Below are 57,671 nucleotides of genomic sequence, written 5' to 3' on the forward strand. Positions count from 1 at the left end.
TCCCCGGCGGCGCGGACCTGGGCGACCGTCCTTACCGGGTGGTCGCCCAGTTCGGCGACGTTCTCGATCTGGTCCCGCAGGCAAGCGTGCGGCTCAACGACGTTCCGATCGGCAAGGTGGACGAGGTGAACCTCGCGCCGGACGGCTCGGTCGCGCTGGTGACCCTGCTGATCAACGGCGATGTGACGCTGCCCGCCACCTCGCGTGCCGAGCTGCGTTCCGCGAGCCTGCTCGGTGAGAAGTTCGTCGAGCTGGAAGCGCCGAAGGGAGCCGAAGCCTCCGGGCGGCTCCGCGACGGCGCGGTCATTCCGATCAGCGGAACGCGCCGCTACCCGGAGGTGGAAGAGGTCTTCGGGGCCCTATCGCTGCTGCTCAACGGTGGTGGGCTCGGCCAGCTGCAGGACGTCATCCGGGAGGTCAACGCGACGACGACCGGGAACGAGCCGCAACTGCGGGACCTGTTGAGCCAGATCGGACGGTTCACCGGCCAGCTCAACGCCCAGCGGGACACGATCGTGCGTGCCATCGACGGGCTCGACCGGCTGTCGGTCACGCTCGCCGGGCAGACCGGGAACATCAACACCACCCTGGACAAGCTCGGACCCGGGCTGGCGGTGCTCGAGGAGCAGCGCACCGAACTCGTCGACATGCTCAAGTCGCTGGACACGTTGTCCGGGGTCGCCGTCGACACGGTGAACCGCAGCCGCGACGACGTGCTCGCCGACCTGCGGGCGCTGCGGCCGACCCTTCGTCAGCTGGCGAAGTCGGGCAACGACATCCCCAACTCGCTGCAGATCCTCCTCACCTTCCCGTACCCGGACTACGCCATGAAGTCGCTCAAGGGCGACTTCTTCAACGCGGACGTCAAGGTGGATCTCGACCTCAGCTCGACGCTGGGCAACCTGATCCGCGCCGGACAGCCGATCGTCCCCATTCCGGGCACTCCGGCACAGCCGCTGCCCAGCGTGCTCGGGAACCTTCTCCCGGCATCTCCGACGAAGCCCGAGGACCCCGACACACCACCGTCGGACATCACCGGACTGCTGTCGCCGCTCACCGGAGGCCGCTGATGCTGACTCGCCGCATCAAGATCCAGCTGATGCTGTTCGCCCTCATCGCGGTGGTGGGCATCGCCTACACGGGAGTCAGCTACGTCGGCCTCGACCGCTACTTCGGCGGCGGTGGCTACCGGGTCACCGCCGAGCTGGCCGATTCGGGCGGGATCTTCACCAACGCCGAGGTGACGTACCGCGGTGTCGCGGTCGGCCAGGTCACAGCGCTGCGGCTGAGCCCAGACGGTGTGACGGCCGAGTTGAACATCGAACACAGCGCGCCCCCGATCCCGGCCGACACCCGTGCGGTGGTGGCGGACCGCTCCGCCATCGGTGAGCAGACGGTGGACCTGCGCCCCGAACACGACACCGGACCGTTCCTGCGAGCAGGCTCGGTCATCCCGAGGGAACACACCGCGCTGCCACCTCGGCCCTCCGACGTGCTGACGAACGTGGACCAGCTGGTGTCGAGCGTCCCGACCGACTCGCTGCGCACCGTGGTCGCTGAGCTGGGCGCGGGGTTCGCGAACACCGGGCCCGCGATGCGACAGCTGATCGACGGCGCCGGTGCGTTCATCAAGACCGCGAACGAACACCTACCGCAGACGGTGGCTCTGGCGAACAACGCACAGACCGTGCTGCGGACGCAACGGCAGCAGAGCGGCGACATCCGGACGTTCAGCCGAGGCCTGCAGCAGATCGCCGCGCAGCTGAAGAAGTCCGATCCGGACCTGCGCACGGTGATCACCGACTCGTCGGAGACGGCCGACCAGGTGCAGTGGGTGGTGCGTGAGGTCGGCCCGCCACTCGCGGACGTCGTGTCCAACTCGCTGGAACTGACCCGGGTGGCGGAGCCGCGCTCCGCGGCACTGAAACAGCTGTTCGTGTCGCTGCCCATGGTCACCATGATCGGACCGACGCTCGCCCCGGACGGTCGGGGCCACCTCGGGCTGGTGCTGAACATCTACGATCCGCCGCCCTGCGAGAAGGGCTACGAGGGAACCGACAAGCGCCGCGCGGACGACCTGAGCCCGGGCAAGCCGCTCAAGAAGGTGCACTGCGCGGAGCCCAAGGGCAGCCCCACGAACGTTCGTGGCTCACAGAACGCGCCGACTCCGGGACACTAGCCACCGGTCCGCGTCGCACCGGGGTGCCGTGACGAGGCATCCCGGTGTTCGGGTCCGGCGTCAGCCGGAAGTCTCCATGGGGTCGATCGCGTGGGCGCGACGCAGCGTCGTCGCCGCGTCCTTGGTCGCCAGGCGTGCCTCGGCGAGCAGCTCGGGGTCGTAGGTCTGTTTGAAGAGCATGTGCGCCGCGTCGGCCAGGTTCTTGAGGTAGCTGGCGTGATCGGGGTGGTCGGTGGACGAGGTGGCCACGGCGAGGCGCGCCATGTCGACCGCCTCGGTCAGCAGCACCAGGTTTCGGGTTCGCCCGAACAGCCGCTGCAACGCATTGCCGAGGTTGTTGACGCGAACCGCGTAGCTGGCGTGGTCGCTCGGAGTGGCCGTCACCGCTGTGCGTCCCACCTCGACGGCCTCCTCCAGCACCCTGAGGTCGCCGGTCTGCTGGAACAGCCGTTGCAACGCGGCACCCAGGTTGTTGAGCGCGGTGGCGTGCTCCGCGTGCTCCGCGGGAACCGTGATCACCGCGCGACGGTAGGAGCTGACCGCGTCACGCAGAGCCGCGACGTTCTTCGTCTGTTCGAACTGGCCGACGAGGTCGTTCGCGTGAGTGATGGCGATCTGGCCCTCGATGAGGTCGCCCTTGCGTAGCCGTCGGGACATGGCCGGACGCCGCGGCCTGTCGCGGTCCGCCGGGTGCCTCAGTTTCCACACGGGTCGTGCACCTGCCCTCCCTTAACTGCTACTTACATTTCTACGTGAACCGCGGCGCCGGGGTCGGGGCGACCGCCCTTCATGGTCAACGCGAGTGCGACTCCGCCGAAGGCGACCAGGCTGGATATGTAGAGGCCGTTGTTGTATGTGGTGATCAACACACTGTTGTGCAGCGCCTGGTACATGCCCAGTAGGCCGGGGCGCCCTGGTCGGCGGCGCCGGAGACCTGGGGGAGTGCTTGGGCTCCGCTGTCGAGCAGCGCGCCGCGGTCGTTGATCAGCTGCGCGGTCGCCGACGTGCCCAGCGTGCCGATACCGGCGACGGCGGCGGCGGCGGCGCGCGGGTCACGGTCGTGTCCGGGGTCATGGACGCCATGAGATGCAGGCCGTGGCCGAGCACACACAGCCAGAGGATTGGGGTGATGAGCATGACGGAGTTCTGGTCGATCGTCGTGGTCATAGCCGATCCCTCTTAAACGGAGATATGTCTCCGTCTATAGGGCGATGCTACAGTACCGGAGTGGGTTCTCCAATTCTCTGTGAGCAGTGACTGTGGTCACAGATGCCGAGCGACGCCCCGCCCAGCGTCGGGACGCCCAGCGCAACCGGCAGCGCATCCTGGACGCGGCGCGGGAGGTGTTCGGCGAGCAGGGTCTCGGCGCCCCGCTGGTCGAGATCACCCGTCGTGCGGGCGTGGGCGACGGGACGTTCTACCGCCACTTCCCGAGCCGGACGGACCTGCACACCGCGTTGTACGACGAGGCACGGGAGTCCATCGGGCGCGTCGGTGAACAGGCGCTGCTGATCGAGGACGGTTGGCTCGCACTGACCAGGTACTTCGAGAACGCGTGCGAGTTCACCGCGGCGAATCGCGCCATCGGCGAGCTGATGGCGGTCATGATGTCGGATCCGGCCGCCCGTGAAGCGCAGTGGGAACACGGCAACAAGGTCATGGGGGAGCTTCTGGAGCGCGCACAGCGGCAGGGTCTGGTGCACCGGGAGGTCGCGCTGGGCGACGTTCTGTCCGCGCTGAACGCGGTGCTGGTCCTCATCCCCGCGTCCGAGGGCGTGGCGCCGGAGATGTGGCGCAGGCAGCTGGCGTTCACGCTCAACGGCTTTCGCCCGCATGACGGTCTGACGGTGCCCCCGACCCCGCCGGTCACGACCGCTCAGCACCTCGAGATCGTCACGAGGCTGTTCCTGCGTCGCCAGTGAGGCGGACGGTCACCGGCCCGGGTGGAGGGGATTCGAGCAGGACCGACCGACTTCCCGGCCGAGGGCGGGCCCGCTACCTCGCCGGCACGGGAGCGCCGAGATCAGTACGAGGCGAGCGCGTCCTTTCCGACCCTGATGGAGGCGAGCACGTCGGAGACCGGCTCACTCGACGCCCGCGCCAGCCGTTCAAGGAGCTCGCACGTCGAGGCTGCCAGCTCCTCGACGCTCCGCGCGGGGATCTGCTGCTCGTAATGGAAGAACTGCAGGTCCACGGTGTCGCCGAAAGCGAAGACCGCGACGCGCAGCGGGTGCTCGGTCTGTGTCTGACCCTCGACGATCCGCAGTTCGGTCCGCTGCTTCGCCTCCTCGCCGTCACCGCTGAACGGAAAGTTCAGGAAGACGAAACAGGATTCGAACAGCTCGGCGTCCTCCGGCTGCCCCGACCACTGCCGGATCTCGCGCAGTGAAGCGTGATGGTGGGCGTCGAGATCGAGCTGCAGCCGTTGCACCCGCTCGACCCAGTGCAGGAACGTCTCGTCCGGGGTGACATCGAGTTGCAGGGGAAGCACGCTCGTGAAGATTCCGACCATCCGCTCGTACCCGGAGAGATCGGCGGAGCGACCCGTCATCATGTTGCCGAACGACACCCGGGTGCGCTCCGTCCAGCGCGCGAGCACCAGGGCCCACGCGGCAAGGACCACGTTGCTCAGCGTGACATGGCCGTCTCTGGCGAGTGCGCGCAGCGCACGAGTCGATTCCACCGAGATCGTGGCGTCCCTGCGCAGGTAGTCGCCGCCCTTCAACGGTGAGCACGCGGTGCCGCCGAGGGCCGTTACGAGCGGGGTGACCTCGAAGGGCTCCATGCTCCCGCGCCAGAACCGTTCGATGGCGTCACGGTCGCGGGCATGCTGGTGATCGATGTAGCGGCGGTAGGGGATGACCGGGGCGAGCTCGCCCCGCCGGTCGACTCCCGTGTCCAGCTGTGCATCGAGCATGACCAGCAGGTCCGCCAGGATGAAGGACAGGCTCCAGCCGTCGGAGAACATGTAGTTGTACAGGAACGCCATGACCAGCTCGTCCTGGCTCACCCGGAACAGGCCGACCCGCAGGTGCCCGGGACGGTCCAGGGCGAAGCCCTCCTTCCTGACCGCCTCCACCCAGCGGTTCACCTCGTCGAGACCGGCGTCCGGGTCGAGAGCCGACAGGTCGTGGTGGGTGATCACCGGCCGGCAGGTCCGGTGCACGACCTGGACGGTCTCCCCGGTCTCGACCTGCCGGAACGCGCTGCGCAGCACCGGATGACGATCCACCACGGCCTGCCAGGCGTCCGCGAGCGTGTCCGGGTCGAGCGGTGCGCCGGAGAGCGACCGCACCCGTGACACGACGCTCTGGACGTACAGGCTCGCCGGGGTGTCCGACCGTCGCCTGCGCACCATCTCCGCCTGGTACGCGGACAGGGGGTAGACGTCCTCGACGTCGATCCCATCTCCGCGCAGCCGTGCGATCTCGTCCACCAGGCTCGTCGACCGGGCGGTGTCGGTCGTATCCGGTCCGGCCGTCGCGGTCGCCGCCGTGGCCAGCGCTCGGATGGACGGGTGCCGGACGACGTCGGCCGGGGTGAGGTGCAGGCCGGCTTCCGCGGCGCGTGCGACGACCTGGATGCTGTCGATCGAATCGCCGCCGAGCGCGAAGAAGTTGCCGTCGATGCCGACCTGCTCGACGCCGAGCACGGACGTCCAGATGTCGGAGAGGGTGTGTTCCGCTGGGGTGCGTGGAGCGTCACCGACCGGGCCTTCGTGACCGGCTCGGGGAGGCGGCGGCAGCGCGCCTCGGTCGAGCTTGCCGGTGGACGTCATCGGCAGCCGGTCGAGGATGACGAAGGCGTGCGGGATCATGAAGTCCGGGAGCCTGCCGAGCAGGTGACCGCGCAGCCCGGCGACCAGCGCCCGGGACGGCGCGGTGAGCAGCGGCTCGACCCGGTCCGGCCGGTGCGGGGTGGCCCCGGGTTTCAGATAGTCGTCGAACAGTCCCTGCCGGCGTGCCGTCGGCGTCACCGACGACGCGGTGTGTCCCGAGGGGTGCTCGGTGGGCGTGGCATAGGCGACGAGCTGTCGGCGCCCCTCGGCGTCCGTGCGGACGATCACCGCGGCATCGGCGACGCCGGGGTGGACACGCAGGACCGACTCGATCTCCCCGAGCTCGATGCGCATGCCGCGCAGCTTCACCTGGGAGTCGAGCCTGCCGAGGAACTCGATGTCACCGGTGGGCCGCCAGCGGGCCAGATCGCCGGTCTTGTACATCGTCGCGCCGTCGGTCGTGCTGAACGGGTCCGGCAGGAACCGTTCGGCGTCGAGCTCCGGGCGGCGCAGGTACCCGCGCCCCACGTTCGTGCCGCCGATGTGCAGCTCACCCGGCACTCCGATCGGTGTCGGCCGGCCGTGGTCGTCGAGGATGTGGATCTGGGTGTTGGCGATGGGTTTCCCGATCGGGACGACCGGTGACGTGTCGGTCTCCCGGCACTGCCAGGCCGTCACGTCGATCGCGGCCTCGGTCGGTCCGTACAGGTTGTGCAGCTCGGCACCCGGTAGCAGCGCGAAGAACCGGTCCCGGAACTGCCCGGGCAGCGCCTCGCCCGAGCAGATGACGCGAGTGAGCGACGAGCAGCCGGCGAACCCGGGATGGTCGAGCATGACCCGGAGCATCGAGGGGACGAAGTGGATCGTGGTGATCCGTTCCCGCTGGATGGTGGCGATCAGCGCCGCCGGGTCCTTGTGCTCGTCCGGCCGCGCCACGACGAGGCGCGCACCGGTCATGAGCGGCCAGAAGAACTCCCAGACCGAGACGTCGAAGCTGAACGGCGTCTTCTGCAGGACACGGTCGCGCTCGGTGAGCCCGTATCGCTCCTGCATCCACACCAGCCGGTTCCCGATGCCCCGGTGGGTGTTCAGCGCGCCCTTGGGGCGGCCGGTCGAGCCGGACGTGTAGAGGACGTAGGCCAGTCGGTCCGCCGGCATCTCCCCGGGCAGGCGCCTCCGCTCCGCTGGTGCGACCCGTTCGGACAGATCGATGACGTGGGGAGCGAGACCGCGCGCCCTGGGCGACAGCGGCCGGTCGGTCAGTACCGCCTGGACCTGGGCGTCGCCGAGCATGTCCTCGAGGCGCTGTTCGGGATAGCTCGGTTCGAGCGGCACGTACGCGCCGCCGCTCTTGAGCACCGCCAGCAACGCGACCACCAGGTTCGTCGAGCGTTCGGCATGGACTCCGACCAGGCTTTCGGGTGCCACGCCCGCCTCGACGAGCCGGCAGGCGAGCCGTTCGGCGCGGTCGTCGAGGGCGCGGTAGGTGAGCTCGTCGCCGTCGAAGGCCACGGCCACCCGGTCCGGGGTTCGTGTCACCTGCGCCTCCACGTACTCGTGCAGGAGCCTCGGCCGCCCGAAGTCCACGGCGGTGTCGTTGAACTCGACGACAACCCGGCGGCGTTCCTCCTCGTCCAGCAGCGGGATCGCGGAGACCGCGAGCCGGGGGTCGGCCGTCACCGCGACCAGCACATTCGTGAGGTGCCGCGACAGGCGGGAGACGCTTGCCTCGTCCCAGAGGTCGGTGTTGTACTCGAACGTCGCGGTCCAGGTGTCACCCACCGCCATGAGCTGCAGCCAGAGGTCGAACTTCGAGGTCCCGGTGTGGACCTCGTCGAGTGTGGTGTCGAGCCCGGCGAACGACGTGCGTTCCAGAGGAGCGTTCTGCACCACCATCATGACCTGGAACAACGGGTTCCGGCTCAGGTCCCGTTCCGGGGCGAGCGAGTTGACGAGCTCCTCGAACGGGACCTCCTGATGTGCGTACGCCTCGAGCGTCCGCGTCCGGATGCGAGTGAGCAGCTCCTCGAAGGACGGGTCGCCGGACAGGTCGGTGCGCAGGACGATGGTGTTCGAGAAGTACCCGATGAGCTCTTCGGTCTCGACCGGGATGCGGTTGGCGATCGGTGAGCCGACCGCGATGTCCTCCTGACCGCTGTAGCGCGACAGAAGGGTGGTGAACGCGGCGAGGAAGAACATGTACGGCGTGACATCGGCCCGCCGGCACATCTCGTGCACGGCCTCGGTGAGCGACCGGGGCAGTTCCACCTCCAGACGGGCGCCTCGGAAACGCTGCACCGGGGGCCGGGGACGGTCGGTGGGCAGCGTCAGTGAGGCGAGCCCGGCCAGCTCCTCGGTCCAGAAGTCGAGGTCGGTTCGGAACGCACCCCGCTCACGCCTGCTCCGCTGCCACTCCGCGAAGTCGCCGTACTGGATGGGCAGCTCGGCGAGTGGGCTCTCCGCGCCGTGGGTGAACGCGCGGTAGAGGGCGATCAGCTCCCGGTTCAGGACCCCGAGTGACCAGCCGTCGGACACGATGTGGTGCAGCGTGAGCTGAAAGAAGTGCTCGTCCGGGGTGAGACGAACCAGCCGGGCCGCGAACAGGGGTCCCTGGTCGAGTGGGAACAGCCTCGCCGCCTCGGCCCGCAGCAGCTCCCGCGCTCGTTCGCCGCGCGTCGCGGGGTCGGAGTCACACAGGTCGTCGGTCGGCAGCGTCGGCTCGAACGGAGGCGCGATCACCTGGCGGGCCCGGCCGTCGGCGCTCGGGAACGTGGCGCGCAGGCTGTCGTGGCGCCGGACCACCTCGGTCAAAGCGCGGTGCAGTGCCGCGCGGTCCAGCGGCCCCACGAGCTGAAAGGCGACGGAGACGTTGTAGGCGGGCGTACCCGGAATGAGCTGTTCGAGATACCAGATGCGTTCCTGCGTCGAGGACAACGGCGCCTCGTCGCGCCCGGTCCGACGGACGATTGTCGTGGTGCCCGACCGCGTGCGGCCACTCGTCCAGCGCTCGAGGAGGGCGCGTTTCGCGGGGGACATCTCGTCGAGGCTCGGCCGGGAGTCTCGCTGCGCCATCGTCATCTCCTGGAGGTCGTGCTCGGTCATGCGTCACCGGACAGAGAGCTCACGCTCTCGAGAAGCTGTTCCGCCTCGTCGTCGGTCAGTTCTGCGAGGTGCGCGACGAGGCAGTCCTCGACGAGTGGGGCCAAGCCGGCGATCGTCGGGTTGCCGAAGAACAGGTCGAAGCGGATGTCGATCGGGAAGGTCGTCCGCAGGCGGGTCAGGACCTGTCCGGCCTGCAGCGAGCTGCCGCCGAGCTCGAAGAAGTTGTCGTGGACGCCGATCTCGTCGAGTCCGAGTACCTGCTGCCACACGGTGGTGAGCAGACGCTCCAGGTCGGTCGACGGCGCTGCGTAGGCGACGGCGAGCGGGGGGGCGCGCCCGGAGCTCGGCGTCGGCGACCGGTGCGCTGGCGACCCGGTCGTCGGCGGGCCTGCCGGCAGGTACGTCCCGGACGTCCGCGGCGGGTGGAGCTCCGTGCTTCGCACGCCACCGGGCCAGTGTGGGGAGCAGGTCGGCGAGTGCGCCGCGCTCGCTGTCGTCCACGTCCAGCTCGTCGATGAGCGCGCCGAGGTCCTCGCGCTCGACCGCACTCCAGAAGCTCCGTTCGGCGGTGGCGACTCGCGGCGGAGCAGGGTCGAGCCAGTAGCGGTCGCGTTGGAACGCGTAGGTGGGCAGCTCGATGGCCCGTCCGCCGGGAGCGACCGCCGACCAGTCGAGTGGATGACCGTGGGTGTGCAGCTCGCCGAGGGACAGCAGTACGCGTTCGAGCTCACCCTCGCCCCGGTGCACCGTGCCGACGACCGCCCCGTCCACCCCGTGCGTCGTGAGCGCCTCCCGCAGCACCAGCCCGAGCACGGGGTGGGGGCTGACCTCGACGAAGACACCGTGACCGGTGGCGAGCAGCTCGTGCGCCGCCTCGTCGAAACGCACCCGGTGTCGAAGGTTGCGGTACCAGTAACCGCCGTCCAGGTCGGTGCCGTCGATCCGGCCGGCGGTGACGGTCGACTGGATGGGCACGGTTCCGGGGCGCGGCACGATGCCGGCGAGGCCGGCGCGCAGCTCGTCCCGGACCGCCTCGACAGCGGGGCCGTGCGAGGCGTAGTCGACCGGGATCGTGCGTGCGAAGACCGAGTCCGCGCTCAGTGCGGCGACCAGCTCGTCGATCGCGGACGGGTCACCCGACACCAGACACGAGTGCGGCCCGTTGACACCGGCGACCCAGACGCGGTCGCCGAACCGGGCGAGCCGGTCCTCGACGACCCGCGTGGGCAGTTCGACCGCGGCCATCGCTCCCCGTCCGGCAAGGCGGGTGAGTGCGCGGCTGCGCAGGGCCACCACCCTGGCCGCGTCGCCGAGGGTGAGGGCGCCGGCGACGTGGGCGGCGGCGATCTCGCCCTGGCTGTGCCCGATGACCGCGTCCGGTTCGATGCCCAGGGAACGCCACAGCGCGGCCAGCGAGACCGTGACCGTGAACAGCGCGGGCTGCACGACGTCGACGCGATCCCACACCGCGACTCCGTCGGACGCAGGCACCGTGTCGGCATCGCCGCCGAGCAGCGCGAGGGGTGACCAGCCGAGATACGGCGCCAGCGCGCGGGAGCAGGCCTCGGCCCGTTCCCGGAAGACGCGTGAGCTGTCCAGAAGGGACCGGGCCATCCCGGGCCACTGTGAGCCCTGGCCAGGGAACACGAAGACGACCTTGCTCTTCGGCGCGACCTTCCCGACGACGGCGTGGGGTGCGTGGCGACCGCGCGCGACCGCCACGAGACCACGCGACAGGGACTCGTGGTCATGCGCGACCACGACGGCGCGGTGGTCGAAGTGCGTTCGGGTCACCGCGAGCGAGTGGGCGACGTCGAGCAGGTCGACCGTCGGGTCCGACTCGACGCGTTCTCGCAGCGCGTCGGCCTGCGCCAGCACCGCCGCCTCGGTGGCGCCGGAGAGCGGGAACAGCCGGGGTGCGCCGGCCGATGCCGTCGGAGCGGGCGCGGGAACCGGGGACTGCTCGAGGATCACGTGCGCGTTGGTTCCGCTGACGCCGAAGGAGGAGACCCCGGCACGGCGCGGCCGGTCGTCCGGTTCCCAGGTCGTCGCCGACGTGAGCAGAGCGACCGTGCCCGAGGACCAGTCGACGTGCGGGGACGGCACGTCCGCGTGCAGGGTCCTGGGCAACAGCCCGTTCCGCATCGCGAGCACCATCTTGATGACCCCGGCGACCCCCGATGCGGCCTGGGTGTGGCCGATCGAGGACTTCAACGCTCCGAGCCGCAGCGGCTTGTCGCGGGAGCGGGCGCGCCCGTACGTGGCCAGCAGCGCGCGCGCCTCGATCGGATCGCCGAGCGTGGTCGCGGTGCCGTGTGCCTCGACCACGTCGACATCACCCGCGCCGAGGCCCGCGCCGGCCAGAGCCCGGTTGATGACCCGTTCCTGGGCCGCGCCGCTGGGGGCGGTGAGGCCCTGACTCTTCCCGTCCTGGTTGACCGCCGAGCCCCGGACCAGCGCCAGGACCGGGTGGCCGTTGCGCCGGGCATCGGACAGGCGTTCGAGCACGAGCATCGCGGCGCCCTCGGACCAGCCGGTGCCGTTCGCGTCGGCCGAGAAGCTGCGGCACCGGCCGTCGGGTGACAGTCCACGTTGGCGGCTGAACTCGATGAACGTCGCCGGGGTGGCCATGACCGTCACGCCACCGGCGAGCGCGAGCGTGCACTCACCCTGCCGCAGTGACTGGCATGCCAGGTGCAGCGCGACGAGCGATGAGCTGCACGCGGTATCGACGCTCACCGCCGGGCCTTCGAGCCCGAACGTGTACGAGATGCGGCCGGACGCAACGCTGCCCGCGCTGCCGAGTCCGATGCCGGCTTCGAGCTCGGGCTCGTCGAGTGTGCCGGCGAGGCGGGCGCCGTAGTCCTGGTACATCACGCCGACGAACGCGCCGGTATCGCTTCCCCTCAGCGTCGCCGGAACGATCCCGGCGCGTTCGAGCGCCTCCCAGGTGATCTCGAGCAGCAGCCGTTGCTGTGGGTCGATGGTGAGCGCTTCGGCGGGGCTGATGCCGAAGAACGACGCGTCGAACGCGTCGGCGTCGTGCAGGAACCCGCCTCGCCGTACGTAGCTGGTGCCGGGGGCGGTCGGGTCGGGGTCGTAGAGCGACTCGAGGTCCCAGCCGCGGTTGTCGGGGAAGCCGGAGACGGCGTCCCGCTCGGACAGCAGCAGCGCCCACAGTTCCTCGGGTGAGCGCACGTCGCCGGGGAGACGGCAGCTCATGGACACGATGGCGATCGGGTCCTCCCCGTCGGCGGCCGCGCTCCGGCCGGTCGGCCGGCGCGGTTCGGGTTCCCCGCCGAGGACGTGCGCGATGAGGTGGCGGGCCAGCGCGGCCGGGGTGGGATGTTCGAACAGGAGAGTGGCGGGTAGCGCGATACCGGCCGAGGAGGCAAGGCGGTTGCGCAGCTCGACGGCCATGAGCGAATCCATGCCGAGCTCCTTGAGCGGACGCTCGGGAGCGACGTCGCGCGGCCCGCCGAGCCGCAGCACGGCGGCCGCGTCACCGGAGACCAGCTCGAGGGCCGCCGCCTCACGGTCACCGGGCTCCAGATCGAGCAACCTCCGCCGCAGCGACGGAGCAGGGGCGGCATTCTCGGCTCTGACAACCGGGGCGTCGACGCGGTCGAGGTGCGCCGCGACGACAGCGGGTGCCGCGCTGTCGAGCGCCGCATCGAACAACGCGAGGCCGTCGTCCGGGGACAGCGCCCCGATTCCCCGGCCGCGCAGCCGGCGGGTGTCGGCGTCGGTGAGATGGGTGGTCAGGCCACTGGGCGTCCGCCAGTAGCCCCAGGCGATCGAACACGCGGGAAGGCCGTGTGCCGCCCGGTGGTGGGCGAGTCCGTCGAGGAACGCGTTGGCGGCGGCGTAGTTGCCCTGTCCCGCGCTGCCCGCTGCGCCAGCCACCGAGGAGAAGAGGACGAACGCCGCGAGATCCTGCCCGAGGGTGAGCTCGTGCAGGTGGGCCGCCGCGTCCACCTTCGCGGCCAGCACCGCGGTCAGCCGCGCCGGGGTGAGGTCGGTGAGGACACCGTCGTCGAGGACACCGGCGGCATGGACCACCGCGGTGAGCGGGTGCTCGGCCGGGATCGTGGCGATCCGCGCGGCGAGGTCCCGCCGGTCGGTGACGTCGCAGGCGGCGACGGTGACCGAGGCGCCCTCGGCCTCCAACCGGCGCAGCAGCGGGCCGACATCGGGTGCGGCCGCTCCCCGGCGGGAGAGCAGGAGGAGGTGGCGGACTCCGTGCCGGTTCACGAGATGACTCGCCAGCAGCGCGCCGAGCGTTCCGGTTCCTCCGGTGACGAGCACGGTTCCGTCGGGATCGAGCGATCGTCCGGGTCGTGGATCGGCCGGGTCCACGGGCTCCAGCCGGGGCACCAGCCGTGCACCCTCGCGCAGCGCGCACTGCTCTCCGCCGAGCAACCGGGGGTCCGGCGTCTCGAACCGGCCGAGCACGGTGGACGGCAGCGCCACCCGCGACGCCGAGCTGTCGTCGATGTCACACAGCCGGATGCGATGACCGGGGCTCTCCAGCTGGGCGGTGCGGACCAGGCCCCACAGCGGCGCGTGGACCAGATCGGTCACGTCCTCGCCGGGACGGGCCGCGACCGCGCCCCGGGTGAGCAGTACCAGCCGCGAGGAGAGCGTGCGGTGATCCGTCAACCAGGACCGGAGCAGCGCCAGCAGTCGCGCGGCGGCGTCCTGGGCGGCGTCGATCAGCTCCCGGCCCTCGAGGGGAGGTGCCGCCGCGATGAGCGAAAGGACCGCCACGTCCGGCAACGGGTCGTCCCGTTCGAGTGCGTCGAGCAGCCTGTCGGTGCCGTCGTAGCGTTCCACCCGCATACCGGGCTCCGACGGTCCCGGCTGCTGCTCGTCCCAGACGAGGCGCCGCAGCGGGTGGCGCTGAACCTTCAGCGAGGCCCGCAGCACGTCACGCGACACCGGCCGGACGTGCAGCGCCCGCACCGAGGCGAGCGGCTCTCCGGCCGAGTCGGCCATCGACACCGTGACGTCGCCGGTCGGCGTCCGCGCGAGCCGCACCCGAGCCCTCGACGCGCCGACGGCACGCAGCGACACCCCGGTCCAGGTGAACGGGAGTGCGACGGTCGTCTCCGCCGGCACGTCGTCGATGTCGGCGAGCAGCGCGTGCAGCGCCGCGTCCAGAAGCACCGGGTGAAGCGGGTGCTCCTCGGGTGAGCCACTCGGCTCGGGCAGCGCCACCTCCGCGAACAGGGCATCGCCCGTGCGCCAGACCGCGGACAGGGCCCGGAAGCTCGGTCCATAGGCGAGTCCGCTGTTCGCGGCCCTGTCGTACAGGCCGTCGAGGGCCACCGGCGTCGCACCACGCGGTGGCCAGGTGCGCAGATCGACCGCCGAGGTGACCGGCTCCGGTGCGAGCGTGCCGGTGACGGCCCGGGTCCACGGAGACTCGGGTGCGGCCAGGTCGGAACGGGTGTGGACGGCCAGCGACCTGCGACCGCCCGCGTCGAGGTCGCCGAGGGCGAGCTGGATGAGCAGCCCGGACCGCCCGGGCAGCGCGATCGCCGAGTGTGAGGTCAGCTCCTCGACATGGTCGAGACCGACGTGCCGTGCCGCGAAGAGCGCGAGGTCGACCAGCGCCGCGCCGGGCAGGATCACCGTGCCGAAGACGGAGTGGCCCGACAACCAGGGGTGATCGGCAAGGGACAGCCGGCCGGTGAGGAGCACGCCCCGCTGCTCGGCGAGCGTCACGGCGGTGTCCAGGAACGGATGGTCGAGCGGCGTGGCGCCGGGGGCGGCTGATCCCTCCTTCTTCGGCGCGGCGGGCGCCGGCCAGAAGCGCTCGCGTTGAAAGGCGTAGGTGGGCAGGTCGATCCGGGTGCCGCCGGGCAGCACCCGCGACCAGTCGATCGGAAGGCCTCTCGTGTGGAGTTCGCCGATCGACCGTAGGAAGCGCGCCTGGTCGCCGTCGTCACGGCGCAGCGAACCCACGGCGGCCACATCGGACTCCGTGGCCGCGAGTGACGGCACCAGCACCGGATGAGGGCTGATCTCGACGAAGAACCGGTGCCCGGTACCGACGAGGCCGTCGGTCACCTCGGCGAACCGGACGGTTCGACGGAGGTTCTCGTACCAGTAGCCGGCGTCCAGCTCACGGCCTTCGAGGACTCCACCGGTCACGGTGGAGTGGAGCGGCACGGTCGACGGGCCGGGGGCCACGTCGGCGAGCCGGTGGACCAGCTCGTCACGGATGGCGTCCACCTGGTCGGAGTGCGATGCGTAGTCGACCCGGACCCTGCCGGCGAGGATCTGGTCCGCCGCGAGCACGCGCAGCAACGCGTCGACCGCGTCGGCCCTGCCCGAGACCACTGTCGTCGTCGCGCTGTTGACCGAGGCGATCGACAGGCCGTCGATGCGCGTCAGATAGCGGGTCTGGAGCTCCGTGCTGCCGAGTTCGACCGAGGCCATCGCGCCCTGCCCGGCCAGCCGGGTGAGTGCGCGGCTGCGCAGCGCCACCACCTCGGCCGCGTCGTCGAGGCCGAGCGCGCCCGCGACGTACGCGGCGGCGATCTCCCCCTGGCTGTGGCCGACCACCGCGTCGGGCTCGACACCGACGGATCGCCACAGTGCGGCCAGCCCCGCCATCACCGCGAACAGAGCGGGCTGGACGACGTCGACGCGGTCCAGCGAGGCTGCTCCCTCGTCGCCACGCAACACGGGCAGCACGGACCACTCGACATGGGGCGCGAGCGCGCGAGCGCAGGCCTCGACCTCGGCACGGAAGACCGCTGAGGTCGCCAGCAGCGACCGTGCCATCCCGGCCCACTGTGAGCCCTGACCGGGGAAGACGAACACGACCCGTCCACCGCCGCGGACGGCCCGGCCGATCGCCCAGTCCCGCGACGGCCGGCTCTGCGCCAGTGCGGCGAGAGCGTCGCGCAGCTGATGGCGGTCGTGGGCGAGGAAAGCCGCGCGGTGCTCGAAGTGTGCCCGGGTCGTCGCCAGTGAGAAGGCGAGATCGACGAGGTCGATGTCAGGGTGCCGGTCGAGGTGCTCAGTCAGCCGCGCTGCCTGGGCGTCGAGAGCCGGGCGGGTCCTTGCGGACAGCACGATCAGCAGCGGGCCGGGAGGAACGGACTCGACGGTCACTCGGGTGCCTCCTCCACGATGACGTGCGCGTTCGTGCCGGACACGCCGAACGAGGAGATGCCGGCGCGGCGGGGACGTCCGTTCGCGAGCCAGGCGACAGGTTCGGTCAGCAGCCGGACCGTGCCGGGGGACCAGTCGATGTGCGGGGACGGGTTCTGTGCGTGCAACGTCCTGGGCAGCAGACCGTGGCGCAGCGCGAGGGTCATCTTGATGACGCCCGCGACGCCGGCCGCCGCCTGGGTGTGGCCGATGTTGGACTTGAGACTGCCCAGCCACAGCGGGTCCTCGGGAGAACGCCCGTGTCCGTAGGTGGCGAGCAGGGCGTGGGCTTCGATCGGGTCGCCCAGCGCCGTCCCGGTGCCGTGCGCCTCGACCGCGTCGACGTCGTGGGCGGACAGCCGTGCGCTGTCCAGCGCCTGTCGGATGACGCGTTCCTGCGCCGGACCGTTGGGCGCGGTGAGCCCTTGGCTTCGGCCGTCCTGGTTGACCGCGGAGCCGCGGACGACCGCGAGCACCGGATGCCGGTTGCGCCGGGCATCGGACAGTCGTTCCAGGAGCAGCATGCCGGCGCCCTCGGCCCAGCCGGTGCCGCTCGCGTCGGCCGAGAACGCCCGGCAGCGACCGTCCTCGGCCAGCCCACGCTGACGACTGAACGCGACGAACATCGCCGGTGTGGCCATCACGGTCACTCCACCGGCGAGCGCCAGCGAGACCTCACCTCGGTGAAGGGCCTGGCAGGCCAGGTGGATCGCGACCAGCGATGAGCTGCACGCCGTGTCCACCGTCATGGTCGGGCCGTGCAGCCCGAAGGTGTAGGCGATCCGTCCCGACGCCACACTCGGTGAGCTGCCCAGCGCGACATAACCCTCCAGGTCGTCCGGCATGTCGAGCCGGCTGTAGTCGCTGTAGATCACACCGGTGAAGACACCGGTCGGCGAGCCGTCCAGCGACGTGGGATCGATGCCGGCGCGTTCGAAGGCCTCCCAGGTGGTCTCGAGCAGGAGCCGCTGCTGCGGATCGATCGCCAGTGCCTCACGGCGGCTGATGCCGAAGAACGCGGGGTCGAACTGGTCGGCGTCGTCGAGGAAACCGCCCTGGTAGGTGACGCTCTTGCCCACGGCATCGGGGTCGGGGTCGTGGAGATCGGCGGCCCAGCCGCGATCGCCGGGAAAATCGGAGATCACGTCTCGGCCGGCACCCAGCAGCTCCCACAGGTCTTCGGGGGTCCGTACCCCACCGGGGAACCGGCAGCCGACGGACACGATCGCGATCGCCTCGTCATCGACCCCTTCGGTGACCTGGGCGGGAGAACGACCTTCCGGTTCCGCCGGACCGGTACCGGTCAGCCGCGTGTCGAGGAAACGGACGAGTGCCTCGGGCGTCGGATGGTCGAACAGGAGAGTGGCGGGCAGCCGCCATGGGGCCATCGCGTCGAGACGGTTGCGTAGTTCGACGGCCATGAGTGAGTCGAGCCCGAGTTCCTTGAGTGGCCGGTCGTGATCGAGCCCGCCGTCGGACGACAAGCCGAGGACGGCGGCCGCCTCCACCAGGACGAGGTCGAGCAGCGCGCGATCCCGCTCGCCGGGAGAGAGGAGCCGCAGCCGTTCGGTGATCGGCGCCGGGGCGCCGGTTCCGGCCGCGACCGGCCGGGAGGCACGACTGCGTTCGGGCAGGTGCGCCGCGATCAGGACGGCGTCGGGTCGGCGCAGAGCGGCATCGAACAGCGCGAGGCCCTCCGAGTCGGACAGGGCCCGCAGTCCTCGGCGTGCCATCCGATCCCGATCGACCCGGGACAGGTGGGCGGTCATCCCGCTCTCCCTGGCCCACAGCCCCCAGTCGAGGGACAGCGCGGGAAGTCCTCGGGTCGCCCGGTGGCTGGCGAGCGCGTCGAGGAACCGGTTCGCCGCGGCGTAGGCGGCCTGACCGGCGCTGCCGAGCAGCCCGGCGGCCGAGGAGAACAGCACGAAGGCAGACAGGTCGGTCGTGAGGGTGAGCTCGTGCAGATGGACCGCGGCGTCGAGCTTGGCGCGCAGGACGGTGGCCAGGCGCTCGCGGGTGAGCGACCCGAGCACCCCGTCCTGGAGTACCCCAGCCGTGTGCACGACGGCGGTGAGTGGGTGGTCGCGCGGGACGTCGGCCAGCACCGCGTCGAGCGCGGAACGAACCGATACGTCGCAGGCACGAATGGTCACCCGCGCGCCGAGAGCCTCCAGCTCGCCGCGCAGCTCAGCCGCCCCGGGCGCCTCGGGGCCGCGCCGGGACACGAGCAGGAGGTGCCGGGCGCCGTGTCTCCCGACGAGATGGCGGGCGAAGAGCGCACCCAGTGCACCTGTGCCGCCGGTGATGAGCACCGTGCCGCCGGGCTTGAGTACGCGGGGGAGGTTCAGGACGATCTTGCCAACGTGCCGGGCCTGGGCGAGCGCTCGGAACGCCTCCGGAGCATCACGGACGTCGCGGCAGGTGAGAGGCGGTGGGCGGAGCACGCCGCTGTCGAAGAGCGTGATGAGCTCGGCCAGCATCTCCCCGATGCGCTCCGGCCCCGCCTCGAACAGGTCGAACGCGCGATAAGCGACGCCGGCGTGTGCGCCGGCCACCTCGACCGCATCCCGGATGTCGGTCTTGCCCATCTCGACGAACCGGCCGCCTCGGGGCAGCAGCCGGAGTGAGGCGTCGACGAACTCACGAGCCAGACTGTTGAGAACGACGTCGACACCGTGACCGTCGGTGGAGCCGAGGAACCGCGGCTCGAAGTCGAGGGTGCGGGACGAGGCGATGGCCGTGGGCGCGACACCCTGCGCGGCGACCGCGTCCCACTTGCCCGGTCCGGCCGTGGCGAAGACCTCCGCACCCAGATGGTGGGCGATCTGCACGGCCGCGGTACCCACCCCACCCGCGGCGGCGTGAACGAGGACGCGTTCGCCGGGCCGCAGCCTGGCCAGATCGACCAGGGCGTGGTAGGCGGTGAGGAACACGATCGGGACCGAGGCCGCCTCCTGGAACGACCAGCTCGACGGCATGACGGCGACCACGCGTTGATCGGCGATCGCGGTCGGCGCGAACGCGGGGGAGAACAGGCCCAGCACCCGGTCGCCCACCGCGAGCCCCGAGACGCCTGGCCCGACCTCGGTGACCACCCCCGCGCCCTCGCCGCCGAGGGCGTCGAGCCCACCTGGGTACATGCCCAGCGCATCGAGCGCGTCCCGGAAGTTGAGCCCTGCCGCGCGGACCTCGATGCGGACCTGTCCCTCTCCCAGCACGGCACCGGCGCCGGGGTGCGGCACCAGTGCCAGGCCGTCGAGCGTGCCCCGGCTGGTCGTGGCGAGACACCACGACGACTGCGCCGGTGCGACGAGGCCGTGCTCCGCCGGCGCGAACCTCGGGACGAAACACCGCCCGTCGCGGAGCGCGACCTCGGGCTCCCCGCTGCTCGCGGCCGCGGTCAGCGCCGCTCGTGACGCGTCGGTGTCGTCGGTGTCGACCAGCACGACGGTGCGGCCGGGGTTCTCGACCTGCGCGGCACGGACCAGGCCCCAGAGGGGTACATGCGCGAGGTCGGTCAGTTCGTCCGAGTCGCGTACCGCGACGGCTCCTCGGGTGACCACCACGAGACGGGAGGTGCCGAGACGCTCGTCGGCAAGCCACGTCCGCATCAGGTCGAGCGCGTCGGCCGTGGCGGCGTGCGCATCCCCGATGAGGTCCTCGACCTCCGGGCGAGGGAGGAACGGGACCACGAACCCGTCCGGCGGCGCGTCGCTGCGTCCCAGCTGTCGGACGAGCTCGGCCGAGTCGGTGCAGTGCCGCCAGCTGACGTCCGGCGAGGGGACGGTGACGAGACGCTCGACCCATGCCACCCGCTGGAGCGAGTCACGCTGAGGAAGCAGCGCTTCGGGTGACGCGGGACGGCAGTGCAGCGCGTCGATGACGGCGACAGGCGAGCCGGCGGAATCGGCGAGGGTAAGAGTCGTCGCGCTACGGCCCGAGGGCGTGAGACGCGCGCGGAGGTGTGTCGCCCGCACCGCGTGCAGCCGGACACCGGCGAAGGAGAAGGGCAGTTCGACGCCGCTACCGGACCGGACTCTGTCCTGGACCAGCGTGTGGAGCACGGCGTCCAGGAGCGCGGGATGGATGGAGAACGCGTGCTCCGGGGCGGCGTCGGGGAGATCGATCTCGGCGAACAGCTCGTCCCCGAGCGTCCACGCCCGCGTCAGCCCCTGGAATGCGGGGCCGTAGGTGAGTCCGGCCTCCGCGAGCCGGTCGTACACCCCGGTGAGCTCGACGGCTCGGCTCCCCGGAGGAGGCCACGCCGCGGGCTCGACGGGCACGGTCCCGGCGACGGCCGGCTCCAACCTGCCCGTGGCGTGGGTGGTCCAGCCTTGATCTCGAGCGTCGTCGGGGCGGCCGTGAATGCTGATCGGCCGGCCGGCTGCCTCGTCCTCCGGCCCGACCGTCAGCTGCAGCTGTACGCCGCCTCGGGCCGGGAGCGCGAGCGGAACCTCGATCGTGAGCTCGTCGATGCCCCCGAGGCCGACGAGGTCGGCCGCATGGAGGGCCAGCTCGACGAATGCGGTTCCCGGCAGCACCGCGGTGCCGAACACGTCGTGCCCGGCCAGCCACGGGTGCTCGTCGAGTGACACGTGCCCGGTGAGCAGCGTGCCGCCGGACTCCGCCAACGCGACGGCGGTACCGAGGAAGGGATGAGCCACCCGTGACCATCCCTCGGTGTCGCTCGGCGCGGCGTCGGAGATCGCACGGTTGTCGATCCAGAATCGTTCGCGTTGGAACGCGTAGGTCGGCAGGTCAACGGCTCCCGGCGCGAGTGGCGCGAAGAAGGCGTCCCAGTCGACGGGCACGTCGGCGAGGTGGAGGGCGCCGACAGCCCCGACGAGTGCATCGACGTCGTCGCGACCCCTGCGCAACGCGGCGACGAACCGCGGCGCCGGTTGCCGATCGGCGAGGATCTCCTGGCCGAGCGCCGACAGCACGCCGTGCGGACCGAGCTCCAGGAATGCCGAGGCGCCCTCCCGTTCGAGCGTCTGGACGCCGTCGACGAAACGTGTCGTTCCGCGTACCTGCCGGACCCAGTAGCCGGGTGAGGTGATCTCGTCCGCGGAGGCGAGCCGGCCGGTCAGGCTCGAGACGATCGGAATGCGCGGGGGAGCGAAGCGGAGGCGTCCGGCCACCTCGCCGAAGTCCGCCAGCATCCCGTCCATGTGATGGGAGTGGAACGCATGGCTCACCCGCAGCCGAGAGATCCTGCGCCCCCGGGTTTCGAAGTGCCCCGCGACGGCGGACACCGCGTCCTCGTCGCCGGACAGGACGGTCGAGGACGGGGCGTTGAGCGCGGCGACGGACACCGGCGGGTTGTCCCACCGGTCGAGCAGGGCGGCGATCTCGGCCTCCGAGGCCTGCACGGTCACCATGGCCCCGCCGGGCGTGAGGCTCTGCATGAGCCTGCCGCGCGCGGCGACCAGCGTGCATGCGTCGTCCAGCGACAGGACGCCGCCGACGTGGGCGGCAGCCAGCTCACCGACCGAATGGCCGAGCAGGAGGTCGGGCTCGACGCCCCAGCTCTCGAACAGCCGGAAGAGCGCGATCTCGATCCCGAACAACGCGGGCTGGGTGTATCCGGTCTGATCGAGCAGACCGGCGGTCTCGGACCCCTCCGGGGCGAAGAGCACCTCGATCAGCGGGACGGGCAGCTCACCGTCGATCCGGGCACATACCTCGTCGAGCGCGCGGCGGAACGTGGCGAATCTCGGGTAGAGCGTCCGGCCCATCACGGCCCGCTGGCTTCCCTGACCGGTGAACAGGGCGGCCAGCTTCCGCCCGGTCGTGCGGCGGACGGAGACGACCGGGGAACGTCCGTCCGCGATCGCGCGGCACTGGGCGATCCAGTCGGCACGGTCGCTGGCGACGAATGTGGCGCGGCACTCGAAATGGGTACGGGTGGTGGCGAGTGAGTGCGCCACGTCGGCAGGCGTGACATCGGGGTGGTCCGTGAGATGCTCGGCGAGCCGGTCGGCCTGTGCCCGAACGGCCGCGACGGTCCGGCCGGACAACAGCGCGGGCACGACAGGCGCCGGCTCAGCCGGTGGGCGGTACACGCCGACCGTATGGAGCGCGGCGAGAGTCTCGAGGAGCGCCCCGCGTTCGTCCTCGTCGCGGCGGAACGAGCCGAGGGCGAGGCTCGCCGGACGTGCACCCAGCGCATCGAGGGTCTCGGTCACGGACCGCACGAGGACCGGGTGCGGGCTGAGCTCGACGAACACGGTCGGACGCTCATCGGCCAGCCGCGTGACGACCTGGGCGAAGCGAACCGGCCGTCGGAGGTTGCGGACCCAGTAGTCGGCGGTGCATTCGGGACCGGCCAGCTGCCGCTCGGTCACCGTGGACACCATGCGGGGCCGGTCGACGGCGCTGACGGGTGTCAGGCCGTCCAGGGCCTCGGTGAGGGGTCCGGCGAGCTCGTCCATCTGCGGGCAGTGCGAGGCGAAGGTGACGTTCACCCGGCTCACCTCGACCCGCTGGTCGTCGAGGGAATGCAGCAGCAGGTCCAGCGCGGCTCGCTCCCCGGACACCACCTGGGAGCGTGGGCTGTTGTACGCGGCGACGGCGAGGTGCTCGCGGTGCCGGTCGATCAACGCGTCGGTGTTGCCGGCCGGCAACGAGACCACCGCCATACCGCCCTTGCCCGCCATCCGCCGAGCCAGCCGGCTGCGCGCACAGATGACCCGCACCGCGTCCCCGAGACCCAGGATGCCGGCCAGGTGCGCGGCCGCGACCTCACCCATGCTGTGGCCGACGACCACGTCCGGTTCGACACCCCAGGACTTCCACAGTGCGGCGAGCCCGACCTGGACGGCGAACAGGACCGGTTGCACCACGGCGAGGTCGTCGAGCCGGGAGTCCGCCTCGGTGCTGACCAGCTCCTCGATGACCGAGAAGCCCGCGACACCGCGTACCTCGGCGTCGCAGGCACGCAGTGCCGCGCGGAAAGCGGGCTCGGTGCGCAGCAGCGACCGGCCCATGCCGAGCCACTGCGAACCCTGCCCGGGACACACGAAGACGACCTGAGGCCTGGACTCACCGAGCGCAGTGGCCGGGTGTCGAGCCGCCTGCCTGATACGAGCGAGCAGCTCGTCCCTGTCCTGGGCGACGAAGCCCGCTCGGCAGGGCCCGTCGTCGACCCGCGCCCGCAGCGCGCTGCTCAGCTCGGCCATGGCGGCGGCACCGTCGGGCAGGTCCGCGACCGTGGGCAGCAGGTCGAGCATCCGCCGTCGCAGCTGCGCGGGTCCCCCGGCCGACAGGGGGAAGAACCGGGCCTGTGTGCTCATCCCTTCGAGAACGACATGGCAGTTGGTCCCGGAGAAGCCGAACGAGCTCACTCCGGCGACCGGCGACTCACCCGGCCAGGGCCAGGCACGTCGCTCACGAGCGACGTCCAGGTTGAGCGCCTCCCACGAGACACGCGGGTTCGGGGTGTCGAGGTGCAGGTGTTGCGGAATGACTCGGTTCTCGACGGCCAGCGCGGTCTTGATGAACCCCGCGATGCCGGCCGCTGCCTCCAGGTGCCCCATGTTCGTCTTGACCGATCCGAGGATCAGCGGCCGGTCCGGCGCCCGGCCCGCGCCCAGTACGGCGCCCACCGCGTTCGCCTCGATGGGATCTCCGAGCACGGTGCCGGTGCCGTGCGTCTCGACGTAGTGCACGTGCGACGGCTCGATCCCGGCGTTGCGGTAGGCGGCACGGAGAACGGCCTGCTGCGCGTGCGGGTTCGGGGCGGTCAGTCCGTTGCTGAACCCGTCGTTGTTCAGCGCGCTGCCCCTGATCACGCACACGACGGGATCGCCGTCCGCGATCGCGCGGGACAGCGGTTTCAGCACCACCATCCCGGCGCCCTCACCACGCACGTACCCGTCGGCCGACGCGTCGAACGTCTTGCAGCGGCCGTCAGGGGCCATGGCGCCGAACTTGGACATGGCGACGGTGCTTGCGGGTGACAGGATCAGACTCACCCCACCGGCCAGCGCCAGCGTGGACTCTCCTCTCCGCAGGCTCTGGCAGGCCAGGTGTATCGCGACCAGCGAGGACGAGCATGCCGTGTTGACGGTCAGGCTCGGTCCCTCCAGGCCCAACGTGTAGGAGACCCGCCCGGCCAGGACGCTCGTGTCCTGCCCGGTGGCGGTGTGCGGATCGACCGTGTTCAGGTCACCCGCACCCAGACGCGCGTAGTCGCTCCACATCGCCCCGAGGAACACCCCGGCCGGCGTGCCACGAAGCGTGCGTGGCGCGAGGCGTGCGTGCTCGAAAGCCTCCCAGACGAGCTCCAGGACCAGTCGCTGCTGCGGGTCCATGTGCGTGGCCTCGCGCGGCGAGAGACCGAAGAACGCGGGGTCGAACTGGTCGACCTGGTCGAGGAAGCCGCCCCACCTGGTGTTCATCTTGCCGGGAGCACTCAGATCGGGGTCGTAGTGCCGCTCGACCTCCCACCGATCCGCCGGCACCTCCCGCACCGCGTCGGTGCCCTGGACGAGCAGCTGCCAGAAGGCCGCGATCGACTCGGCGCCCGGGAATCGGCACGCCATGCCGACCACGGCGATCGGTTCGTCGGCCGCGGTCCGCCGATCATCGGCCGTCGAGGCTCCGGGTGGGGTGAGGGGCGCTTCGAGATGGTGGAGCAGAGCGTCGAGGGTCGGATGCTCCCAGGCCAGCGTCGCGGGCAGCTCCCGGTCCAACCGGCTCGCCAGACGGCTGACGATGGCGGTCGCCGACGCCGAGTCGATCCCGTACTCACGGAAGCGCACCGACGGGTCGTACTCGTTCTCGGGAACGCCCGCCGCGCGGGCCAGCTCCGCGCGCAACCACTCTCGGACCCCGGCGCTGTGCCCGGCCCGCCCGCTGGTCACATCGGGCCCCTGCGCGAGCGTGACCACGAGTGCCGGGTGACGGACCGCATCGTTGCGCGCGCAAGGCTGGACATCTCAGGCAGCCTGGTGCCAGCGGATCGACCGGTCCAGCCGATTGGTCCCGGATTCCCGTTCTATGGCTCCCGGTTAACACTGCGCTGACACTTCAGAAGAACCAGTGCTCCGGCTCCTCGCCGTGGACGGTCAGGTCCGCGAAGCGGCCGCCCAGGAACGCCAACGGCGCACCCGGGCGGTCGCACACCTGGCGTACGTGGCCGATGACCACGACGTGGTCGCCGGCCTCGAAGTGCTGTTCGACGGTGCATTCGAGGTGGGCGAGCGCGTCGGGGACGACCGGGATGCCGTGCTGGCCGTAGCGCAGGGGCAGCCCTTCGAAGTGGTCGGCTCCACGCCGGGCGAATCGCAGCGCGATCTCCCGTTGCCGCGCGCCCAGGACGTTCACCGCGAAGCCACCGGCCCTGACCACGGCCTCGGTGGTGCGTGCGCCGGTGGTCAGACACACCAGCAGCAGCGGCGGGTCGAGGGATACCGAGGTCAGCGAGTTGACCGTCATGCCGTGCGGCTCGTCGCCGTCGAGCACGGTGACGACGGCGACGCCGGTGGCGAACCGGCCGATGGTCCGCCGCATGACCAGGGGATCGACGACGCTCGGTGCGGACATGGGCATGGCTCCTCTACTGGACGCGGTAGCGGACTTCGAAGGTCGTGACACCCTCGTCGGAGCGCCACGGGCCGTGGCGCATGCCCGGCGGGCGACAGGCGTACATGCCGGCGGTGAAGGTCTTGCCCAGCTCCAGGTCGGTGAAGGACCCCTCGAGGATGTAGACCTCCTCCCAGAAGTCGTGCACCTGCACGCCGTTCGGGGTCGAGTCGGCGCCCGGCTCGTAGCGCAGGATGCGCGTGGCGACGCGGGACTCGGGGTCGGCGGCGAGGATCCGTTCCTTGATCTTCGGGTCGTCTCCGGGGCACAGCGTGTAGTCCACGTCCGTCACGGGGAAGAACTCGTGCTCGGGTTTTGCCATCGTTGACCTCTTCTCGGTCGGGGTGTCTAGTCGATGCCGTAGCCGGCGAGGAACTCGTCGACCTCGGCGAGGGGCTCTTCGAAGCCGTAGTTGCGGAACGTGTAGCCCTTCACCACGAACGGGGCGCCCGCGTAGAACATCTCGTACTGGTGGTGGCGCCCGGCGAACTCGCTGCCGACGGCGTCCCAGGCGAGCTTGAACAGCTTGACACGTTCCTCGGCCGGTGCGTTGGGGGAGTAGATGTAGCGGTCGATGTCGGCGCGGGTCTCCGGGTTGTGCATGTCGGCGACGCTGGAGGGCACCTGCAGCACCCCGCCCCCGACCAGGTCACGCAGGATCGCCAGCGCCCGGGGGTAGAGCTCGGCCTGCAGCCCCATCGCGCCGTAGACGGCTCGCTTGCCGGGCCGCCAGAAACCCGCGTCGTCCGGCGCCGCCGTGTACTCGGCCGCGAGCACCCCGGACTCCACGATCGAGGCCAGGCTGGCGAGCTCGCCGAGCTTCTCGACCACACCGGGGAACTTGTCCACCCCGTTGACCGCCGCGACCTTGCGGGCGAGCCCGGCGAGGAAACGCAGCTTCACCGAGAACCGGTTCTGCGCCTGCCAGTTGCCGAGCACGTGCGCCCCGGTGTCGTGGAACTGCCGGCGCACCGCGGTGACGTCCCGGTCGACGAACACGTTCGCCCAGGGGATGAGCACGTCGTCGAAGACCAGCAGCGCGTCGGTCTCGTCGTACCGGGTGGTCAGTGGGTAGTCGTAGGTACTGGTCGCGGCCGGGGCGTAGGGGCGACGGCAGTACAGCTTGAGGCCCTCGGTCCCGACCGGGACGACGAAGCTGACCGCGAAGTCGCGGTCGTCGTCGGTCAACGGCTTGATACAGGACACGAAGATGTCGTCGGCGACCGGTCCGCCGGTGGCGAGCATCTGCGCACCGCGTACGACGATGCCTTCCGAGGTCTCCTCCACGACGCCCGCCTGGACGAGGTCGCCGTCCCAGGCGTGCGCGGTCGTGGCTCGGGAGACCTGCGGCGGGATGATCGCGTACGACACGTAGCGGCTCTGGTCGAGCAGCGCGCGGTGGTAGGCCAGCACGTTGGCCGACAGGTCGCGCTCGCCGCTGGAGAACACCTCGGGGTGTGCGGCGAACCCGGCGACGAAGGCGGCGACATGGTCGGGGCTGCGCCCCACCCAGCCGTGGGTGTGCCGTGCCCAGGTGTCCACGGCCAGCCGGTAGGCGGTGAGGTCTTCTCGGCTGCGCGGGATGCCGTACACACGGTTGGCGTCCGCTCCGGTCTCCGGCGCGGTGAACGCCATCCCGGAGGCCGGGTCGGCGGCTTTGTCGAACAGCTCCGACATCGTGACCGCGATGGGCCGGAACGCCGGATGGTCGACGACGTCGCGCACCCGCTGGCCGTCGACGTAGATCGCGCGATCGTCGCCGATCGCCTTGAGGTAGTCCGCTCCGCTGCGCATCAGCCGTGTCCGTTCTCGACCAGGTAGTCGTGGGTGAGGGTGGTGCCATCAGGTAGTTGCAGACGCAGGCTCCAGGCGCTGCCGTGGACGAACCGGCCGGTCAGCAGCGGAAGTGTGCCGCCGAACAGGACGAGGTCGCCTTCGGTGTCCGGCAGCGCCTCAGCCAGCCTCCCGAGCACGTCGGTCGGGGTCCGCAGCGCGGAGAGAGTGCCGTGCTGGTAGGTCTCGCCGTCGACCGTGCTGCCGGCCCCGATCGAGTCCCAGTCGACGGTGCCGGGATCGAGCGGGACGACGGTGGCGCCGAGCGGCTTCGGGCACGCGGCCTTCGACTCGGCCACCGACGACCGCTCCAGCTCCCGGTCGGTGTGGTCGGAGCCGACACCGAGGAAGTACCGGCCACCGTGGCGGATGACCACCGGCTCGACCTCACCGGACGTGCCGGCACCGTCGACCCGCACCACGGCGTCGGTGCTCACCAGCGAGGGGTCCAGGTCGTAGAACGCGGGAACCGTCTCCGGCGGCGGCACCCCGATCGCGGCCAGCTCGGCGATGTGCTCGGCCACCGCCTCCTGGTCGCGCCCGGTGTAGCCGGCCACGATGAGCCGGGCGGGGCGGATGTCGAGAGTCTCGCCGGTTCCGCTGACGGTCAGTTGCACTGGCATCGTGGTCACACTCCTGCTCGTGGTCGGGAGAATTCGAGTCGGCGGTCGGCGAGCACCGGGAACTCCGACCGGGCGGCGGAGACGACAGCGGGGTCGATGTCGCAGAAGGTCACCCCCTCCTCGTCACCTGCTTCGGCGAGGACCTCGCCCCATGGGTCGACCACCCGGCTGTGTCCGGCCAACCGGACGCCGCCGGTCTGCTCCCCGACCGCGTTGCACGCGATGAGCAGCACCTGTTCCTCGACGGCGCGGGTCGAGGTGAACAGGCGCCAGTGCGCCAGCCGCGCGGCCGGCCAGGCGGAGCACACCACGACCGTCTCGGCGCCGGCATCGATCAGCGCCCGGTACAGCTCGGGAAAGCGAAGGTCGTAGCACGTGGTCGTGCCGATTCTGCCGAGTTCGGTCGGCACCGTGGTGACCTGGTCGCCGGGAGTCAGCAGCTCGGCCTCGCGGGAGCGGTAGCCGAAGACGTGAATCTTCCGGTAGCTGTGGACGACCTGGCCGTCCGGACCGATCAGGACAGCGGTGTTGTACAGCCGCCCCTGATCGTCGCGCTCGACGATGCTGCCCATGTGCAGAGAGGCTCCGAGCCGTACCGCCCACTCGCGTGCGGCGGTGACCGTGTCGCCGTCCAGCGGTTCGGCCACTTCGGAGTACGCGTCGAAGTCGAAGTAGCCGGGCAGCCACAGCTCCGGAAGGACCACCAGGTCCGCGCCTCTCGCGTCGGACAGCATGCCCCCGACCCGGTCGCGTCGAGCCGCTGCCGACTCATCCGGGGGACTCGCCACCTGTACCAGCGCCGTCCTCATCTCGGCCTCGCCGAGTCCAGGAACGCCACCAGCTCGGTGTTGAACCGCTCGCCGATGCGCTGCACGGCGTGTGGGCTGCCGTCGAACAGCACCCGCTTGGCCGGCAGCCGCTCGGCGAGGACATCGCCGACGTCCTCGAACCCCGCTGTGCCGCCGCCGGTGACCACCAGTTTCGGGAACGGTGCTGAAGCCAGCTCGTCGAGCGGGACCCCGGTCAGCCAGGGGCGTTCGGTGCGCAGGTTCCGCACGGCCTCCGCAAACGGATCGGGCAAGGGGGAGGGCAGCTCCATCGACACGTCCAGTGCCCTGAGGAACCCCTTGGCGAAGGTCTCGTCGTCAGCCTCCTCGTTCTGCTCCCAGTGCGCACGCAGGCCGGCGATCAACGCGTCCGCTCCTGGCCTGCCCGCCGCGTTCGGCAACGCGGGCGGTTCGATGACCGTCAGCGACCACACCCGTTCCGGTGCGAGCGCCGCCGCGCGCATCGCCACGACACCACCCATGGAGGTACCGACCAGGTGCGCGCCGGAGCCGAGCAGCTCCACGATCTCGCGCGCATCGCGGTCCGGGTCGATCCGATCGGTGCTCGGGCTGGGCCGGTAGCCGCGCCGGTAGGGCGCCGTCAGCGAATAGCGGTCGGCGAGTTCCCGCTGCTCCCCGAACGCGGTCGCCGCCGAGGCGAGACTGCCGTGTACCAGTACGAGCGGCGGTCCCTCGGTGCCCCAACGTTCTACGGCGAGCTCGGTCACTGCGCCGCCGCCGCGAAGACGCCGTTGTCCACGTCGAGCCGCCGCGACTCGAAGCGCCATCCGCCGGGGGTGCGGACCACGACGTCGTTGTACACCCCGCTGGCGATGATGTGAGGCGCCTGCTCCACCTGGAGCTTCACCACCAGGGAGTAGACCGTGGCCCGGTCGCCGTCGCCCTCGATGACGTAGTTGCTGAGGATGTGGCGCGCACCGTCCTCCTTGCCCTCGGCGATGTGGCCCCGGATGAACTCCTTGATGGCTTCGTGTCCGGTGAAGGCGCCGTAGGTGGCGATGAACGCCCCGTCGGGCAGCCAGCAGCCTGCCCAGGCGTCGACATCGTGCGCGTCGAGGTGGCGGACGTGGGTGTTGGACAGCTCCTGAATGGCGATCTTGTCGTCAGCGGAGAGTGGCACCGAGGGCTCCTTCAGCGTGGTCGGCAACACCTCCGAGGCTAGGACACTAGTACGTAGTATACAAGTAGTTCGGGCTAACTGGTGTGTAAGATGCAAGCGTGCCGAAGTTGAGCGGGATCACCGCGGTCGAGCGACCACCGACCCTGTCCCGCCGGGCGTACCTGCAGATTCAGCAGGCCATCCGGGACGGCGCGATCCGCCAGGAGGTCCTCTACTCGGAGAACGAGCTGGCCGAGACTCTGGGGATGTCCCGTACCCCGGTACGTGAGGCGCTCATCTCGCTGAGCCGCGAGGGTCTTGTCGCGATCGAGTCGCAGCGCGGGTTCCGGCTGCGCAGGCTGTCCGCCTCCGAACGCCAGGAGGTCTTCGACCTGCGCTCCCTGCTGGAGGGTCACTGTGCGCGTCGCCTCGCGGAAACCGCCACCGAGGACGATGTCCGCAGGCTCAACGAGTTGATCGACGGGCAGCGCATCGAGGGCGCGGCGGGCCGGATGCCCGAGTTCCTCGCCCTCGACGAGGAGTTCCACCTGGTCCAGGCCGAGCTGCTCGGCCTGGAGCGGACGCGCGCGACCATGGTCAGCCTGCGCGGTGCGATGTGGTTGATCGGATTCGAGGCGCTCGCGCTGCCGCACCGCCACGAGAACGTCGTGGCCGAGCATCGCGCGATCGTGGACGCCATCGAACGGCGCGACCCGGATGCCGCGGAGGCGGCGGCGAAGGCGCACATCGCGACGACGGCCACGGCGGTGCGTGAGTCGGAGAACGACCAGGCGGGTCAGAACTCGGTCGGCGAGCCCCAGGCGTAGGTCTGCTTCGCCAGCTTGAGATAGACGAACGTCTCCGTGTCGGTGACGTTCTCGATCGCCCGGATACCGTTGTTGAGCACGTCCAGCAGGTGCTCGTCGTCGCGGCAGATGATCTCGGCGAACAGGTCGAAACCGCCGGTGCACAGGATGACGTAGTGCACGTCGGGCAGAGCCGAGACCTGGTCGGCGACCTGGTGGAGATCGCCGTTGACCTTGATCCCGACCATCGCTTGCCTGGCCAGGTCGACGATCAGCGGGTCGGTCACCGCCACGATCTGCATGGTGTCCTCACGCAACAGGCGCTGGACTCGCTGGCGGACGGCGCCCTCCGACAGGCCGACCGCCTTGGCCAGCGCGGCGAACGACGCCCTGCCGTCGCGTTGGAGCAGCGCGATCAGCTCACGGTCCGTCGCATCCAGTCCTCTCGGCGAGCGCGCCTGGGCGACGGTGTCCTCTGATCCCGCGCTCATCGAAGTCCCTTTCGCGCTGACTGCCCGTCCACTCACGTCCGGGCAGCCTAGCCGCGGGTCGGCGACCGACCCGGAGAAGGTGTGCGGGTGCGCGGTGACGCTCAGGAGTCGAATCCGAGGCCGGCCCGGTCGAGGGTGCGGAGCCAGAGGTTACGCCGCCCCCTGTTGTGGTCGGCGCGATTGAGGGACCACCGGGTCAGCTGGATGCCCAGCCAGCGCAGCGGTTCCGGTGGGAACGGCACCGGCGCGGTGTTCATCAGCCGAAGCCGCGAGCGCTCGGTGTCGTGGCCGTAGAGCTTGTCCAGTAGGACCCCGGCGGTGAACCTGCTGGAGCCGACGCCGAGTCCGGTGTAGCCGAGCGCGTAGCCGAGGCGGCCGTCGAACGCGGTGCCGATGAACGGGCAGAACCGGGTGCAGGTGTCGATCACACCGCCCCAGCGATGGGTGAACCGGAGCCCGTCGAGCTGCGGGAACGTGTCGAAGAAATGTTCGGCGAGGAGTGCGTAGGTGGCCGGGCGGTCGGTCAGCTCGGAACGCACCGGGCCCCGGTAGTAGTAGAGCGCGTCGTAGCCACCCCACAGGATTCGGTCGTCCTCGGTGAGGCGGTAGTAGTGGAACTGGTTCGCCGAGTCGCCGACGCCCTGGCGTTCCCGCCAGCGCAACGAGCTGAGCTGAGCCTCACTGAGCGGCTCGGTGACGAGTACGTGGTCGTACACCGGGGCGATGTAGTGGCGCAGCCGCCGCAGCAGGGAGGGGAAGGCGTTCGTGGCGAGCACGCCGTGCGACGCCCGAACGCTGCCGTAGGGAGTCTCCACGAGCAGGCCGCCGGGTGCGTCGCCGATCTTCGTTGCCGGGGTGCGCTCGTGGATTCGGACCCCGAGCTCCAGGCAGGCGCGGCGCAGCCCCCACGACAGGCGGGCCGGGTCGAGCATCGCGACCGCGTCGGGCATCTCGAGCGCGCCGAGGTAGGTGGGCGAGTCGACTTTGAGCCTCGCCTGCTCGGCGGTCAGCAGGGTCGCTCGGTGGCCGAGTGATGTGGCGAGCTGGGCGGTGCGGCTCAGCTCGTCGACCTGCCACGGCTCGGTGGCGACGCTGAGCTCGCCGCTTCGTCGGAAGTCGCAGTCGATGCCGTATCGGGTGAGGGTCGCCTCGATTGCGTCGAGGTTGCGCCTGCCGTGTGCTTCGAGCGCCGGCATCTCGTCGGCGAACCGTGCCATGCCGTTCGCCAGGCCATGGGTGAGGCTCGCCGCGCAGAAGCCGCCGTTGCGCCCGGAGGCGGCGGAGCCGCACAGATCGGCGTCGACGAGCACGACGTCCAGACCCGGGTCCTGTTCCTTGGCCTGCAACGCGGTCCACAACCCGGTGTAGCCGCCGCCGACGATGACGAGGTCCGCGGTCGTGGCACCGGTCAGGGTGGAGCAGGGATGCGGCGCGGGGTGCGCGGTGAGCCAGTACGGAGTCGGCTCGGCGTCGGCAAGAGAGTTCACCGCGGGGCTTGCCATGGTGGCCACACACGTAATCTATCGCAATGTCAGTCACAGTCAAGGGAATCCGTAGTAGTAGAGCGCTATTGCAATGGATTCCCTTGAAGTCGACTCGGTGAACGTTCGGATCGACCGCCACGCCGGGGTGGGATGAGGGCTCGACATCGACGGTGGGGCTGTACGGTCACAGCGGCGGTGACGGTCGTCCGTTCCGGCCGACCGGGGACCTGCTGTACCAGCCCCGCTACGACTTGTGGTTCGCATTCGCTGTGCAGAAGGGTCCGCCCATGACCGATGAGCGCTTCATCCCGTTCCGCAAGACGAGCATCGTCGAGATGTGCGCGGACGAGGTGCCTGGTCCGGAGCGTGAGTCGTTCGAGGCATTCGCGGAACTGCTGGCCAGCCTGCTGCACCACGAGTTCCGGGGGAGGCTCGAGACGCTGAAGGACGCCTACCATCCGTTCAACCCGGGCAGCGACATCCGCACGATCGCGGACACCGGGCCCGAGGAACGTAAGGCAGCACAGGAGCGGCTGGTCGACGAGCTGACCTCACTGGCCGAGGCCGCGAACTTCGAACGGGTGAGCAGCGAGGACCTCGACCGGGCGTTCACCGAGGAATCGTTGATGAAGGTCCGGCTCGAGGCGGACTTCGACGATTTCGAGCAGGTCGTGTTCTACCGGCGCGGGGAGAACAGCCGGACCGAAGAGGTGAAACGCTTGTTCGGGCTACGGCGCCGGACGATCGAGTTCACCAACTACGCCAAGGTCCTCGTCTACGTGAAGTTCAAGGACGCGGCCCACTTCGAGGAACAGGGAAAGAAGATCGACGACCTGCCGTTCGCCCCGGGGTCGACGATCATCAAGCTGTTCCAGGACGTGCCGAGGGCCGACCTGGAGATGCTCTTCCCCAACGCGCGCGTGCGGATGCGCCCGATCGACAAGCTGCTGATCGGCGTCCCCGCCGTCATCTCCGGGGTCATCGTGGTCGCCACCAAGCTCATCGCGGCGCTCATCCCGGTGTTGTTGCTGCTGGGCTTCTGGTTCGGGGTGCACAACAAGCCGGTCCAGCTCAACCACGGTCAGCTGCTGGCGCTCGGCGCCGGGCTCGCCGCGCTCGGCGGCTACGTCGTGCGGCAGATCAGCACGTTCAAGAACCGCAAGATTCAGTTCATGAAGGCACTCTCGGAGAACCTCTACTTCCGCAACCTCGACAACGACGCGGGAGTGTTCCACCACCTGCTCGACTCCGCCGAGGAGGAAGAGGTCAAGGAGGCAGTCCTCGCCTACCACTTCCTGCGCAGGTCGGAGGAGCCGCTGAGCGCCGAGGAGCTGGACACGCGGATCGAGCGATGGTTCGCCGAGAAGTGGGACGCCTCCTTCGACTTCGAGGTCGACGACGGTGTCGGAAAACTGCGCCGGCTCCAGCTGATCGACACCGACGAGCAGGAACGGCTGACCGCGGTCACGTTGGACGAGGCAAAGCGCCGCCTGGACGAGACCTGGGACAACCTGTTCAGCTACAACGCGCAGCCGGCGAAGGCCGAGGCCTGACCGTCGGTCCCGCGCCGGCTCACCAGGGCTCGGGTAGCGCGAACCGGGCCAGCTGCAGGACGAGCAGCCGACGGTCCGCCCGTCGTGGCGGACGCAGCGACGAGCTGGCCCAGACCGTGTTGCTGTCGGCGTGCAGCGCGGCGACGAAATGCGCGACCGTGTCCGGAGCCGCGACCAGCTGCGCGGGCAGGTAGCGGGACACCGCGAGGCGCTCGTCGCCGTCGAGCCCGCCGGGAAGCAGCGTCGCTGACCAGCCGGTGTTCTGGTCCCAGCGCAAGCGCGCCGGCGCCCATTCGTCGCTCGGCACGTCGCCTCGGTGCAGAGTGAGCTCGCCCCAGAGGGCGCGGGACTCCGAGGGCTGCGCGTGTAGCTGCCTCGCCATGAAGCCACGCTGGTTGAGCCGATAGGCGACAGCGGAGACGTAACCGAGGACCAGGATGTGTTCCTCTGAGTCGACCGGCTGCGTGGTCTGCGCCGGGCGCGGTATCGCTCTGCTGCGTTGGTTCGGTATCGACCGATCGTCGACGGACTCGGATGGGGGAAGGACGGGCTGTCGCGACCGGGGGACGCGAGTGGGGGTGGACATGTCTTCTGGCCTTTGCTCGAGGTCTGGCGTCGTCGAGTCGTTCGTGGTCGGGCTCGGTGGCACAGGTAGCGCCCTCGGCGGGAAATGCACGTCGATGTGCTCCGCCGAGAACCGCGGCGTGTGGCGTCGCGCGCGTCCACCTGCTCAGCTGTGAGGAGCGCGGTAGGGGGATCGAGGCTTCTCCGCCGCCGCGACCGTGGCCTACCGAGGCTCCCGACTCATGCCTACTCCTCGAACCCTGTGACGACAATCAATGTCACCCGTGAGCCAGCCGGAGAAAGCCGTGAGTGCCGCGGCCGCCCATAGGCGGCCGCGGCACTCACGCCTCTTGACCTGGTACGACGCTCACAGACAGTCGTTCAGCGCGGCAAGGAGCCGAGTTGCCCGGGTGTCGATGTCCTCCGAGCACATCTCGTTCGTGACGAACGAGAACCCGACCTCGTGCTCCGGCCACGCGCCGTGCCGTCCGCCGCCCGCCCCGCTGTGTCCGAAGGCGACCGCCGCGGGACCGTAGGTGCCGATGGGGTCGGCCAGTTCGTAGCCGAGCCCGAACCGCAGCGGGCGGTCGTTGATCGCGTCGGTTCCCTCCGAGTGGGTACCGGTGAACAGGGCGAGCACCGCCGTGGGCACCAGCGGGTCGCGTGGATCGACGAGTCGCGCGTAGACGCGGGCCATCGAGGCAGCGCTGCCCACGGCGCCGCCCGCCGCGGACCCGGCGAGCCGGTAGGCAGCCGAGTTGATCAACTCCGGATCGTCGGTGAGCACGCGGTACATGCGCTCGACGATCCGGCGGCGCACCGGGTCGTCCAGGAACGTGGAGAGCCGGTAGTGATCCTCGCGCACGATCCGGGCCATCCTCCCGGCGAGGCGGTCCGGTGTGCGTAGCCGGACGTCCACGCCGTCGATGGCGTTGAGCTCGGACTCGACGTGTGACGCGGTGTCCCGGCCGGTCGTGCGCAGAACCAGCTCGTCGACCAGGTAGCCGTACGTGAGCGCGTGGTAAGAGACCCGCGAGCCGGGCTCCCAGAGTGGGGACTGGGTGGCCAGTGCCGCCGCGCAGGCGCGGTTGTCGAGCATCGGCACCTCGTCGCGCTCCACGTAGGGCAGGCCCGCCGTGTGCGCGAGGACCTGACCCACGGTCACCTCGGCCTTGCCACCCGCCGCGAACTCCGGCCAGTACATCGCGACCGGATCCTCCGGGTCGAGCAGGCCGCGGTGGGTGAGCAGCGCACACACCGTCGCGGTGAGGCCCTTCGTGCCGGAGAACAGGACGGCCGTGGTGTCCGGGGCCCAGCGCCGCCCGGTGTGCGGGTCGGCCAGGCCACCGTGCAGCTCGACCAACGGTCGCCCGCGCCGGACCACGCTGAACGCGGCGCCACCGCGCGCCTGCCGCAGGACCTCGGCGAACGCATCGGCGACCTGTTCGAACCCTCGCGCGACAACCATCCGCGGTCAGGCCCCGACCCGCATGGTCGGCGTGTGTTCGAGCAGCTCGACGGTGTACTCGTGTCGGGGATTGCGCAGTACCTCGTCCACCGTGCCCTGCTCGACGATCCGGCCCCGGTTCAGCACCGCGATCCGGTCCGCGACGTGCCGGGCGAGCGCGATGTTGTGGGTGACGAACAACATCGCGGTGCCAAGCTCCCGCCGGACCTGTGCCAGCAGCTCGAGGATCGAGGCCTGCACCGACACGTCCAGCGCGGAGGTGATCTCGTCGCACACGAGCACGTCGGGCGCGGTGACCAGGGCCCGCGCGATCGCCGCGCGCTGGCGTTCGCCACCGGACAACGCGCCCGGGTAACGGTCGGCGAACGAGCCGTCCAACCGCACTTCGCCGAGCATGTCGAGGACCCGCTTCCGTCGCTTGCCCGCATCGAGATCGGTCAGCTGGCGCAACGGCACCTCCAGCGAGCGGCCGATGGTGCGCCGGGGGTTCAACGAGGCGAACGGACTCTGGAACACGTACTGCACGCCCCGTCGCTGCACCGGGGTGCGGTCGAACCCGAGTGGCTCGCCGCGCAGTGCCACCGTGCCCTGGTCCAGCTCGAGCAGCCCGGCCAGGCCCCTGGCCAACGTCGTCTTCCCGGAACCGGACTCGCCGAGCAGCATCAGGCACTCGCCCGGTGCCAGCTCGATGTCCACACCGTCCAGCACGGTCCTGCCGCCGTAGCCCTTGGACACACCTCGAACCTGCAGCAGCGCGGTCGGGTCGGTCGTGGCGGCGGGCCCGGGGCGTGGTGGCGCCGAGTGGAGGTCGGGCACCGCCGCGATCAGCTCCCGGGTGTAGGTGTGGCGCGGGTCGTGCAGAACCTGCGCGACGTCGCCGGTCTCGACGACCTCACCGGCGCACATGACGGCGACCCGGTCGGCGAGCTGGGCGACGACCGCGAGGTCGTGGGTGATGTAGAGCGCGGCGGTTCCCGAGCGGCTCACCAGGGTGCGCACGGTGTCCAGCACCAACGCCTGCGTGGTGACGTCCAGCCCGGTCGTCGGTTCGTCGAGCACCACGAGGTCGGGGCAGCAGGCGAAAGCGGCGGCGATCCCGACGCGCTGCTGCTGTCCGCCGGACAGCTGGTGGGGATAGCGGCCCAGGAACGTGTCGTCGTTCGGCAGACCGACGTCGGCCAGCACCTCCCGGACCCGGTCGAGCCGTTGCGCCGGTGTGCCGCCCTGATGCTCGGCGAGCACCTCGTCGACCTGCCTGCCCACCCGCAACAGGGGGTTCAACGACAGCGCGGGGTCCTGCGGTACATAGCTGAGCAGCCGTCCGCGCATCGAGCGGATCGTGGCGGGTGGCAGGGCCAGCAGGTCGTCGACCCGCTCGGTGTGCCCGTCGAAGCACATCGTGCCGCCGGTGTGGCGCAGTCCCTCGCGGAAGTGCCCGAGCGCGGCCAGCGCCGCGGTCGTCTTGCCGGATCCCGACTCGCCGACGAGTGCGAGGATCTCGCCGGGCGCGATCGCGTAGTCGACGCCGTGCAGCACCTCACGTCCGGCGAGGGAGGTGACCCTCAGACCGGAGCAGCGCAGGGTGCAGGCGGGTTCGGTGGTGGTGGCGGTCATGACGTCGGCCCCACAGACGTGTCGGCCGACGCCTTCGCCAGGCCGTCGGTGATCATGTTGGTGCCCACCGTGAGAAGGGCGATCGCGGCGACCGGCAGCAGCACGCCCCACGGCGTGACGATGAGCGCGATGCGGTTCTCGTTGATCTGCAGCCCCCAGTCGGCGGCGGGCGGTTGCACACCCAGCCCGAGGAACGACAGCGACGCGACGTATCCGATCGAGTACGTCAGCCGCAGGCCGACCTCGACCATGAGCGGCCCGGTGATGTTCGGCAGGACCTCGGTGGCGAGGATCTGCCGCCGAGGCAACCCGTACATCCGGGCGGCCAGCACGTAGTCCTGGCCGGCCACGGCCAGCGTGGCCTGCCGGACGACCCGCGCGACCCTGGGAACGTGGGTGATCCCGATGACCACGACCAGCAGCCACCCGGACGACCCGAGGACCGCGACGGCCAGCAGCGCCAGCACGAGCTGCGGGAAGGACAGCAACACGTCGCCGCACCGCATGACGACGCTGTCTGTCCGGCCTCCGCTGTACCCGGCGACCATGCCGGTCAGGGTTCCCGCGATCACTCCGATCGCGGTCGCGGCCACCGCGTAGAGCAACACCGGCCCACCTCCGGAGAGGAACCGGGTGAGCACGTCCCGACCGAGGTTGTCGGTACCGGCGGCGCCGTCGGTGCGGAACGGCTTACCGACGAAGTCGCCCACGTCGTGGCCGGTCAGCAACGGTCCCAGCAGTGGCCCCAGAACAGCGATGGCGACGACGAGCAGTGTCAGCGCGGCCCCGACGCGTACCTGCCGCTGCCGCCAGGTACGCCGGAGCAGCCCCGTCCCGCTGCCGACCGGGATGTTCTCCGCGGCGAAGTTCGTGCTCATCGAGCACCTCCGGTCCGGATTCGAGGGTCCGCGACGATGCCGATGAGATCGGCGGCGAGGTTCACCAGGACGTAGAACGCGGCGATGATGAGCGTGATCGCCTGCACGACCTGCACATCCCGCTTCGCCACGGCGTCGATGAGCGCCTGCCCGATGCCCGGATAGCGGAACAGGAACTCGACCACCACGACGCCGCCCGCGAGCCAGGCCAGCTGCATGGCGAGAACCTGCGCGATCGGACCTATGGTGTGCGGCACCGCGTGTCGCAGCACGACGGTGCGTTCGGGGAGACCTTTGAGGCGTGCCATCTCCACGAACCCGCCGCTCAGTGCCTCGGACAGGGTCGCCCTGGTCATGCGCACGACGTACGGGATCACCACCAGGGCGAGCGTGAGCACCGGCAGCACCAGCTGGCCGGGTTGGCTCCAGACCGGCTCGCCTGGCCTGGACAGGGTGACCGAGGGCAGCAGCCGGAACACCGAGGTGGACAGCAGGACGACCAGCAGCACGCCGATGACGAACTCGGGGAGCGCGGCGAGCACCAGGCTGAACCCGGACACCACCTGCTCCCCGAGCCGGTCCCGGCGCACCGCGGAGTACGTGCCCATCGCCAACGCGAGAGGAGTGCTGACCAGCGCGGTGAGCACGAGCAGCAGACCGGACGCGACGAGCTTGCCCGCCAGCAGCTCGGACACGGGCCCCTGGGTCGCGGCGGAGAAGCCGAGGTCGCCGGTCAGGACACCGCCCAGCCAGTCCAGGTAGCGCTGCCACACCGGGAGATCGAGACCGAGCTTCGCGGACAGGGCCGCGACCCGCTCGGGCGTGGCCTGCTGGCCCAGGATCGCCCGCGCCGGGTCGCCGGGCAGCAGCAGCGTGGCGACGAACACCAGGACCGACACGACCCACAAGACCAGCACGCTCAGCGCAAGCCGGCGCAACACCAGCCGTACCAGCAGCGACGGGCCGCTACGCGGCGCGCCCGATGGCGGGTCGGCCCTGTCGATCGGTTCCTTCACGGATGCGGTCACCGTCCCACCCACACCTTCCGGAACTCGTAGCCGGACAACGACAGTCCGGTGCGGTTGGGGACCAGCCCCCCGATGTAGCTCTGGGCGGCGTCGACCCGGTCCGGGAACGACCAGATCAGATAGCCGCCCCGGTCGTACTCGATTCGTTGCGCGGCCTCGGTCAGCTCGGCGCGACGGGTGGGATCCAGCTCGGAACGGGCGCGGCGGATCAGCCCCACGTACTCCGGGTCCGTCCAATGGGTCTCGTTGAACGGCGCCTCGGGCATCGAGCTGTTGGCCGCCTGCGGCAGGTAGTTGCGGGTGTTCCAGAACGACTGGGCGAACTCCCAGCTCAGGTACTGGTCAGAGAAGAACGTCGAGGTGTCGACCCGGCGCAGCCCGATCTCCACGCCCGCCGCCTTGGCCTGTCCGGCGAAGACCTGGGCGGCCTCGACCGTGCCCGCCTGGATCGGGGAGGTCACCAGCTCCAGGGACAGCCGCGGCTTGCCCGCCGCCGCGAGGAGGTCCTTGGCGTGGGCCAGGTCCTGCTCCCGGTTCGGGACCGAACGCAGGTAGTCGCGGTCGAACCGGGAGTACAGGTCGTTCGCCGTGGAGCCCTGGCCGCTGAGTACCTGGTTGACCAGCTCGTGGCGGCCGGCGATCAGTCGCAGTGCCTGGCGCACCCGGACGTCGTCGAACGGGGGCACGTCGACGCGCATGGTGAACGGCAGCCACGCGGCCGTCGGCGAGGTCAGTACCCGCACCGTGTCGTAGGCCGCCATGACACCGGTGAGCGCCAGCGGAACCTGGTCGATCGCGTCGACCTGGGCGGAGAGCAGGGCGTTGACCCTGGCGTCGTCCTCCTGAAAGTTGATCAGTTCGAGGCGGTCGACGTAGGGCTCGTTCGGCCGCCAGTAGTGCTCGTTGCGCAGGAAGACGCTCTGCTGGCCGGGGGAGAAGGAGGAGTACCGGAACGCTCCGGTCCCGATCGGAGCGTCCAGCGTGAAGTTCGCGGGCACGATGCCGTTCCCGTACTCCGCGAGGTACTGGTCGAAGACCGGTGACGCCTCGCTCAGTGTGAAGCGCACCTGCCGGTCCCCGGCGACCGTGACGTCCCGCACGATCGTCAGGCTGGACGCGCCCGACTTCGGGTCGGCCGGGTCGAGAATCCTGCGGAACGTGGCCACGACGTCGTCCGGCGTGACCGGGCGGCCGTCGTGGAAGCGGATGTCGCGGCGGATCGTCGCGGTCCAGACCTGGGCACCCTCGGACGGCTCGACCGACTCGGCGACGGCCGGCTGCAGTGTGTACGCGTCGTCCCAGTGCAGCAGTGGTTCGTACAGGCTGAGGGTGCGGGCGATGTCCGGGTTGGTGGCGGGAGTGTGCGGATCGAGGGAGTCGGAGCTCCCGCCCCCGGTCACCCCGATCCGCAGGACGCCGCCGTGAGTCGGTGGACCGGCTTCGCGTGCTGTGGAACCGGCACCGCAGCCGGTCAGCAGCACGGCACCGGACAGGCCGGCCGCGCCGAGGAAACGGCGTCGGCTCAGCGGCCCGAGTGCGGGTGATCTGCGCGTGCGCGGGGACAGGCTGTCCATCTGATCTCCGTGGGTACGGCTTCGGTGGCGTACTGGAGGGCGAGTGGTCGTTCAGCTCGGCGGTGGGGGCGCCACCGATCGGATCGCGCGCCCCGCCGCGTCCGGCCATGGCCCGGCAAGGGCGTCGAGGTTGAGGCCGACGTCCCGAGGGAACGCGGTCGTGCCGGACTCACCGACGTGCAGGGTCATGAGCTCCTCGGTGGCCACGGTCCGGCCGTCGAGCGTCATCTCGTGCCAGATGCGGGCGCGCTTGGCGTCGCGTTCGAGGATCACCGTCGTGACGTCGAGACTGACGTCCGGTGGGACCTCGTGCAGGTAGCGCACGTGTGCCTCGACCGTGTAGAGCGAGCAGCCGGTGGTCTCCCGGTATCGGGGGCCCATCCCGACGCGGTCCATCAGCGCGGTCGTGGCGTTCCCGAAGATCAGCACGTAGTACGGCTCGGAGAGGTGCCCGTTGTAGTCGATCCACTCCGGGACCACGCGCTCACGGTGCTGCGCGGGGCCCACGATCCGTCGCGGTGCCGGCTCAGCCATCGGTACGGCCCCGAGCGGCGGCGACCGCCCTGGTCACCGCGATGATCGCCCGGTCCCGTTCGGCGACGAGCGTGGCCATGTCCCGCCCGCCCGCCGAGGCGTGCGCGCCCGCGACCATGTCGTCCCGGAGCCGCTCGGTCAGCTCGGGGGCTTCCAGCCGCGTCCACGGCGACTTCAGCGACGGGCCGAAGTGGTCGAGCATGTGCGCCATACCGCCCTCGCCGCCCGCGAGGTGGAACGTGAGGCACGGGCCGTGCACCGGCCACCGCAGGCCGGGGCCGTCGGTGATCGACAGGTCGATCTGTTCGACCGTCGCCTCACCCTCGGCCACCATGTGCAGTGCCTCCCGCCAGATCGCCTCCTGGAGGCGGTTGGCGATGAAGCCGGGCAGCTCCTGATCCATCTGGATCACCGACTTGCCGATGTGCCGGTAGAACTCCGCCGCCCGGGACACCGCCCAGTCCTCGGTGCCCTTCCCCCCGACGACCTCGACCAGCGGGATCAGGTAGGGCGGGTTGAACGGGTGCCCGACGACGAGCCGGGAGGGATCCGCGGCGGAGGTCGCCATGTCCGACATCGGGTAGCCCGAGGTGGACGACGCGATCACGACGTCGTCCGCGGTCGCGGCGGCCAGCTCGGCCAGCAGCGTGCGCTTGAGCTCCAGGTCCTCCGGTGCGCTCTCCTGCACGAAGCCCACACCCTCGACCGCTTCGGCGACGGTGGGGACCATCTCCCACGCGTCGGGGCTCGCGCCGGGGGCCAGGCCCAGCTCGGTCAACGCCGGCCATGCGGCGCCGATCAGGCGGCGCAGCCTGTCCTCGGCACCGGCGCCGGGATCCCAGGCCCGCACCCGGTAGCCGCGGGCGAGGAAGTAGGCGACCCAGCCGCCTCCGATGACTCCGGCGCCGATGCAGGCGACGGTGTCGATGTCCGAGACCGGGCGCAACGAGGGCGACTCAGACACCGACGCGCTCCTTCAGGCCGAGGATGGACCGTGCGCGGTCCGGCCCGGCGACCTCGGCGCCGAGCCCGCGCACGATCTCCACCGCGCGTTCGACCAGCTGGGCGTTGGTGGCCTTGATGCCCTTGCCGAGGTAGAGGTTGTCCTCGAGCCCGACCCGCACATGTCCGCCGAGCAGTGCCGACTGCGCGACCCAGGGAAGCTGGTTACGTCCGATCGCGAACGAGGCGAACTGTGAGCCCTCCGGCAGCATGTTCACCATCGCGGCCAGCAGCCCCGGATCGACCGGCGCGCCGTACGGGATTCCCATGCACAGCTGGAACAGCGGCGGAGCGTCGATCAGCCCCTCCTCGACCATCTTGGAGGCGAACCACAGGTGCCCGGTGTCGAAGATCTCCAGCTCCGGCTTCACCCCGAGCTCCTGGACCCGCTTGGCGCCGATGCGCAGCATGTCCGGGGTCGACACGTACAGCTGGCTGCCCTCACCGAAGTTGAGCGAACCGCAGTCGAGCGTGCAGATGTCCGGCAGCAGCTCCTCCACGTGCGGGAGCCGCTCCAGCGCATTGACCAGGTCGGTGCCGTCGATCGGCTTGAGCGGGTCGTCACCGTCGATCACCAGGTCACCACCCATGCCGGCGGTCAGGTTGATGACCATGTCGACGCCGGAGTCACGGATCCGGCTCACGGTCTCCCGGTAGAGCGACACGGCGCGCGAGCCCTGGCCGGTCTCGACGTCGCGCACGTGGATGTGGACGACGGCGGCACCCGCCTCGGCGGCGGCGATGGCATCCGCCGCGATCTGGGCGGGCGTGACCGGGACGTGCGGGCTCTTGCCCACCGTGTCACCGGCACCGGTCACCGCACAGGTGATGATCACGTCACGGTTCATGCGTTCTCCAGGTTCTCGCTCGTCGGTGTGACCCCGGCGCGCAGAACGCTCCGGTCGATGAACTCGTGCAGGGTGGCGCGCATGCCGTCCACGGTGGCGCCGGGCGTTCCCGCCATCACCTGGATGCCGAGGCCGTCGATCAGCGCGGTCAGCTGGCGGGCCAGCAGCTCCGCGCCGCCCGGGACGAACATTCCGGTCTCCGCGCCGTGCTCCAGCGTCATCCGGACCGTGCGGTACCAGCGGTCGTAGGACTCCCACTGCAGCGAACGGCGGGACGGGTCGATCGCGGCCTCGGACCAGACCTGCATCCAGATCGACCACTCCCGGCGCAGCACCGTGCCGTTGGGCAGCTGCAGGTCGATCAGGCGCAGCAGCCGGAGGTAGGGATCGGTGACGTCGCCCAGTTCGGCGACCTGCCGGTCGAACGCGAGCTTCACGTTGTGGCGTAACGCTTCGTCCAGCAGCGCGGAGCGGCTGGGGAAGTGGTAGTGGATGGCGGCGGTGCTGGTCCCGCAGGCCCGCGCGACGTCGGCGGTGCGAACCCGGTGATACCCGTGCTCGGCGATCAGCACCCACGCCGCCTCGAGGATGCGGCGCCGGGCCCGAGCCCCCCGGCCCTCGGCCGCGGTGCTGTCGGTTCGTGTGGCGCCGCCGGGCAGAGCGGTGTGGGTGTAGGCGTCGTCCCGGCCGTGCAGGAGCCAGTTGACCGTGACGCCCGCGCGGTCGGCGATCGTCACGAGCTCCTGCGCACTGAACCGGCGGCGCCCCGCGAGCGCCTTGGACAGCTTGGTCTCGTCGAGCCCGATGTCCTCGGCGAAGCTGCGCTGGGTACCCCCGCTCGCCTCGATCAGCTCCCGCACCCGCTCGGCCACCTGGCTCGAGTCGGGAGCGACCTCCGGTTCCGGCATGGGCGAATACTAGAGACGAACTTGCCCAGATCGCAAGACACTTGCGACAAAGAACGGCATACCTGCAGGCTAAGCCATGAGTTGCGCTAACTCTGACTGGATGTCCAGTCAGTTTAGAGTAGAACTATCGAGTCGGTGCAAGATCACCCCACCAGCAACACGGGCAACGCGCGGGCCGACCTCGCAGAGGTTCATGTCGCGTCGCAGATGTTGCAACATCTGCGACGCAACACGTAGCTCTGCGAGGCGGGACAAAAGCGACCACAGAGACTCATGGGACTACGCGCAGCGCGCGAGGGCACAGCCCGATGCGCAAAGACAGCGCCATCGGCACGCCACCCCGTACGGCATGCACGCCACCTGCGAGTGGACACACACACCACCCCCTTCCCCGCGATCCTGGCTAAGCACTTGGCGTGGCCGCCCGCTGTCAACCCTGAAACCTCGCCCCCGAGCCCGCGCAACCAGGAACCCGCGCGAGGCCGGCGAAGCCGGGGGTTGAGAGCGGGCGGCCACGCCAAGCACACTGAAAGCCAGCGGGGAAACCCCGAACTCGGAGAACCCGCCGGACAGACCGGGGCAGAAATGCACGAACTCCGCACACCGGCAGGTGTGCGGAGTTCGGCGGGAAAGCAGCAGGGGCCGGTCAGAAGCCGTAGGGGGACGGGGCTCCCGGCGTCATCCCGGTCTGGTCCGACGGCACGCACTGCTGCGTGTTCTGGGGGTTGAGCGTGTAGCCGGGCGGGCACTGAGCAGCTTGGTACGAGACCGCCGGCGTCGCCATGGCAGCCGTGCCGACGAGCCCCAGGCTCGCGGCGACCGCGCCGACAACCAGACATCCGCGGATGCGCGACATGATCCAATCCTTTCTCGAACACACCAACGTGGGCTGCTGAGCCGGTCCGACGATCACCGTGTGATCAGGACAGTAGAAGTCTGGTCAGCGCGTGGTCAACGAAACTCAGCGTCCCTTAGGTAAGGTTTAACCGTACTCTAAAAACTGCAGGTCAGGGTTACCTAAGTCAGTGGATCGTTCACACCCGTGTGGTGATCGACTAGATCACGCTGAGTACTACGGTCGCGGTGGCGAACAGCGCGACCCAGCCCTCGAACACCGTCCGCAGCCACCGTGGGGCCGACCGTAGCTCCATGAAGTCCAGACCGACGAAACGGATCTTGGCGAAGGCCACGACGAGGACGATCCCGGTGGCGATCCGTCTTCCGGTGGCACCGGTGAGCCCGTGGTCGGTGCCCAGCCACCAGGTGAGGAGCGTGGCCAGGAACAGCCCGGCCCAGACCAGCGTCGCCCGCGAGCGGACGAGGTCGTTCACGTCAGCACCACCAGGTAGAGCAGGGGGAACAGCACGATCCAGAGCAGGTCGACCATGTGCCAGTAGACGGCCGCGCCCTCCGCGAACAGCATCCGGTCCCTGGTCACCGTCGCCGCTCGAATCCTGCGCCACAGCACCGTCAACAACGTCGCGCCGATGACGAGGTGCAGGAGATGGATCCCGGTGAGCACGAAGTAGTACGTGAAGAAAAGGTTCTCGCCGGGACCGTGGCCGGCCGCGGCCTCCCCGCTGTACTCGACGACCTTGAGCGCGGCGAACACGATCGCCATCCCGATGGCGACGGCCACACAGCGCAGGGCCTGCGCTCGACGGTCCCGTCGCAGTGCGCTCATCGCGAACGCGACGAACACCGAGCTCGTGATCAGCACCAGCGTGTTGACCGCGCCGATGGTCTGGTCGAGCGCCGCCCGCGACTGCGCGAACAGCGCCGGCATCTGGTGACCCGTGACCAGGAACGCGCAGAAGAACACCCCGAACAAGGTCATGTCGCCGAGGATGAAGACCCACAGCCCCGTCTCACCGGGAACGTGGCCCTCCGGTGCCGGGCGTGCCCGGGGCGGAGCGATCGGCCGCGGCGGTCGTTCGCGGAGGAAGAGCGGGCGGTCGGAGTCGGCGCTGCGCGACGACACGTCGTTGGTCACGCGGCGACTCGCGGCGTATCGACGGTCGCGTCCTCCGCCGCTTCGTCGAGCACCGCTCGTCTGATCGTCAGTCCCATGACGATCGCCCATGCGGCGTAGGCGGCCGCGCCCAGCCAGAAGCAGAAGATGCCCTGCCAGGCGAACGGGCCGTTCTTGAAGAAGTAGGAACAGACCGCCGGACAGAACAGGAACGCGATCCAGAGGTTGGTGTAGCCGACCCAGCGGGGAAGTACCGGCCGGGCGGCCCCGTCGCCGAGGATCGCCAGCCCGATGACCACCGTCTGGACGACGAACGGCCCGATCGGGGTCAGGAAGAGCAACCAGGCCAGGTCGTTCAGGGTCACTGTGAGCTCGGGGGAACGGTCCGGCCGGAACGCCACGATGTTGAGCATGATGGTCGGCACGATCAGGAGAATCCAGGTCACCGCGCCGGTGATCAGCTGAATGAAGGTGAGGATCGGCGCCCGACCCTCCATCCTGAGCATCTGGATCGCGACGACGGCGCTGAGCAGACCACCGCCGGACATCCCGATGGTCGCGAGCAGCAGTCCGGCGCGGATGGCCGAAGGATCGTCCGAGTAGAACGCCATGATCTGCGCGGCGCTGTCGTTGGCGGCGGGCGGGATCGGCAGGATGCCCGCGAGGATCCAGCCCAGGAACACGGCGGCGACCATGACGGGCCCGGACCACGCGCAGGCGAGCTGAACCTTGCTGGACGGACCGAGTGAGGTCGTCTTGCCGGCCATGATCTCCCCTTACCGTCGTCCGAGGGCGAAATTTAAGGGAGATTAGATACGGTGTCAACGACCCGGTCGGGTTCCCTGTCCGACGTCGGCGGCGACCCGGAAGCCGATGTTCCCGGCCGAGCTGTCAGGTGAGTTCGAGGTCCTTGCGGCCACCCGGTAGCGGTTGCAGTACGACGAATGGCACAGGTAGGACCCGCCGCGCATCGCCCTCGGGTCGTCGGCCTGCTCGACGCCGGACGGCGGGGCGAACGGCTCCGAGGTCCATTCCCACACATTGCCCACCATGTTGAACAGGCCGTAGCCGTTGGGCCGGTACTCCTTGACCGGAGCCGTCCCGAGATGGCCGTCGTCGAGCGTGTTGACGGTGGGGAACTCTCCCTGCCAGATGTTGCAGCGATGCCGTCCGTGATCGGTCAGGGTGTCGCCCCACGGGTAGCGGGCCTGCTCGAGACCGCCCCGGGCGGCGAACTCCCATTCGGCCTCGGTGGGCAAGCGTGTCCCCGACCAGGCGCAGAACGCCACCGCGTCGTGCCAGGACACGTGCACCACCGGATGGTTGCGGCGGTCGCCCACGGTCGAGCCGGGCCCTTCCGGGGCCCGCCACGACGCTCCCGATACGGCGACCCACCACGGCGCGTCGACGGCGCGCGCGGTCGAGATCGCCCGCCCGGGCGGGAGGAGCCGGTCGAACACGAACGACCAGCCGTAGCGTTCCGCGTCGGTGCGGTGACCCGTCGCCCGAACGAATGCGGCGAATCGGGCGTTCGTGACGGCGACGGCATCGATCTGGAACGCGGCCACGTCGACCGGCCGGATCGGCGCCTCGCCGTCGGCCGGGTTGATGTCGGCGTCCTCGCTGCCCATCAGGAACCTGCCGCCCGCCAGCGACACCAGCGAGGTGGCCGGCCGCGCGCGGACCAGCACGGTGAAGTCGCGGGACGGGGGCGTCCCGCGCCCGCCCGACCCGCGACCCGAGCAGCACGTCACTGTGACGTCATGACGCGTCGGACAAGGCCCTCGTAGCTCTCCGGTCGGTCCTGCTCTTCGAGGTCGATCCGCACGGTGTGAACGGTGCCGGTGAACCGGTTGTCGATCTCGGGATAGTCGTCGGTGACCGGCGTGCCCAGATCCACACCCACGTCGAGGGTCTCGTCGAACGAGAAGTAGTAGGGGATCGTCCGATCGACGCGGCCCACGGCCTGCTTGGCGCCGTCGACGCTCAGGACGACGCCGCCGCCCTTGCCGAGGCCGCCACCGTCGTAGGTGAAGTCCATGCGGATCTCATGACGGCCGGGCCCCAGGGTGCAGCCGGTGCGCACCGTGTACCGCGACAGGCCGAAGTAGTTGTAGACATAGCAGGCCCGCCCGGCCACGCAGTAGAGCGACCAGCCGCCGAAACGTCCGCCCTGGGCGATGACGACGCCTTCGGTGTCGGCCTCGTCGATCCCGATGTCGGCGATGATGCTGTGCGACCGGTTCTTCACGTTGGGCGTCGTCTCCTCGGTGAACCTGCGCATGCCACCGCGGTAGGTGACGGAGGTGCGTGCACCCAGCAGGTCCACCCGGCCCGCCATGGTCGGGTTCTCCCGTTCGGTGACCCGGTCGTCCAACGGGAACACCTGGTGCTTGGCCGCCTCGATCAGGAACAGGTCTCGCAACCGGCGCAGCTTCTCGGGATGCTCAGCCGCGAGATCGTGCGCCTGGCTCCAGTCGGTGTCCAGGTCGTAGAGCTCCCAGACGTCGTCGGCGAAGCGTCTGGTGGCCGACGGGACCATCTCCCAGGGGACACCGTGGCGGGTCACCGCCATCCAGCCCTCGTGGTAGATGCCGCGATTGCCGCACATCTCGAAGTACTGCGTCCGGCGCCGGTCGGCCGCGTCGGCCGCGCCGAAGGTGTAGCGCATGCTGATGCCCTCGATGGGCTTCTGGGTGACGCCGTCGACACTGGTGGGACGGGGGAGCCCGGCGCAGTCCAGGATCGTCGGCAGCACGTCGATGACGTGGTGGAACTGGTGGCGAAGGCCGCCCCGGTCGGAGATCTCCCGGGGCCAGTGGACGATCAGGCCGTCGCGGATGCCGCCGAGGTGCGAGGCGACCTGCTTGGTCCACTGGTACGGGGTGTTGAGCGCGAGCGCCCAGCCGACCGGCGCGATCGGGTACGTGGAGGGGTCGCCGATCGCGTCGATGTCGTCGATCATGAGGTCCGGGTCGTCGACGATGCCGTGGCCAAGCCGGTGCTCGACGGTGCTGCCCTCGATGCCGCCTTCGCCGGACGCGCCGTTGTCGCCGAGCAGATAGACGAACACGGTGTTGTCCAGCTCGCCGAGCGCCTCCAGTGCGTCGACGAACCGGCCGACCTGCGCGTCCGCGTGTTCGGTGAAACCGGCGAAGGTCTCCATGAAACGGGCGGACAGGGCTCGCTGGTTCTCGGTCAGCTCGTCCCAATGCGGGACGCCGGTGGCCCAGCCGGCCAGCTCGGTGTCCGGCGCGACCACTCCCAGTCGCCGCTGGCGGTGCAGCGTCTGTTCTCGCTGGCGATCCCAGCCGTGGTCGAACCGGCCGCGGTACCTCCGCTGCCATTCAGGTGCGACGTGCAGTGGAGCGTGCGAGGCACCGAATGCCAGGTAGGTGAAGAACGGGCGGTCCGGGGTGAGCGTCCGTTGCACGCGTATCCAGTCGATGGCGTGGTCGGCCAGGTCCTCGGACAGGTGGTAGCCGTCCTCGGGGCGCCGGTCCGGTTCCACCGGCGTGGTGCCCTCGTAGAGCAAGGGGTACCAGTGGTTCATCTCCGCGCCCATGAACCCGTAGAAGTGATCGAACCCTTCACCGGTCGGCCACCGCTCGAACGGGCCGACCGGGCTGATCTCCCTCGGGGGCGTCTGGTGCCATTTACCGAATGCCGCCGTGCTGTAGCCGTTGGCCTGGAGGATTCGCGCCATCGTGGCGGCGCTGCGTGGGCGGAACCCGGTGTAACCGGGTGCCGACGTCGCCATCTCGGTCGTCCCACCCATCCCGACCGAGTGATGATTGCGCCCGGTCAACAGCGCCTGACGGGTGGGCGAGCAGAGCGCCGTCACATGGAACCGCGTGTAGCGCAGCCCGTCGTCCGCCAGCCGCTGCGCGGTCGGCATGTGGCACGGGCCGCCGAACGCGCTCGACGTGCCGAAGCCGAGGTCGTCCAGTACGACGACCACCACGTTCGGCGCGTCGGGCGGCGCCTCGACGGGGAGGACCGGGGCGAACGTGTTCGTGTCGTCGTCGATCCCCAGGCTCGTCACGACGTCCGCCACCGTCTCCGGCTCGGGAAGTATGTGTCGATCGGCGCGGAAGCTGCTCATACCCGGCTGCGTCTCCTCACTGCTGACAGGTGGTGGGCCACCGATGGATTCGTATGTCGATCCCGGTGCGCCGCTATTCGACCCGCATTCCACAAATCATTTCGATAGTGGAATAGTCACGACGTGTCGCGAGGGGGAATGGGTCGGCGCTGGCGGTATCGTCACACGTGGCCGCCGCTACGGTCAACGAGGTGCGCGGGCGTGCTCAGTGCGATTTCTGATGCGCCCGATAGACGCCGACTATCGGGTCGCCGAAAGGTGATCCTGGACAGTGGTGTGCGCAGGCAGGTACAACCTTTCCATGAGTTCGCCGCGCCACCCGATCGCGACCTGAGATGGAACGTCGCCAGCTCGAGTACTTCCTGGCCGTCGTCGCGCACGGTGGTTTCACCAACGCCGCGCGCACGCTGCACGTGTCGCAGCCCTCGCTGTCCCACGCAATCGCGTCGCTCGAGGCCGAGCTGGGCGGCATGCTGTTCCACCGGCTGCCGCACGGTGTCGTGCTGACCCCGGCGGGGCAGGCGCTCGTCGGCCCCGCCCGCCAGGTCGCCCGTGACCTCGTCACCGCCACGGCATCGGTGCGGGAGGTCCTCGGACTGTCCGGTGGCCGGCTGGACATCGTCGCCCAGACGACTCTCGCGGTCGACCCGCTGGCGGGCATGGTGGGGCGGTTCGTGAGTCTGTACCCGAAGGTCGGGGTACGGATATCCGACCCCGACGAGTCCGGTGCCGAGCACATGGTGCGCACCGGCGAGCGCGAGTTGGGCCTGGTGAAATCGACACTCCCGGCACGCGAGCTCGACGGCCTCGAACTGGCCGACCAGGAGCTGCGACTGGTACTGCCGCCCGTGGACGTCCGGTGCGCGCTGCCGGATGTGGCACCCGTGGCGAGCCACCGCGAGCTGACCGCACTGTCGTTCGTGACCACTCCGGAAGGCACCGCGACGCGTGTCCTGCTGGAGGAGACGGTGCGGGCCCTCGGGTCCGAACCGCGCATCGCGGTCGAGACCGCGCACCGGGCGATGATGGTGCCGCTCGTGCTCGCCGGCGCGGGCGCGGCACTGCTGCCCAGGTCGATGGCGGCCGACGCCGAGGCCAAGGGCGCCCGGGTCCATCTCATCGAACCGGCCCTGCGCTACCGAGGTCGTCTCGTGTGGCGGTCCGGTCCGCTCTCGCCGGCGGCACGCACTTTCGTGGAGCTCGCGATCAGTGACTATTCGGCGAACCCGCACGCGATTCCGGCCGTCGGCGGCGAGTCATAGGTGGGGTGAATGGCATGAATAGAAATGAAGTCTGGGCCGGCGAACCGATTATGTTGCTCACCTGAGCTGACCCATGCGACTGTGATTCGACGCGTATCCCGTCATCGTTGACGAAGAGGAATTCATGGCGTTCACAGTTGTAGATGAAGCACCTGTCACCGGATTTCATCGGAAGCTCGCGGCGTCGTGCTGCGGAGGGCCGCTCCTGGACGGCTATCTGCTCGGAATCGTCGGAATCGCGCTCACCGGAATCACCGCCGAGCTGCGGCTGACCACGACCCTCGAAGCGGTCGTGGGGGTGGCCGCCTTGGTCGGCATGTTCTTCGGTGGCCTCGTGTTCGGGCCGATCACCGACCGGATCGGCCGCAAGACGATGTACACCCTCGACCTGTTGGTGCTGATCGTCGGCTCCGCGCTCTCGGTGTTCGTCACCTCGGCGTGGCAGCTGATCGTCCTGCGGTTCGTCATCGGGATCGCGATCGCCGCCGACTACCCCATCGCCACGGCCCTGCTCACCGAGTGGCTGCCGCGTCGACGCCGTGCGCGGATGTTCACCTCGGTGATCATCGTCTGGTACGTCGGTACCGCGCTGGCCTACTTCGTCGGGTACCTGATCACCGAGTACCTGGGCAGCGCGGGGTGGCGCTGGATGCTCGCCAGCGCGGCCGTGCTGGCGGCCGCCGTGTTCCTGCTGCGGCTGGGTACGCCGGAGTCCCCTCGGTGGCTGATCAGTGCGGGCCGTGACGCCGAGGCCTGCGACGTCATCGAGAAGGCGCTGAGGACACGGGTCACCCCCGAGCAGCTGCGGGCGGGCGAGACGAGCGGCGGTGAACGGCGAGGCGACATCACGGAGCTGTTCCGAGGCATCTACCTGCGGCGGACCGTGTTCGTCGTGGTCTTCTTCACCTGCGCGATCATCCCCCTGTTCGCGCTGCTGACCTTCGGTCCACAGCTGCTCGGCTCCTTCGGTCTCGGCACCGGCAACCTCATCAACCTGGGCACCGCGGTCATCAACCTGGTGTTCGCCATCGGGTGCATACCGGCGATGCTGCTGCTGGAGAGTGTGGGACGCCGTCGGACGATCATCTGGTCGTTCGGGCTGATGGTCCTGCCGCTCCTCGCGCTGGGCGTGTGGACGCACGCCCCCGCGCCGTTCGTCGTCGGGTTCTTCTGTCTGTACGCCCTGTTCTCCGGCGGCCCCGGGATCCTGGAATGGGGATATCCCAACGAGCTGTTCCCCACCCACATCCGCGCGGCCGCGCTCGGCGTGGCCATCGCTCTGACCCGGTTCGGTGCCGCGGTCGGCACCTTCCTGGTCCCGTTGTCGTTGGCCGCCTTCGGCGTCTCGGCGACGATGTTCCTGGGAGCAGGGGTCACATTCGTCGGCTTCGTGGTCTGCCTCGCCTGGGCCGAGGAGACGCGCAACCGCACCCTGGAGGAAGCCGCGAGTCGGGGACCTCAGCACACCGAGTCGGCGTTCCCGACGCCCCACCCGGTCCAGCGTATTGCCCCATAGCCCTCACCGGCACCATCCGCGCCGCCTCTGCGAAGTCGGGCTCGATGCTGCCGGCGACGACAACAGTCGGACTTCGTCGGCGTGCGTGCACTATATGCACAGTACGTGCACGATATGCATAGGTGGTGTTAGCTTGCGAGTGCGCGGACCGGTGGTGGTCCGGCGTCGGGTTCGTGCAAGGGAGCACCATGACCACAGACGAGACCAACATCGAGGGCTCGCGCCGGCATGTGACGGAGCAGAAGGCTCGCGTCCGTATCGCTGCCGCCTCGGTCGTCGGATCGGTGCTGGAGTGGTACGACTTCTTCCTCTTCGGCGCGTCCGCGGCATTGGTGTTCAACCGGGTGTTCTTCACCGGACAGTCCACCTATGTGTCGACGCTGGCATCGTTCGCCACGTTCGCGGTCGGTTTCGCGGCACGCCCGGTGGGCGGCCTGGTCCTCGCCCACTTCGGCGACCGGATCGGCCGCAAGCCGATCCTGATGGCGACATTGCTGCTGATGGGCGTCGGGACGCTGGCGATCGGCCTGCTCCCGACCTACGACAGCATCGGTGTCTGGGCGCCGATCCTGCTGGTCTTCTTCCGAATCCTGCAGGGACTCGGGGTGGGCGCGGAGCTGGGCGGGGCCTACGTCTGGACGACCGAGGCCGCCACGCCGACCAACCGGGGTTTCTACGCGGCGCTACCCGGCGGCGGTGAGTTCATCGGCGTCGTCCTCGCGTCCGGGGCGATGGCCCTCGTCGCGTCGATGCCCGAGGCGGACTTCTTCAGCTACGGATGGCGCATCCCCTATCTGGCCTCGGTGCTCGTCGTGATCGTCGGTTTCGTACTGCGCTACACCACGGCGGAGAGCGCGGTGTTCGAGGCGGCCGTCGCCGACGGGAAGAAGCGCTCGGCACCGCTGGCGGAGGTCCTGCGCAACCACAAGCGCACGGTAGCGCTGATGATCGGCGCCGGGTGCGCGACGGCGGTGGCCTCGTACTCGATCCAGGGCTATCTCCCCGCCTACACGACCCAGCAGCTCGGCATGCCCGCCAACACCTCGGTCATCGCGATCTCGATCGCCTCCGCGGTGTCCGTCCTCGGGGTGCCGTTCTGCGGGTGGCTGTCCGACCATGTGGGCAGGCGGCCGCTGATGATGGCGGGTGGCTGCGCGATCGCCGTCTTCACCGTGCCGTTCTGGCTGCTCATCGGCACGAAGTCGCTGCCGCTGATCATCCTCGCCGTCACGCTGGGGTTCGCCGTCATGCTGAACTCGATGATCTTCGGTCCGGCCGGCTCGTTCTACTCCGAGCAGCTCCCGACCGAGGTGCGGTTCTCGGGGCTGGTGCTGTCCAGGGAGACGACGAGCGTGGTGTTCTCCGGCACCGCGCCGTTCGTCGCGACACTCCTGGTCCACGCCGGTGGCGGTACGCCGTGGCTGCTCGCCGGGTACATGGCGCTGTCCGGCATCATCACGGCGGTCTGCACGTTCTTCCTCCGGGAGACCGCACCGCGTGCCCTGCGCCGGGCCGCGCTGCGGTCGGGGGACAGTGACGGCAGCGTGCCGATCGACGTCGAGTACGCCCAGGTGCGCTGAGCGCGCGGGCGGGAGGAACGAGTGTGAGCGAAGGTCCGGACGTGGTGTGCGTCGGGGAGTCGATGATCCTGGTGGTACCGGGCGAGGGGCAGCGGCTGGCGGACGCGCGCTCGGCGGCACTCACCGTCGCGGGCGCCGAGTCGACGGTTGCGCTCTACCTCGCCGACCTCGGTCACCGGACGGGCTGGTTGAGCCGGGTCGGCGCGGACCCCCTCGGCGAGCACGTCCTCGCCGAGATCGGCGGCGGCGGAGTCGATGTGGGGCTGGTCGTGCGGGATCCCGAGGCGCCGACCGGCGTGTACTTCAAGGATCCGGCTCCCGAGGCGTCCGGTGTGTACTACTACCGGTCCGGCTCGGCGGCGTCGCGGTTGTCGACGGCCGACCTCGATCGTCTGGACCTCCGGTCCACCCGGTTGGTCCATCTGTCCGGCGTCACGCCGGCACTGTCCGACTCCGCGGCCGAGCTGGCGACGACCCTTCTGGCGCGTGCGGGGGCCCAGGGCGTGCTGCGTTCGTTCGACGTGAACCACCGGCCCGCGCTGTGGTCCGCCACCGAGGCGGCTCCGGTCCTGCTCGAGCTGGCCAGGGCCTCGGACGTGGTGTTCGTCGGGCTCGACGAGGCCGAGGCGGTGTGGGGGACAGGTACCCCAGAGGAGACGGCCGCCCTGATCGGCGGCTCGGCCGCGGTGGTGGTCAAGGACTCCGACGTCGGCGCGACGCTCGTCGAACGAGGCCGATCGGTCTTCGTCCCCGCTGAGCCCGTCGACGTGGTGGAGCCGGTGGGCGCGGGGGATGCGTTCGCCGCCGGGTACCTGTCCGGGCTCCTGCGTGGCGCCACACCCGAGGCCCGGCTGCTGCTCGGCCACCGGGTCGCCGGATTCGCGCTGCGTTCGATGAACGATCACGCCGACGCCACCTCGCTCCGTCCGGCAGTGCTGTCATGAGCCAGGCGGTGGAGCGGGCGATCTCGATCCTGGAGATGATCAGCAAGGGGCCACAACGCCCGCAGGACGTGGCCGAGCGCTTGCAGGTCCATCGGACGACGGCGCTGCGGCTGATGCAGGACCTGGCCAAGGGTGGGCTCGCGCGCAAGAACGAGGACGGCACGTTCACCGCCGGCTACCGGCTCGCCGGTCTGGCCCACGCGGCGCTCGAACAGTTCGACCTGCGCACGATCGCTCACCCGCACCTGCGGGACCTGTGCCGCGAGCTCCAGGTGACCGTGCACATCGCCACCGTCGTCGACGACGCCGTCGTGTACGCGGACAAGATCGAACCGCACGGCAAGGTCCGCCTGTACTCGGAGATCGGCAAACCGGTACGACTGCACGCCTCAGGCGTCGGGAAGGCGATCCTGGCGTTCATGCCCCCGGCGGAACGTGCGGTGCTGCTCGACGGCTATGTCTTCGAGCGCTACACCGAGACGACCGTGGCATCACCGGACGCGTTCGTCGAGGAGCTGCGACGCATCCGGGCGCGAGGCTTCTCCACGGACGACGGCGAGTTCGAGAGCTTCGTGAACTGCATCGGTCACCCCGTGTACGACGCGACCGGCGTCGTCCGGACGGCGATCTCGGTGACCGCGATCAAGGCCGACACCGATCTGGAGGCGCTGCGCGCTCGGTTGCCGGCGATCCGCCGGACCGCCACCGCGATCTCCTCGGAACTGGGATGGACGACGTGAGCGACCCGACGAACGAGCGGTTCTTCCGGGCCGGCTTCGCGGACCTGCCGTTGATGGCGATCCTGCGCCGCTTCGACCGGCAACGCACCCTCGAACTCTGCACCCGCGCCTGGGATCACGGGATCCCCATGGTCGAGATCCCGGTGCAGTCTCCGGACGCCGTCGCGGCGCTGACCGCCGCGACCCGGGCCGGCGCCGAACGAGGTGCCTCGGTCGGCGCCGGGACCGTCACGACGATCGAGCGGGTCGAGGCCGCCGCGAAGGCGGGCGCCGCGTTCACCGTGGCGCCGGGCTTCTCCCGCCGGGTCGCCGAGGCGTCCATCGCCGCCGGGATGCCCCACCTTCCGGGCGTCGCCACGGCGTCGGAGATTCAGCGCGCCATGGAACTCGGGCTGACCTGGCTCAAGGCGTTCCCCGCCGCCGAGCTGGGGACATCCTGGTTCCGCGCGATGCACGGGCCGTTCCCCGAGGTCAGCTTCGTCGCGACGGGAGGCATGTCGACCGGGAACGCCGAACGGTTCCTCGCCGAGGGTGCGTCGGCCGTCTCGCTGGGCTCCGCACTGGCGGACGCGGGCCAGCTCGC

41 protein-coding genes and 1 pseudogene (2 of these 42 cut by a window edge) are annotated in these 57,671 nt (G+C 70.1%); 11 read left to right on the top strand and 31 right to left on the bottom strand.

The features are described from left to right. Positions 1 to 1,070, top strand: partial view of an MCE family protein gene (locus G406_RS45820; protein ID WP_037075803.1) — the 3' portion only. 106 nt of this gene lie to the left of the window's left edge; the window shows 1,070 of its 1,176 coding nt (coding positions 107-1,176); its start codon lies off the left edge, out of view; it ends in the stop codon at positions 1,068 to 1,070. Continuing rightward, positions 1,070 to 2,179 carry an MCE family protein gene (locus G406_RS45825; RefSeq protein WP_064742878.1) on the top strand — a complete coding sequence of 370 codons (1,110 nt, stop codon included), beginning with the start codon at positions 1,070 to 1,072 and terminating at the stop codon, positions 2,177 to 2,179. Before G406_RS45820 ends, G406_RS45825 begins: the two co-directional genes overlap by 1 nt. A 60-nt stretch (positions 2,180 to 2,239) precedes the next feature. Here G406_RS45825 and G406_RS53805 read toward each other — a convergent pair whose 3' ends face one another. Further along, positions 2,240 to 2,836: a tetratricopeptide repeat protein gene (locus G406_RS53805; protein WP_028933663.1), complete on the bottom strand. Its 597-nt coding sequence runs from the start codon at positions 2,834 to 2,836 to the stop codon at positions 2,240 to 2,242. A gap of 327 nt (positions 2,837 to 3,163) precedes the next feature. Next, positions 3,164 to 3,346: a hypothetical protein gene (locus G406_RS0109640; protein ID WP_028933664.1), complete on the bottom strand. Its 183-nt coding sequence runs from the start codon at positions 3,344 to 3,346 to the stop codon at positions 3,164 to 3,166. An 86-nt stretch (positions 3,347 to 3,432) separates the two neighbouring features. Here G406_RS0109640 and G406_RS45830 point away from each other — a divergent pair, with 86 nt between their 5' ends. Further along, complete coding sequence (locus G406_RS45830) at positions 3,433 to 4,101, top strand: TetR/AcrR family transcriptional regulator (protein ID WP_084215915.1); 669 nt, start codon at positions 3,433 to 3,435, stop codon at positions 4,099 to 4,101. A gap of 101 nt (positions 4,102 to 4,202) precedes the next feature. On the opposite strand, the gene G406_RS45835 is transcribed toward G406_RS45830, so the two are convergent. The 11 genes and pseudogenes from G406_RS45835 to G406_RS0109690 all read right to left on the bottom strand — a co-directional run bounded on the left by G406_RS45835 (position 4,203) and on the right by G406_RS0109690 (position 30,238). Then, complete coding sequence (locus G406_RS45835; protein ID WP_051341866.1) at positions 4,203 to 9,059, bottom strand: non-ribosomal peptide synthetase; 4,857 nt, start codon at positions 9,057 to 9,059, stop codon at positions 4,203 to 4,205. After that, positions 9,056 to 9,607 (bottom strand): phosphopantetheine-binding protein, encoded by a 552-nt coding sequence (locus G406_RS59675; protein WP_425414578.1) that lies wholly within the window; start codon positions 9,605 to 9,607, stop codon positions 9,056 to 9,058. Before G406_RS59675 ends, G406_RS45835 begins: the two co-directional genes overlap by 4 nt. Beyond that, a pseudogene (locus G406_RS53810) lies at positions 9,504 to 16,187 on the bottom strand (SDR family NAD(P)-dependent oxidoreductase); the annotation flags it as partial. The gene G406_RS59675 and the pseudogene G406_RS53810, both read right to left, overlap by 104 nt. Then, the gene (locus G406_RS53815) at positions 16,184 to 25,093 is read right to left on the bottom strand and encodes a type I polyketide synthase (protein ID WP_169736664.1); all 8,910 of its coding nucleotides are present in this window, start codon (positions 25,091 to 25,093) and stop codon (positions 16,184 to 16,186) included. The pseudogene G406_RS53810 and the gene G406_RS53815, both read right to left, overlap by 4 nt. Before the next feature lie 166 nt (positions 25,094 to 25,259). Continuing rightward, positions 25,260 to 25,775, bottom strand: coding sequence for a flavin reductase family protein (locus G406_RS0109660; protein ID WP_037075805.1), 516 nt, complete (start codon positions 25,773 to 25,775; stop codon positions 25,260 to 25,262). Positions 25,776 to 25,788: 13 nt separating this feature from the next. Next, positions 25,789 to 26,136, bottom strand: coding sequence for a cupin domain-containing protein (locus G406_RS0109665; RefSeq protein WP_028933666.1), 348 nt, complete (start codon positions 26,134 to 26,136; stop codon positions 25,789 to 25,791). 26 nt (positions 26,137 to 26,162) lie between these two features. Beyond that, positions 26,163 to 27,608, bottom strand: coding sequence for a 4-hydroxyphenylacetate 3-hydroxylase family protein (locus G406_RS0109670; RefSeq protein ID WP_028933667.1), 1,446 nt, complete (start codon positions 27,606 to 27,608; stop codon positions 26,163 to 26,165). Continuing rightward, complete coding sequence (locus tag G406_RS45845) at positions 27,608 to 28,270, bottom strand: DUF2848 family protein (protein ID WP_037075921.1); 663 nt, start codon at positions 28,268 to 28,270, stop codon at positions 27,608 to 27,610. Before G406_RS45845 ends, G406_RS0109670 begins: the two co-directional genes overlap by 1 nt. A gap of 5 nt (positions 28,271 to 28,275) precedes the next feature. Further along, positions 28,276 to 29,079, bottom strand: a complete 804-nt coding sequence (locus G406_RS0109680; protein ID WP_028933668.1) for a carbon-nitrogen family hydrolase — start codon at positions 29,077 to 29,079, stop codon at positions 28,276 to 28,278. Continuing rightward, complete coding sequence (locus tag G406_RS45850; RefSeq protein ID WP_051341869.1) at positions 29,076 to 29,825, bottom strand: alpha/beta fold hydrolase; 750 nt, start codon at positions 29,823 to 29,825, stop codon at positions 29,076 to 29,078. The genes G406_RS0109680 and G406_RS45850 overlap by 4 nt, the downstream gene beginning before the upstream one ends. Then, positions 29,822 to 30,238 (bottom strand): nuclear transport factor 2 family protein, encoded by a 417-nt coding sequence (locus tag G406_RS0109690; RefSeq protein WP_169736666.1) that lies wholly within the window; start codon positions 30,236 to 30,238, stop codon positions 29,822 to 29,824. Before G406_RS0109690 ends, G406_RS45850 begins: the two co-directional genes overlap by 4 nt. 98 nt (positions 30,239 to 30,336) lie before the next feature. On the opposite strand from G406_RS0109690, the gene G406_RS45855 reads away from it, so the two are divergent. Then, a complete protein-coding gene (locus G406_RS45855; RefSeq protein WP_051341870.1) occupies positions 30,337 to 31,044 on the top strand; it encodes a GntR family transcriptional regulator in 708 nt (235 codons plus the stop codon). Here the strand turns inward: G406_RS45855 and G406_RS0109700 are convergent. Both G406_RS0109700 and G406_RS0109705 read right to left on the bottom strand, forming a co-directional pair. Beyond that, entirely contained in the window at positions 31,014 to 31,514 is a 501-nt protein-coding gene (locus G406_RS0109700; protein WP_037075807.1) for an Lrp/AsnC family transcriptional regulator, read from the bottom strand. The two genes, G406_RS45855 and G406_RS0109700, sit on opposite strands and share 31 nt — an antisense overlap. Before the next feature lie 101 nt (positions 31,515 to 31,615). Further along, positions 31,616 to 33,016 carry an NAD(P)/FAD-dependent oxidoreductase gene (locus G406_RS0109705; protein ID WP_037075925.1) on the bottom strand — a complete coding sequence of 467 codons (1,401 nt, stop codon included), beginning with the start codon at positions 33,014 to 33,016 and terminating at the stop codon, positions 31,616 to 31,618. Between the two features lie 269 nt (positions 33,017 to 33,285). Between G406_RS0109705 and G406_RS0109710 the strand changes: the two genes are divergently transcribed. Continuing rightward, positions 33,286 to 34,551, top strand: coding sequence for a TMEM143 family protein (locus G406_RS0109710; protein ID WP_028933672.1), 1,266 nt, complete (start codon positions 33,286 to 33,288; stop codon positions 34,549 to 34,551). 19 nt (positions 34,552 to 34,570) lie between these two features. On the opposite strand, the gene G406_RS59345 is transcribed toward G406_RS0109710, so the two are convergent. From G406_RS59345 to G406_RS0109790, 16 genes are all read right to left on the bottom strand, one after another. Then, entirely contained in the window at positions 34,571 to 35,137 is a 567-nt protein-coding gene (locus G406_RS59345) for a DUF6292 family protein (protein WP_028933673.1), read from the bottom strand. A gap of 345 nt (positions 35,138 to 35,482) precedes the next feature. Next, positions 35,483 to 36,583 carry a serine hydrolase domain-containing protein gene (locus G406_RS0109720; RefSeq protein ID WP_028933674.1) on the bottom strand — a complete coding sequence of 367 codons (1,101 nt, stop codon included), beginning with the start codon at positions 36,581 to 36,583 and terminating at the stop codon, positions 35,483 to 35,485. A 6-nt stretch (positions 36,584 to 36,589) separates the two neighbouring features. Continuing rightward, positions 36,590 to 38,197 (bottom strand): nickel ABC transporter ATP-binding protein NikE, encoded by a 1,608-nt coding sequence (gene nikE / locus G406_RS0109725; RefSeq protein WP_028933675.1) that lies wholly within the window; start codon positions 38,195 to 38,197, stop codon positions 36,590 to 36,592. After that, positions 38,194 to 39,075: an ABC transporter permease gene (locus G406_RS0109730; RefSeq protein ID WP_051341872.1), complete on the bottom strand. Its 882-nt coding sequence runs from the start codon at positions 39,073 to 39,075 to the stop codon at positions 38,194 to 38,196. Before G406_RS0109730 ends, nikE begins: the two co-directional genes overlap by 4 nt. Then, positions 39,072 to 40,028 carry an ABC transporter permease gene (locus G406_RS0109735; RefSeq protein WP_028933677.1) on the bottom strand — a complete coding sequence of 319 codons (957 nt, stop codon included), beginning with the start codon at positions 40,026 to 40,028 and terminating at the stop codon, positions 39,072 to 39,074. Before G406_RS0109735 ends, G406_RS0109730 begins: the two co-directional genes overlap by 4 nt. A gap of 71 nt (positions 40,029 to 40,099) precedes the next feature. Continuing rightward, complete coding sequence (locus G406_RS0109740) at positions 40,100 to 41,677, bottom strand: ABC transporter substrate-binding protein (RefSeq protein ID WP_051341873.1); 1,578 nt, start codon at positions 41,675 to 41,677, stop codon at positions 40,100 to 40,102. 51 nt (positions 41,678 to 41,728) lie between these two features. After that, positions 41,729 to 42,211 carry a thioesterase family protein gene (locus tag G406_RS0109745; RefSeq protein ID WP_051341874.1) on the bottom strand — a complete coding sequence of 161 codons (483 nt, stop codon included), beginning with the start codon at positions 42,209 to 42,211 and terminating at the stop codon, positions 41,729 to 41,731. After that, positions 42,204 to 43,175, bottom strand: coding sequence for a 3-hydroxyacyl-CoA dehydrogenase NAD-binding domain-containing protein (locus G406_RS0109750; protein ID WP_028933680.1), 972 nt, complete (start codon positions 43,173 to 43,175; stop codon positions 42,204 to 42,206). The genes G406_RS0109745 and G406_RS0109750 overlap by 8 nt, the downstream gene beginning before the upstream one ends. Then, positions 43,168 to 44,061, bottom strand: a complete 894-nt coding sequence (locus G406_RS0109755) for a beta-keto acid cleavage family enzyme (protein WP_028933681.1) — start codon at positions 44,059 to 44,061, stop codon at positions 43,168 to 43,170. The genes G406_RS0109750 and G406_RS0109755 overlap by 8 nt, the downstream gene beginning before the upstream one ends. Beyond that, the gene (locus G406_RS45860; RefSeq protein ID WP_051341875.1) at positions 44,058 to 44,969 is read right to left on the bottom strand and encodes a TetR/AcrR family transcriptional regulator; all 912 of its coding nucleotides are present in this window, start codon (positions 44,967 to 44,969) and stop codon (positions 44,058 to 44,060) included. The genes G406_RS0109755 and G406_RS45860 overlap by 4 nt, the downstream gene beginning before the upstream one ends. Before the next feature lie 646 nt (positions 44,970 to 45,615). Continuing rightward, a complete protein-coding gene (locus G406_RS0109765) occupies positions 45,616 to 45,825 on the bottom strand; it encodes a hypothetical protein (RefSeq protein WP_156934760.1) in 210 nt (69 codons plus the stop codon). 199 nt (positions 45,826 to 46,024) lie between these two features. Further along, the gene (locus G406_RS0109770; RefSeq protein ID WP_028933683.1) at positions 46,025 to 46,300 is read right to left on the bottom strand and encodes a cytochrome C oxidase subunit IV family protein; all 276 of its coding nucleotides are present in this window, start codon (positions 46,298 to 46,300) and stop codon (positions 46,025 to 46,027) included. Further along, on the bottom strand, positions 46,297 to 46,962 hold the full coding sequence (locus G406_RS0109775) for a cytochrome c oxidase subunit 3 family protein (RefSeq protein WP_211241091.1): 666 nt from the start codon (positions 46,960 to 46,962) through the stop codon (positions 46,297 to 46,299). Before G406_RS0109775 ends, G406_RS0109770 begins: the two co-directional genes overlap by 4 nt. Next, positions 46,959 to 47,708: a hypothetical protein gene (locus G406_RS0109780; RefSeq protein WP_051341876.1), complete on the bottom strand. Its 750-nt coding sequence runs from the start codon at positions 47,706 to 47,708 to the stop codon at positions 46,959 to 46,961. The genes G406_RS0109775 and G406_RS0109780 overlap by 4 nt, the downstream gene beginning before the upstream one ends. Positions 47,709 to 47,762: 54 nt before the next feature. Next, positions 47,763 to 48,695, bottom strand: a complete 933-nt coding sequence (locus G406_RS45865; RefSeq protein ID WP_084215920.1) for an SUMF1/EgtB/PvdO family nonheme iron enzyme — start codon at positions 48,693 to 48,695, stop codon at positions 47,763 to 47,765. Then, complete coding sequence (locus tag G406_RS0109790; RefSeq protein WP_028933686.1) at positions 48,692 to 51,046, bottom strand: arylsulfatase; 2,355 nt, start codon at positions 51,044 to 51,046, stop codon at positions 48,692 to 48,694. The genes G406_RS45865 and G406_RS0109790 overlap by 4 nt, the downstream gene beginning before the upstream one ends. Before the next feature lie 335 nt (positions 51,047 to 51,381). On the opposite strand from G406_RS0109790, the gene G406_RS0109795 reads away from it, so the two are divergent. The 6 genes from G406_RS0109795 to G406_RS45880 all read left to right on the top strand — a co-directional run. After that, entirely contained in the window at positions 51,382 to 52,308 is a 927-nt protein-coding gene (locus G406_RS0109795; RefSeq protein ID WP_028933687.1) for a LysR family transcriptional regulator, read from the top strand. 124 nt (positions 52,309 to 52,432) lie between these two features. Then, positions 52,433 to 53,824 carry an MFS transporter gene (locus G406_RS45870; RefSeq protein WP_064742879.1) on the top strand — a complete coding sequence of 464 codons (1,392 nt, stop codon included), beginning with the start codon at positions 52,433 to 52,435 and terminating at the stop codon, positions 53,822 to 53,824. Positions 53,825 to 54,012: 188 nt separating this feature from the next. After that, positions 54,013 to 55,404, top strand: a complete 1,392-nt coding sequence (locus G406_RS45875; protein ID WP_051341877.1) for an MFS transporter — start codon at positions 54,013 to 54,015, stop codon at positions 55,402 to 55,404. A gap of 23 nt (positions 55,405 to 55,427) precedes the next feature. Further along, complete coding sequence (locus G406_RS0109810) at positions 55,428 to 56,348, top strand: sugar kinase (RefSeq protein WP_028933688.1); 921 nt, start codon at positions 55,428 to 55,430, stop codon at positions 56,346 to 56,348. Then, positions 56,345 to 57,088 carry an IclR family transcriptional regulator gene (locus G406_RS0109815; protein ID WP_028933689.1) on the top strand — a complete coding sequence of 248 codons (744 nt, stop codon included), beginning with the start codon at positions 56,345 to 56,347 and terminating at the stop codon, positions 57,086 to 57,088. Before G406_RS0109810 ends, G406_RS0109815 begins: the two co-directional genes overlap by 4 nt. After that, positions 57,085 to 57,671, top strand: partial view of a bifunctional 4-hydroxy-2-oxoglutarate aldolase/2-dehydro-3-deoxy-phosphogluconate aldolase gene (locus G406_RS45880; RefSeq protein ID WP_245607066.1) — the 5' portion only. Its footprint extends 43 nt past the window's final position; the window shows 587 of its 630 coding nt (coding positions 1-587); the start codon lies at positions 57,085 to 57,087; its stop codon lies beyond the right edge, outside the window. Before G406_RS0109815 ends, G406_RS45880 begins: the two co-directional genes overlap by 4 nt.

The organism is Actinospineispora spinosispora DSM 44797 (genome assembly GCF_000429025.1).
GTDB lineage: Bacteria > Actinomycetota > Actinomycetes > Mycobacteriales > Pseudonocardiaceae > Pseudonocardia > Pseudonocardia spinosispora.

Coding starts and splice junctions, on each gene's coding strand:
- G406_RS45870 (WP_064742879.1), top strand. CDS start 52,433: ATGGCGTTCACAGTTGTAGATGAAGCACCTGTCACCGGATTTCATCGG.
- G406_RS45875 (WP_051341877.1), top strand. CDS start 54,013: ATGACCACAGACGAGACCAACATCGAGGGCTCGCGCCGGCATGTGACG.
- G406_RS0109705 (WP_037075925.1), bottom strand. CDS start 33,016: ATGGCAAGCCCCGCGGTGAACTCTCTTGCCGACGCCGAGCCGACTCCG.
- G406_RS0109700 (WP_037075807.1), bottom strand. CDS start 31,514: ATGAGCGCGGGATCAGAGGACACCGTCGCCCAGGCGCGCTCGCCGAGA.
- G406_RS0109680 (WP_028933668.1), bottom strand. CDS start 29,079: ATGAGGACGGCGCTGGTACAGGTGGCGAGTCCCCCGGATGAGTCGGCA.
- G406_RS0109795 (WP_028933687.1), top strand. CDS start 51,382: ATGGAACGTCGCCAGCTCGAGTACTTCCTGGCCGTCGTCGCGCACGGT.
- G406_RS0109815 (WP_028933689.1), top strand. CDS start 56,345: ATGAGCCAGGCGGTGGAGCGGGCGATCTCGATCCTGGAGATGATCAGC.
- G406_RS0109745 (WP_051341874.1), bottom strand. CDS start 42,211: ATGGCTGAGCCGGCACCGCGACGGATCGTGGGCCCCGCGCAGCACCGT.
- G406_RS0109780 (WP_051341876.1), bottom strand. CDS start 47,708: ATGGCCGGCAAGACGACCTCACTCGGTCCGTCCAGCAAGGTTCAGCTC.
- G406_RS0109740 (WP_051341873.1), bottom strand. CDS start 41,677: ATGGACAGCCTGTCCCCGCGCACGCGCAGATCACCCGCACTCGGGCCG.
- G406_RS0109670 (WP_028933667.1), bottom strand. CDS start 27,608: ATGCGCAGCGGAGCGGACTACCTCAAGGCGATCGGCGACGATCGCGCG.
- G406_RS0109790 (WP_028933686.1), bottom strand. CDS start 51,046: ATGAGCAGCTTCCGCGCCGATCGACACATACTTCCCGAGCCGGAGACG.
- G406_RS0109755 (WP_028933681.1), bottom strand. CDS start 44,061: ATGAACCGTGACGTGATCATCACCTGTGCGGTGACCGGTGCCGGTGAC.
- G406_RS0109730 (WP_051341872.1), bottom strand. CDS start 39,075: ATGAGCACGAACTTCGCCGCGGAGAACATCCCGGTCGGCAGCGGGACG.
- G406_RS0109660 (WP_037075805.1), bottom strand. CDS start 25,775: ATGTCCGCACCGAGCGTCGTCGATCCCCTGGTCATGCGGCGGACCATC.
- G406_RS59345 (WP_028933673.1), bottom strand. CDS start 35,137: ATGTCCACCCCCACTCGCGTCCCCCGGTCGCGACAGCCCGTCCTTCCC.
- G406_RS45835 (WP_051341866.1), bottom strand. CDS start 9,059: ATGACCGAGCACGACCTCCAGGAGATGACGATGGCGCAGCGAGACTCC.
- G406_RS45825 (WP_064742878.1), top strand. CDS start 1,070: ATGCTGACTCGCCGCATCAAGATCCAGCTGATGCTGTTCGCCCTCATC.
- nikE (WP_028933675.1), bottom strand. CDS start 38,197: ATGACCGCCACCACCACCGAACCCGCCTGCACCCTGCGCTGCTCCGGT.
- G406_RS0109665 (WP_028933666.1), bottom strand. CDS start 26,136: ATGGCAAAACCCGAGCACGAGTTCTTCCCCGTGACGGACGTGGACTAC.
- G406_RS45860 (WP_051341875.1), bottom strand. CDS start 44,969: ATGCCGGAACCGGAGGTCGCTCCCGACTCGAGCCAGGTGGCCGAGCGG.
- G406_RS0109640 (WP_028933664.1), bottom strand. CDS start 3,346: ATGACCACGACGATCGACCAGAACTCCGTCATGCTCATCACCCCAATC.
- G406_RS0109710 (WP_028933672.1), top strand. CDS start 33,286: ATGACCGATGAGCGCTTCATCCCGTTCCGCAAGACGAGCATCGTCGAG.
- G406_RS0109720 (WP_028933674.1), bottom strand. CDS start 36,583: ATGGTTGTCGCGCGAGGGTTCGAACAGGTCGCCGATGCGTTCGCCGAG.
- G406_RS0109765 (WP_156934760.1), bottom strand. CDS start 45,825: ATGTCGCGCATCCGCGGATGTCTGGTTGTCGGCGCGGTCGCCGCGAGC.
- G406_RS45845 (WP_037075921.1), bottom strand. CDS start 28,270: ATGCCAGTGCAACTGACCGTCAGCGGAACCGGCGAGACTCTCGACATC.
- G406_RS53805 (WP_028933663.1), bottom strand. CDS start 2,836: ATGTCCCGACGGCTACGCAAGGGCGACCTCATCGAGGGCCAGATCGCC.